Source organism: Natronorubrum sp. A-ect3 (assembly GCF_041821125.1).
In the GTDB taxonomy this organism is placed as follows: domain Archaea; phylum Halobacteriota; class Halobacteria; order Halobacteriales; family Natrialbaceae; genus Natronorubrum; species Natronorubrum bangense.
In genome coordinates this window covers 173,015-229,939 of record NZ_JBGUBB010000003.1, presented here as the reverse complement: position 1 = coordinate 229,939, position 56,925 = coordinate 173,015, and the positions used below count along the sequence as shown (strand labels likewise).

52 protein-coding genes and 2 pseudogenes (1 of these 54 running past the window's edge) are annotated in these 56,925 nt (G+C 57.8%); 29 read left to right on the top strand and 25 right to left on the bottom strand.

Features of this window, described 5'->3' with window-relative positions; translation table 11 throughout:
• Together ACERJA_RS13070 and ACERJA_RS13065 are read right to left on the bottom strand one after the other, a co-directional pair.
• On the bottom strand, positions 1-2,297 hold the 5' portion of the coding sequence (locus tag ACERJA_RS13070) for an amino acid permease (RefSeq protein ID WP_373608701.1). Its footprint begins 4 nt before the window's first position; 2,297 of the gene's 2,301 nt are visible here — the first part of the coding sequence; the start codon lies at positions 2,295-2,297; the stop codon falls past the left edge of the window.
• 168 nt (positions 2,298-2,465) lie between these two features.
• Positions 2,466-3,209, bottom strand: coding sequence for a winged helix-turn-helix transcriptional regulator (locus tag ACERJA_RS13065; RefSeq protein ID WP_373608700.1), 744 nt, complete (start codon positions 3,207-3,209; stop codon positions 2,466-2,468).
• Positions 3,210-3,441: 232 nt separating this feature from the next.
• Between ACERJA_RS13065 and ACERJA_RS13060 the strand changes: the two genes are divergently transcribed.
• The 4 genes and pseudogenes from ACERJA_RS13060 to ACERJA_RS13045 all read left to right on the top strand — a co-directional run.
• A complete protein-coding gene (locus ACERJA_RS13060; protein WP_373608699.1) occupies positions 3,442-3,579 on the top strand; it encodes a hypothetical protein in 138 nt (45 codons plus the stop codon).
• A 7-nt stretch (positions 3,580-3,586) separates the two neighbouring features.
• Positions 3,587-3,892 (top strand): hypothetical protein, encoded by a 306-nt coding sequence (locus ACERJA_RS13055; RefSeq protein ID WP_373608698.1) that lies wholly within the window; start codon positions 3,587-3,589, stop codon positions 3,890-3,892.
• A 6-nt stretch (positions 3,893-3,898) separates the two neighbouring features.
• Positions 3,899-4,570, top strand: a complete 672-nt coding sequence (locus ACERJA_RS13050) for a TrkA family potassium uptake protein (RefSeq protein ID WP_373608697.1) — start codon at positions 3,899-3,901, stop codon at positions 4,568-4,570.
• Between the two features lie 110 nt (positions 4,571-4,680).
• Positions 4,681-5,154, top strand: a pseudogene (locus tag ACERJA_RS13045) (potassium transporter TrkG); the annotation flags it as partial.
• Here ACERJA_RS13045 and trkA read toward each other — a convergent pair.
• From trkA to ACERJA_RS13030, 3 genes are all read right to left on the bottom strand, one after another.
• Positions 5,155-6,489, bottom strand: coding sequence for a Trk system potassium transporter TrkA (gene trkA, locus ACERJA_RS13040; protein ID WP_373608695.1), 1,335 nt, complete (start codon positions 6,487-6,489; stop codon positions 5,155-5,157). It abuts the pseudogene before it with no gap.
• 139 nt (positions 6,490-6,628) lie between these two features.
• Positions 6,629-7,081 carry a universal stress protein gene (locus tag ACERJA_RS13035; RefSeq protein WP_373608693.1) on the bottom strand — a complete coding sequence of 151 codons (453 nt, stop codon included), beginning with the start codon at positions 7,079-7,081 and terminating at the stop codon, positions 6,629-6,631.
• A 156-nt stretch (positions 7,082-7,237) separates the two neighbouring features.
• A complete protein-coding gene (locus tag ACERJA_RS13030; protein WP_373608691.1) occupies positions 7,238-8,506 on the bottom strand; it encodes a trans-acting enoyl reductase family protein in 1,269 nt (422 codons plus the stop codon).
• A 132-nt stretch (positions 8,507-8,638) separates the two neighbouring features.
• Between ACERJA_RS13030 and ACERJA_RS13025 the strand changes: the two genes are divergently transcribed.
• The 3 genes from ACERJA_RS13025 (at position 8,639) to ACERJA_RS13015 (ending at position 10,860) form a co-directional block, all read left to right on the top strand.
• A complete protein-coding gene (locus tag ACERJA_RS13025) occupies positions 8,639-8,983 on the top strand; it encodes a 2Fe-2S iron-sulfur cluster-binding protein (protein WP_373608690.1) in 345 nt (114 codons plus the stop codon).
• Positions 8,980-9,318 carry a 2Fe-2S iron-sulfur cluster-binding protein gene (locus ACERJA_RS13020; protein WP_373608689.1) on the top strand — a complete coding sequence of 113 codons (339 nt, stop codon included), beginning with the start codon at positions 8,980-8,982 and terminating at the stop codon, positions 9,316-9,318. Before ACERJA_RS13025 ends, ACERJA_RS13020 begins: the two co-directional genes overlap by 4 nt.
• Positions 9,319-9,411: 93 nt before the next feature.
• Positions 9,412-10,860 carry an RtcB family protein gene (locus ACERJA_RS13015; RefSeq protein ID WP_373608688.1) on the top strand — a complete coding sequence of 483 codons (1,449 nt, stop codon included), beginning with the start codon at positions 9,412-9,414 and terminating at the stop codon, positions 10,858-10,860.
• Positions 10,861-10,910: 50 nt separating this feature from the next.
• Here the strand turns inward: ACERJA_RS13015 and ACERJA_RS13010 are convergent, their stop codons facing one another.
• The 3 genes from ACERJA_RS13010 to ppsA are packed head-to-tail and all read right to left on the bottom strand — an operon-like array spanning position 10,911 to position 14,328.
• Complete coding sequence (locus tag ACERJA_RS13010) at positions 10,911-11,885, bottom strand: NDP-sugar synthase (RefSeq protein ID WP_373608686.1); 975 nt, start codon at positions 11,883-11,885, stop codon at positions 10,911-10,913.
• Positions 11,882-12,052 carry a hypothetical protein gene (locus ACERJA_RS13005; protein ID WP_373608685.1) on the bottom strand — a complete coding sequence of 57 codons (171 nt, stop codon included), beginning with the start codon at positions 12,050-12,052 and terminating at the stop codon, positions 11,882-11,884. The genes ACERJA_RS13010 and ACERJA_RS13005 overlap by 4 nt, the downstream gene beginning before the upstream one ends.
• Positions 12,049-14,328, bottom strand: a complete 2,280-nt coding sequence (ppsA, locus tag ACERJA_RS13000) for a pyruvate, water dikinase (RefSeq protein ID WP_373608684.1) — start codon at positions 14,326-14,328, stop codon at positions 12,049-12,051. The genes ACERJA_RS13005 and ppsA overlap by 4 nt, the downstream gene beginning before the upstream one ends.
• 103 nt (positions 14,329-14,431) lie before the next feature.
• Between ppsA and ACERJA_RS12995 the strand changes: the two genes are divergently transcribed.
• Positions 14,432-15,805, top strand: a complete 1,374-nt coding sequence (locus tag ACERJA_RS12995) for an ADP-dependent glucokinase/phosphofructokinase (protein ID WP_373608682.1) — start codon at positions 14,432-14,434, stop codon at positions 15,803-15,805.
• A gap of 28 nt (positions 15,806-15,833) precedes the next feature.
• Here the strand turns inward: ACERJA_RS12995 and ACERJA_RS12990 are convergent, their stop codons facing one another.
• A complete protein-coding gene (locus ACERJA_RS12990) occupies positions 15,834-16,727 on the bottom strand; it encodes a universal stress protein (RefSeq protein WP_373608680.1) in 894 nt (297 codons plus the stop codon).
• A 97-nt stretch (positions 16,728-16,824) separates the two neighbouring features.
• On the bottom strand, positions 16,825-18,066 hold the full coding sequence (locus tag ACERJA_RS12985; RefSeq protein ID WP_373608678.1) for a glycosyltransferase: 1,242 nt from the start codon (positions 18,064-18,066) through the stop codon (positions 16,825-16,827).
• Positions 18,067-18,206: 140 nt separating this feature from the next.
• Between ACERJA_RS12985 and gap the strand changes: the two genes are divergently transcribed.
• From gap to ACERJA_RS12970, 3 genes are all read left to right on the top strand, one after another.
• Complete coding sequence (gene gap / locus ACERJA_RS12980; RefSeq protein WP_373608677.1) at positions 18,207-19,286, top strand: type I glyceraldehyde-3-phosphate dehydrogenase; 1,080 nt, start codon at positions 18,207-18,209, stop codon at positions 19,284-19,286.
• 140 nt (positions 19,287-19,426) lie between these two features.
• Positions 19,427-20,638: a phosphoglycerate kinase gene (pgk, locus tag ACERJA_RS12975; RefSeq protein WP_373608676.1), complete on the top strand. Its 1,212-nt coding sequence runs from the start codon at positions 19,427-19,429 to the stop codon at positions 20,636-20,638.
• 204 nt (positions 20,639-20,842) lie between these two features.
• Complete coding sequence (locus tag ACERJA_RS12970; RefSeq protein ID WP_373608675.1) at positions 20,843-21,133, top strand: helix-turn-helix transcriptional regulator; 291 nt, start codon at positions 20,843-20,845, stop codon at positions 21,131-21,133.
• Positions 21,134-21,327: 194 nt separating this feature from the next.
• On the opposite strand, the gene ACERJA_RS12965 is transcribed toward ACERJA_RS12970, so the two are convergent.
• Positions 21,328-23,079: a PAS domain-containing protein gene (locus ACERJA_RS12965; RefSeq protein ID WP_373608674.1), complete on the bottom strand. Its 1,752-nt coding sequence runs from the start codon at positions 23,077-23,079 to the stop codon at positions 21,328-21,330.
• A 254-nt stretch (positions 23,080-23,333) separates the two neighbouring features.
• Here ACERJA_RS12965 and ACERJA_RS12960 point away from each other — a divergent pair, with 254 nt between their 5' ends.
• A complete protein-coding gene (locus ACERJA_RS12960; RefSeq protein ID WP_373608673.1) occupies positions 23,334-25,370 on the top strand; it encodes a PAS domain S-box protein in 2,037 nt (678 codons plus the stop codon).
• Positions 25,371-25,491: 121 nt separating this feature from the next.
• Here ACERJA_RS12960 and ACERJA_RS12955 read toward each other — a convergent pair whose 3' ends face one another.
• Entirely contained in the window at positions 25,492-27,000 is a 1,509-nt protein-coding gene (locus ACERJA_RS12955; RefSeq protein ID WP_373608672.1) for an amidase, read from the bottom strand.
• Between the two features lie 318 nt (positions 27,001-27,318).
• Between ACERJA_RS12955 and nthB the strand changes: the two genes are divergently transcribed.
• From nthB to ACERJA_RS12935, 4 genes are all read left to right on the top strand, one after another.
• Positions 27,319-28,002, top strand: coding sequence for a nitrile hydratase subunit beta (nthB, locus tag ACERJA_RS12950; RefSeq protein WP_373608671.1), 684 nt, complete (start codon positions 27,319-27,321; stop codon positions 28,000-28,002).
• A gap of 7 nt (positions 28,003-28,009) precedes the next feature.
• Positions 28,010-28,348: an SH3-like domain-containing protein gene (locus ACERJA_RS12945; RefSeq protein ID WP_373608670.1), complete on the top strand. Its 339-nt coding sequence runs from the start codon at positions 28,010-28,012 to the stop codon at positions 28,346-28,348.
• Positions 28,349-28,410: 62 nt separating this feature from the next.
• Positions 28,411-29,028: a nitrile hydratase subunit alpha gene (gene nthA / locus ACERJA_RS12940; RefSeq protein ID WP_373608669.1), complete on the top strand. Its 618-nt coding sequence runs from the start codon at positions 28,411-28,413 to the stop codon at positions 29,026-29,028.
• The gene (locus ACERJA_RS12935; protein ID WP_373608668.1) at positions 29,025-29,402 is read left to right on the top strand and encodes a nitrile hydratase accessory protein; all 378 of its coding nucleotides are present in this window, start codon (positions 29,025-29,027) and stop codon (positions 29,400-29,402) included. The genes nthA and ACERJA_RS12935 overlap by 4 nt, the downstream gene beginning before the upstream one ends.
• A 151-nt stretch (positions 29,403-29,553) precedes the next feature.
• On the opposite strand, the gene ACERJA_RS12930 is transcribed toward ACERJA_RS12935, so the two are convergent.
• On the bottom strand, positions 29,554-29,958 hold the full coding sequence (locus tag ACERJA_RS12930; protein WP_373608667.1) for a hypothetical protein: 405 nt from the start codon (positions 29,956-29,958) through the stop codon (positions 29,554-29,556).
• A gap of 177 nt (positions 29,959-30,135) precedes the next feature.
• On the opposite strand from ACERJA_RS12930, the gene ACERJA_RS12925 reads away from it, so the two are divergent.
• Both ACERJA_RS12925 and ACERJA_RS12920 read left to right on the top strand, forming a co-directional pair.
• On the top strand, positions 30,136-31,215 hold the full coding sequence (locus ACERJA_RS12925) for a hypothetical protein (protein WP_373608666.1): 1,080 nt from the start codon (positions 30,136-30,138) through the stop codon (positions 31,213-31,215).
• Between the two features lie 769 nt (positions 31,216-31,984).
• A complete protein-coding gene (locus ACERJA_RS12920) occupies positions 31,985-33,361 on the top strand; it encodes an NAD(P)/FAD-dependent oxidoreductase (RefSeq protein ID WP_373608665.1) in 1,377 nt (458 codons plus the stop codon).
• Between the two features lie 401 nt (positions 33,362-33,762).
• Here the strand turns inward: ACERJA_RS12920 and ACERJA_RS12915 are convergent, their stop codons facing one another.
• The gene (locus ACERJA_RS12915) at positions 33,763-34,029 is read right to left on the bottom strand and encodes a hypothetical protein (RefSeq protein WP_373608664.1); all 267 of its coding nucleotides are present in this window, start codon (positions 34,027-34,029) and stop codon (positions 33,763-33,765) included.
• A gap of 343 nt (positions 34,030-34,372) precedes the next feature.
• On the opposite strand from ACERJA_RS12915, the gene ACERJA_RS12910 reads away from it, so the two are divergent.
• Together ACERJA_RS12910 and ACERJA_RS12905 are read left to right on the top strand one after the other, a co-directional pair.
• On the top strand, positions 34,373-35,011 hold the full coding sequence (locus tag ACERJA_RS12910) for a hypothetical protein (protein ID WP_373608663.1): 639 nt from the start codon (positions 34,373-34,375) through the stop codon (positions 35,009-35,011).
• Positions 35,012-35,270: 259 nt separating this feature from the next.
• Entirely contained in the window at positions 35,271-36,665 is a 1,395-nt protein-coding gene (locus ACERJA_RS12905) for a YdiU family protein (protein WP_373608661.1), read from the top strand.
• A gap of 57 nt (positions 36,666-36,722) precedes the next feature.
• Here ACERJA_RS12905 and ACERJA_RS12900 read toward each other — a convergent pair whose 3' ends face one another.
• On the bottom strand, positions 36,723-37,940 hold the full coding sequence (locus ACERJA_RS12900; protein ID WP_373608660.1) for an RNA-guided endonuclease InsQ/TnpB family protein: 1,218 nt from the start codon (positions 37,938-37,940) through the stop codon (positions 36,723-36,725).
• A gap of 176 nt (positions 37,941-38,116) precedes the next feature.
• Entirely contained in the window at positions 38,117-38,650 is a 534-nt protein-coding gene (locus ACERJA_RS12895; RefSeq protein WP_373608659.1) for a helix-turn-helix domain-containing protein, read from the bottom strand.
• Positions 38,651-38,760: 110 nt separating this feature from the next.
• On the opposite strand from ACERJA_RS12895, the pseudogene ACERJA_RS12890 reads away from it, so the two are divergent.
• Positions 38,761-39,309: pseudogene (locus ACERJA_RS12890) on the top strand (ATP-binding protein); the annotation flags it as partial.
• 64 nt (positions 39,310-39,373) lie between these two features.
• Here ACERJA_RS12890 and ACERJA_RS12885 read toward each other — a convergent pair.
• Both ACERJA_RS12885 and ACERJA_RS12880 read right to left on the bottom strand, forming a co-directional pair.
• Entirely contained in the window at positions 39,374-39,715 is a 342-nt protein-coding gene (locus ACERJA_RS12885; RefSeq protein WP_373608658.1) for a cupin domain-containing protein, read from the bottom strand.
• Positions 39,716-39,942: 227 nt separating this feature from the next.
• Entirely contained in the window at positions 39,943-41,460 is a 1,518-nt protein-coding gene (locus ACERJA_RS12880) for a M20 family metallopeptidase (RefSeq protein ID WP_373608657.1), read from the bottom strand.
• A 130-nt stretch (positions 41,461-41,590) separates the two neighbouring features.
• On the opposite strand from ACERJA_RS12880, the gene ACERJA_RS12875 reads away from it, so the two are divergent.
• Complete coding sequence (locus tag ACERJA_RS12875; protein ID WP_373608656.1) at positions 41,591-42,913, top strand: hypothetical protein; 1,323 nt, start codon at positions 41,591-41,593, stop codon at positions 42,911-42,913.
• A gap of 330 nt (positions 42,914-43,243) precedes the next feature.
• Here the strand turns inward: ACERJA_RS12875 and ACERJA_RS12870 are convergent, their stop codons facing one another.
• Positions 43,244-43,720, bottom strand: a complete 477-nt coding sequence (locus tag ACERJA_RS12870; RefSeq protein ID WP_373608655.1) for a zinc ribbon domain-containing protein — start codon at positions 43,718-43,720, stop codon at positions 43,244-43,246.
• 554 nt (positions 43,721-44,274) lie between these two features.
• Here ACERJA_RS12870 and ACERJA_RS12865 point away from each other — a divergent pair.
• The gene (locus ACERJA_RS12865) at positions 44,275-44,403 is read left to right on the top strand and encodes a hypothetical protein (protein ID WP_373608654.1); all 129 of its coding nucleotides are present in this window, start codon (positions 44,275-44,277) and stop codon (positions 44,401-44,403) included.
• Between the two features lie 9 nt (positions 44,404-44,412).
• Here the strand turns inward: ACERJA_RS12865 and ACERJA_RS12860 are convergent, their stop codons facing one another.
• Positions 44,413-45,219: a hypothetical protein gene (locus ACERJA_RS12860; protein ID WP_373608653.1), complete on the bottom strand. Its 807-nt coding sequence runs from the start codon at positions 45,217-45,219 to the stop codon at positions 44,413-44,415.
• A gap of 922 nt (positions 45,220-46,141) precedes the next feature.
• Here ACERJA_RS12860 and ACERJA_RS12855 point away from each other — a divergent pair.
• Positions 46,142-46,897 (top strand): hypothetical protein, encoded by a 756-nt coding sequence (locus ACERJA_RS12855; protein WP_373608652.1) that lies wholly within the window; start codon positions 46,142-46,144, stop codon positions 46,895-46,897.
• A 167-nt stretch (positions 46,898-47,064) separates the two neighbouring features.
• On the opposite strand, the gene ACERJA_RS12850 is transcribed toward ACERJA_RS12855, so the two are convergent.
• The 3 genes from ACERJA_RS12850 to ACERJA_RS12840 form a co-directional block, all read right to left on the bottom strand.
• On the bottom strand, positions 47,065-47,412 hold the full coding sequence (locus ACERJA_RS12850; protein WP_373608651.1) for a hypothetical protein: 348 nt from the start codon (positions 47,410-47,412) through the stop codon (positions 47,065-47,067).
• A gap of 796 nt (positions 47,413-48,208) precedes the next feature.
• Complete coding sequence (locus tag ACERJA_RS12845) at positions 48,209-48,508, bottom strand: DUF4242 domain-containing protein (protein ID WP_373608650.1); 300 nt, start codon at positions 48,506-48,508, stop codon at positions 48,209-48,211.
• A gap of 67 nt (positions 48,509-48,575) precedes the next feature.
• Positions 48,576-49,151 (bottom strand): hypothetical protein, encoded by a 576-nt coding sequence (locus tag ACERJA_RS12840; RefSeq protein WP_373608649.1) that lies wholly within the window; start codon positions 49,149-49,151, stop codon positions 48,576-48,578.
• A 210-nt stretch (positions 49,152-49,361) separates the two neighbouring features.
• On the opposite strand from ACERJA_RS12840, the gene fdhF reads away from it, so the two are divergent.
• From fdhF to fer, 3 genes are all read left to right on the top strand, one after another.
• On the top strand, positions 49,362-51,473 hold the full coding sequence (gene fdhF / locus ACERJA_RS12835) for a formate dehydrogenase subunit alpha (RefSeq protein WP_373608648.1): 2,112 nt from the start codon (positions 49,362-49,364) through the stop codon (positions 51,471-51,473).
• A gap of 191 nt (positions 51,474-51,664) precedes the next feature.
• A complete protein-coding gene (locus ACERJA_RS12830) occupies positions 51,665-53,956 on the top strand; it encodes a CDC48 family AAA ATPase (protein ID WP_373608647.1) in 2,292 nt (763 codons plus the stop codon).
• A 67-nt stretch (positions 53,957-54,023) separates the two neighbouring features.
• Entirely contained in the window at positions 54,024-54,506 is a 483-nt protein-coding gene (gene fer, locus ACERJA_RS12825; protein ID WP_373608646.1) for a ferredoxin Fer, read from the top strand.
• Positions 54,507-54,622: 116 nt separating this feature from the next.
• Here fer and ACERJA_RS12820 read toward each other — a convergent pair whose 3' ends face one another.
• Positions 54,623-55,168, bottom strand: coding sequence for a hypothetical protein (locus tag ACERJA_RS12820; protein ID WP_373608645.1), 546 nt, complete (start codon positions 55,166-55,168; stop codon positions 54,623-54,625).
• Between the two features lie 120 nt (positions 55,169-55,288).
• On the bottom strand, positions 55,289-55,573 hold the full coding sequence (locus tag ACERJA_RS12815; protein WP_373608644.1) for an ArsR/SmtB family transcription factor: 285 nt from the start codon (positions 55,571-55,573) through the stop codon (positions 55,289-55,291).
• A gap of 107 nt (positions 55,574-55,680) precedes the next feature.
• On the opposite strand from ACERJA_RS12815, the gene ACERJA_RS12810 reads away from it, so the two are divergent.
• Both ACERJA_RS12810 and ACERJA_RS12805 read left to right on the top strand, forming a co-directional pair.
• On the top strand, positions 55,681-55,983 hold the full coding sequence (locus tag ACERJA_RS12810) for an amphi-Trp domain-containing protein (RefSeq protein WP_373608643.1): 303 nt from the start codon (positions 55,681-55,683) through the stop codon (positions 55,981-55,983).
• Complete coding sequence (locus ACERJA_RS12805; RefSeq protein WP_373608642.1) at positions 55,980-56,807, top strand: class I SAM-dependent methyltransferase; 828 nt, start codon at positions 55,980-55,982, stop codon at positions 56,805-56,807. The genes ACERJA_RS12810 and ACERJA_RS12805 overlap by 4 nt, the downstream gene beginning before the upstream one ends.
• Positions 56,808-56,925: the final 118 nt, after the last annotated feature.

Sequence of the window (56,925 nt, the reverse complement as noted above, 5' to 3'; positions counted from 1 at the left end):
CCCTCGAGTCGCTGTATCAGCGCCTGACGGAACGTTCGCGGTGCTCGCTGTTCGCCGCGAGCCATGACGACGGTCCCATCGCTCTCCCGGACGATTTGCTGCGGAATCGATCCGTACAGTGCCTGTGCGACAGTGCTGGTCCCCGTCGCACCGACGACGATGGTGTCGTACTCGGTGACAGAGTCGACCAGCGTCTCGCGGACGTCGTCGTCGACGATGACTCGAGATTCGTACTCGCCGTCCGCGAGTTGGGCTTCCTCGGCGACGTCAGTGATCATCTCGCGACCGACCGCGTTCGGATCGATCGGCACATCGTCCTCGTCGCTGGCCGCCTCCGGTTCAGGCTGTACGTTCAACAGCGTCAGCGTGCTCTCGGAGAAGGCACGTTTGAGTTCGCCCGCTCGTCGCGCTGACGTCGACGCGTGCGGACCGCCGCCGGCGAGCGTCACGATACTGCCCGGCGACTCGCTCGGGTCCTTGACCAGTGTCACGTCACACGGCGCACGCTCGAGTACCGGATCGATCGTCGACCCGAAGAGGACGTCCCGACGACGACGTTCGCCGGCCCATCCGAGCAGCATGTGGTCGGCGCTCTCTTCGTCGATGACCGAGAGAAGCGTTTCCCCGGCGTTTCGCCCGACGATTGCGCGCGTCCGAACCGCGACGTCGAGCCCCTCCGCCGCGTCGCGGACGCTCTCGAGCAGTTCCCGCTGGCGCTCGACGCGCTCCTCTTCGAACTCGATCTGTGCGGGCGAGGTCTGCGGTGGCACTTCGATCACGTTGATCGCGACGAGTTCGGCCTCCCCGTCCCGACTCGCCGCGCTCGCGGCGGCGTATTTCAAGAGCGTCCCCTGTGTCGCGGGGTTTGAGACGGGAACGACGACCCGGTAGGCCTCGTCCTCGAGGCCCTCCTGTTCGGCTGGTGCGACGGCTTCGCCGATCAGGGTCGTTGAGATCGCCTTGTCCTTCGCGTAGAACTGGTACCAGACGATACCGACGACGATGATCCCGAGACCGATCAACTGGACCGGCAGCGCCATCTGAAGCATGACTGCGACGCAGGTGAGAAATCCGAGCGCCGGAACGACCGGGTACAGTACCGATGGAATCCGGAAATCCGGGTTGTACTCGTCCGGTTCAGCGCGCCGCAGAACGACGACGGCGGCGTGGACGAGCGCGTACGTGATCAGGAACATGAAACTAGCTACGTCCGCGAGCGTGTCGATCGGAAGCGGGCTGGCGATGAGAACGAGGATGACGGCACCGGTCGCGAGGATCGCGCGGTACGGCGTTCGATACTCGTTGTGGATCTTGTTGAGCCAGTTCGTGAGGATCTTATCTCGTCCCATCGCGAAGTTGACCCGCGCGGCCGAGAGGATCGACGCGTTCGCCGAGGAGATCGTCGCCAGAATTGCCCCGGTGATCATCACGAGCGAGCCGACGGTGGCTAATTCGAGGGAGTAGTCGCCGAAAACGATCGAGCCGAACTGACCGGCCGCCGCGGCGGCGACGTCGGCGACGGGGACGTCCGAGGTGGCCAGTTCCGGGACCGGGAGCGTCCCGGTACTGACGAGCATCACGAGGACGTAGAGGATCGTCGGTGTGACGACGGCCGCGATCATCGACAGCGGCAGGTTGCGCCCCGGATCTTTGATCTCCTCGGCGCTGGTCGCGATCACTTCGAAGCCGATGAACGTCACGAACACCGTGCCCGCGGTGGCCGCGACGACCGGCCAGCCCTCACCTTCGCGGACGAACGGAGAGAGTAGATCGGTATCGATGCCCGTGAGTCCGACGGCGATGAAGACCGTAATGAGGCCGACGAGCAGAATGACGATAACGTTCTGCAGCGATCCGGTCTCCTTGACGCCCCGGTAGTTGACCCCGACGAGCAGTGCAGCCATCGCCACGCCCGCGAGGATGACGGTGAACGCGTCCGACGGCTGATTCAGCAGGTACTGTCCGAAGCCGAGCATGTAGAACGCCGTCGCGAACATCAACCCGGCCCACATCCCCCAGCCGACGATCGTCCCAAAGAAACTGCCGAGGGCGTGATTCACGTAGTAGTAGCTCCCGCCGGCTTTCGGCATCCCGGTCGCCAGCTCCGAGAGTGATAGCGCCGCGAGCAGGGCGACGATGCCGCCGATCACGAATGAGATCATGCTCGCGGGGCCCGCGCTCTCGGCGACAATTCCCGGCAGGACGAAGATCCCTGCGCCGATCATCGTCCCAAGACCGAGGGTGTAGGCCTCGAGAAAGCCCAGATCTCGCGCGAGTTCCTGATCGGATTCAGACACGCCCGATCACACCTCGTCGACGCCAGCACAGACGGCTCGGATCAGCATCGAGCGGTGTCGATTCCGAAATGGTGCTCATATACTCGCTCCTGATTCGCTCCCACGAAATAAGTGTATTGACTCTTCAGCAAAATATGACCAATATATTCAGGCTTCAAAAATCAGATCCTACCTATTTTCGGATTCGAAAACGTCGAACATACTGTCCGAAAACCCGCCTCGAGAGAGGACCGTCAGGATGTCGCCGGACCGAATCTCGCTCTTTCCTTGCGGCGTCAACACGGTATCGTCGCGCTCGATCGAGACGACGAGTAACCCGTCCTCCAGAAGTCCCTCCGTACCGGCGCGCTCGAGCGTCATACCGGCGATCGGTGCGTCATCGTCGACGGTGAGTTCGACGACCTCGTTACCACCGGCGAGGCTAATATAGTCCGAGAACTGCTGGTGTGTCTCGTCGGGACCGAAGGGGTGGTAGGACTGAAACTGTTCCGTCCGGGCGACCTTTTCGTCCTCGATGGTGGCTCCGAGCGACGTCAGCTCGCGCGCGACGTCGTTTATCGCTTCGACGTCGCTCCCGACGGCGAGCACGTGGAGGTTTTCCTGGCCGGCCACGAACTCTCGCACGTTGGTGACGCCCGTAATCGTACGGGCCTGTTGGGCCAGCCGTGCGCGTTCCTCGATGGGGGCCGTCGCCACGTAGAGCGTCGTGACCATCTCGTCGGCGACGTCGAAATCGACGTTCGCGTGGTAGCCTCTGATGACGCCGGCGTCCTCTAACTGGTTGATCCGGTTCCGAATCGTCGTGGGTGAGACTCCCACCTCTTCAGCGATCATCGGTGCAGACGTGTTCCGCGCGTCACCCATTAGCGCGTGAATGATGCGCTTGTTCACGTCGTCGAGACGAATGCTCATACGCGTGGGTACGGCCACCAGTACTGAAAGAATCGTCCTTTTCGATCGTCTACTGGTGTCTATCGGAGATTCACTCCGTCTACTCGACGAATAGAACTCTATTTAAGTATGCTATTGTTGAATCCGAAGATTAGGTAGGTCTATGTTTTCGGATCCTGAACGGCATCTGTGGAACACGAATATTGGAAAACCAACGCTACGAACAGTCGGTTCCGCTCGTGAGGGATACTCGATGAGCGAATCCATGATGACCCATCCCCTCGTTCCGGTTGCGAACGAGGACGACGCACGGTCCACGTGTGACGCACTCGAGTCGGTTCTCGACGAATCGATCGAGGTCGTCACCGTCGTCCACGTTCGAGAAGACTGAGGGGTACATGGACAAAGCGCCGCTCGAGGCGCCTCAGGAGCAAGCGGAACGGATCTTTACGATCGTCGAGGATCGGTTCGCCGACGGACCGCCGATTCGGCGCGAACTCCGATACGGTACCGACGTCGTCGACCAGATCCTCGCTGCGGCGGGGGACGTCGAGGCAACGGCGATCGGATTCGCTACTCGACCGAGCGGCCGACTCCACCGGCTCCTCTCGGGCAACGATTCGTACAGATTGATCACCGAAAGCGAACAGCCGGTCGTCGTCTTCTCGCGACTCGAGTCGGACGACGACTCGAGCGATCACTAATTTACAATGTATATCGTAATCATCGGCGCAGGCAGCATCGGCTCGAACCTGATCGACCTCGCAGTGAACGACGGCAACGACGTCGTCGTCATCGAGAGCGACGAGAAACGGGCGAACGAGATTGCCTCGCAGTACGACTGTCTCGTGCTCAACGCCGACGCGAACAAAAACGGCACACTCAGAGACGCCGACATCGACCGGGCGGACGCCGTCATCACGACGACGAACATCGACGCGGTCAACATCATGGCGATGTTGCTCGCCCAGGAACACGACGTTCCTAATCTCGTGAGCGTCGTTCACGATCCCGAGAACCTGCCCGTCTTCGAGAAAATCGGCGTCACGCTCATCGAGAACCCGCAGCGACTGATCGCGGACTACCTCTATCACTCGGTTCGGTACCCCGGTGTCAGCGACTTCATTGACCTCGACGACGACACCGAACTCGTCGAGTTGACGGTCGACGAGGACGCTCCGATGAGCGGCCAGCTCCTCCAGGCGGCGAACGAGGCCGGGATCCTTCCGGAGGGCTGTCTCGTCGTTGCACTCAAACGCGGCGCGGAGATTCGCGCACCTAAAGGAAACACGACGATCCAGGCGGGCGATCAGGTGACAGTCTTTACCGACGACGTCGCGCTCGCCGATGCAGTTGCGGCGTTTACGGGCGCCCAGTCATGAACGTCCGGTATCCCGCGGTCGGACGAGATCTCGGCCGAATTCTGCAGGTCGTCTCTCTGATGTTGCTCGTCTCGATACTGGTCGCCGTCATCAACGGCGAGTTCTTTGCGGTGATCTGTCTCGGGATGCTCACCGGGGCGGCGGCCGGGTCGACGGTCGGCGGGCTCAAACTCATCCGCGTCATCACGCTCATCAAGGGGTCGGTCTGGCAGGTGCGAAGCGTTTTCGCGCCGGACGCGGCGGTCCGACGACTTCGACTCGGGAAGCGAACACTCGGTCGCGATCAGATTCAGCGCGAGTACACCGAAGCAGCGGTCGTGTTCATCCTCTGGATCGTCTTCCTCATCGTCGGCGTCGCCGTCCTGCTCTGGACGCTGTCGCCTGACCATCCCCTCGAGTACGTCATCTTCGACGTGATGAGCGCACAGAGTAATGTCGGTCTCGACGCCGGAATCACCGGTCCGGAGATGCCCGACACTGCCAAGATCATGCTCATCTTCAACATGTGGATTGGCCGACTCGAGATCGTTCCGGTCGCCGTGTTGCTCGGTGCACTCCTCCGAAACCTCGATCTCTACCGATGATCATAACACCGCAGAAACGTCGTCGAGTACTGTCGCGTCGACGAACAGCACGACGTGATCGCCCGGTTCCGGGACCGTCGTCCCGCGGGGGGTGACCAGTTCGCCGTCGCGAGAGATCGCCCCGATAACGACGCCGTTCGGTAGGTCGGCCATCGAATCCGCGATCTGCTGGCCTGTCAGCGAGCTGTCGTGGCCCAGTTTGACTTCGATGACTTCTGCGCGGTCGTGCTCTAACATCGCGATCTTCTCGGTCTGATCCGTGCGAGTAAAGCGGACGATCTCCTCGGCCGTTTCCTCGCGGGGGTTGATCGCGACGTTGATGCCGACGGTCTCGAAGAGATCGGTATACTCGGTGTTCTCGATGATCGCGACCGTCCGATCGACGCCGACCCGACGAGCCAGCAGCGAGACGAGCAGATTCTTTTCGTCGCTGTCGAGTGCAGCTATCACGATGTCGGCCTCATCAATGTGCTCGCGGGCGAGAAATTCGGTGTCGGTCGCGTCGCTTTCCATGACGAACGTCTTCGGAAGCGCTTCGGCGACCTCGCGAGCACGTTCGGGATCGCGTTCGATCAGTCTCGGTTCGAAGCCATGGGCCTCGAACTCGCGGGCGGTCTGAAAACCGATCTCGCTGCCGCCGACGATGACCACGTCCTCTGCGCTCGAGGTCGTGTCTGGGACGTTCACCATCGCGAACTCCTTGACGGAACTGGGGCTGCCGATGACGACGATTCGGTCGCCGGTCTGGAAGACGGTGTCACCCTGCGCGACGATCATCTCGTCGTCCCGAAAGACGCCGGCGAACGTCATCGATCCGTACTGGTCCAACTCAGACACGCTCTGCCCGGCAAGTGGGCTCTCCGTTCCGATCTCGAACTCGGCCATCCTGACGAGTCCGCCGGCGAATGTTTCTACGTCCTGAGCCCTCGGGAAGCCGGAGATCCGGAAGATCGTCTGAGCGACCAGCAGGTCGGTACAGACCATGAAGTCGACGCCGAACGCACCGCGTGTTCCCTCCCATGTGTTCAACAGCGTTCGACGACGAACGCGCGCGATCGTAAACACGTCATTCACGCTCTTTACGGTGCCAGAAATCACGATGTTCGTCTCGTCGCTGTCCGTACACGCGACGACTAGATCCGCTTGCTCGAGACCTGCGTCCCGAAGAACTTCCGGTTCCGTTCCGTCGCCTTGCACTGAGAGGACGTCGAACGAATAGGCAATGTCCTCGGCGACCTCCGGGTCACGTTCGACCACGGCAACCTCGTGCGAGCTCGCGAGATTCGACGCGATCATCTGTCCGACCTGACCCGCACCGATAATAAGTACGTACATTCGTATTTCCTCCTTGGAAGTGGTTCTGTTGGTGATCAGCAGCGTTTGGTTCGGTTCTCGACGCGATTAGTTTGCGCACGTGTTGGTCCGGACGATGTCGGGGAAAGGACCGTACAATCGGGAATCGTTGGAATCGAGTTCATATTCGTCCCGCGTTTGCTTCGCCGTCGTTCGCTTCGAGATGGGGAAGGGAAATAACTGGAACCTCAGGGTCAGTAACGAGATTCGTTGTTATGTCGCCGGTCAGCATCCTCATGATTTGACTACCGCCTCGAGCGCGGAACGCTATCGCGTCTGCGCCGGCGTCAGCAGTCGCAGTAAACAACGCGGGGACGATATCGGTCGCGAAAATTGTTCGCGTATCAACGGTGACGGACTCGCTGAGCGTCGAATCCACGATCGCGAGAAAGTCGGATGCATCCTCCCGACGTTTTTCTAACGGAGCTTTGTCGGGTGCCCCACCTGCCTTCTCGATAACGTGAACGGCCGTCACCCGTTCGATATCCTCGAGATACGGTTGCAGCGCGGCACAGGTCGCTCGTGCGTCCTCTTCCTCTGCGACTGGGATGAGGATATGCTGAAATATGGCCATATCACCTATTCGCAAGCGCAATATAAAAGGCCACTCTTGAATCCGCACGTGAACCGCAGGTGGAGCACTCGTCGGTACGCTTGTCGAATTTGTCCCCACAGTCTCGACACTCGTACAGCTCCGTACTATCGGTATCGGAGCCAGAATCCGCAATCGCTATCTCTGATCGGGGTCCCACTCGCCCACTTCTACGACCAATCCCGCCCGACGAAGCCCGTCAGCGAGCGGATCGCCGATAGCTGCCGCCGGGGTGAGGATGCCACCCTCGAGCGGCGAGTCGATCCGATCGCAGACGAGACACATCGCGGCCTCGCCGAGCATCCTCGCAGTCGCGCCGTAACCCGGATCCCAGTCGGCGCTGATTTGACTCTCAACTACGAATGGCCCGTCGGTAGCGGTTCCGCGACCGAGCACGCGAATCGTAAAGTACCCGTTCTCGATCTCTGCTCTCGTCGGTCCCTCGCCTGGATCGGGGAACGCGAAGCGACGGAGGGCTTCCCGTGTCGGGCCAAAGGCCAGTGCTCCAGTCGCCAACCCGAGGCCGGCCGAGACGGCGCTTGCACCCATCATACCGACGGGACCTGATCCGACGGGGACGACCTCCGTACACTCGAACTCGCGACCCCACGGATAATCGAGCAGGGCATTACTCCGTCGAATCACCCGCTCGTTCATGACCGCCATCGGTGACGGGCCTGTCCACTCCCCTCGAAGCGAATCTTTTCTCGGGAGGGATTGTGCGCCCGGATCGACGCCGTCGCGCTCACCCGGCGGCGCCAGCGAATACGGGTTCCGAAGCGTCTGCCGGGCGACCGGGTCGGTGGACGCGGCCCGAAACACTTCGGCGACACTCGACATCGTTCCACCGCTTACCCCGCCGCGACCGTCCTCGAGGTAGATTCGAACCAGATCACAGGCAGTCCCGAACTCGTCGATAGCGAACGACTGCACGAGCTTCGTGCCGAGGTCGGCCGGGATCGAATCGAACCCGCAACTGTGGACGATACGAGCGCCCGCATCGACTGCATCGTCGTGGTACCGGTCGATCATCTCTCGGACCCAGTTCACTTCCCCGGTGAGATCGCAGTAGTCCGTTCCGGCCGATATACACGCCTCGACGAGCGGTGTGCCGTACTTGCTGTACGGGCCGACAGTCGTACAGACGACGCGGGTATCCTCGGCGATAGCGCGCAGGCTCTCCGGCTCCGTTGCATCGCCGATGACGATCGGGAGCTCCTCCCATCCGGAGCGCTGCTCCACGAGTGCAGCTTCCAGTTCGCGAAGCCGCGTCTCGTCGCGACCGCCGAGGGCGAGCGAGAGGTCGTCCGACGTGTACTGTTCGGTGAGGTACTCGGCGACGAGACGGCCGGCGACGCCGGTTGCACCCCAAACGACGAGATCGTATGTCCGGTCGGTGTTCGACACGAGTATCAGTCGTTTAGTGGCCCATCAGCCTCAACCGTTCGGTGGTCTTCACACTGAGCCCACGCCACTACACAAAATAGCCGTTAGCTGGTATGGCAGTGCGGTTTTGTATTCGGCGTGCGAAAATCGATCATGCCAACAGTTACCGTTCGTGGTCGAGAACTCGAGTGTGAACGAGGCGCAGTGCTCCGAGACGTTCTCCTCCGAGCGGACGAGTCACCGCACAACGGCCGGGCGGACGCACTCAACTGTCGCGGGCTGGGTACGTGCGGAACCTGTGCCGTTGCGGTGTCCGGCGAGGTGAGCAACCCCGGACCTCGAGAACGACTTCGACTGGCGACTCCGCCACACGTTGCCGATTCCGGGCTCCGGCTCGCCTGCCAGCTCCGAGTCGAAGACGACCTGGTCGTCGAGAAGCATCCCGGATTCTGGGGCCAGCACACCGGTCGAAAGAGCGAAGACACGGAGAAACCGTGAGCGACGAGATCGAACTTACCGTGATTGACGACGGTGAACGGTCGACGATCACGGTCGAACGCGGAACGACGCTTCGGGACGCCCTCCGTGATCGAGGGTTTTCGGTCTACGGGACGGTCTCGTCGCAGCTCAATTGCGGGGGACGGGGACTGTGTGCGACCTGTACCGTCGAGGTCGACCCAGCACCCGAGCCGGTCCACTGGCACGACACTGCTGCCGTCCGATTTGGCTACCCGCGGCTGTCCTGCTGTATCGAGGTCGACCGACCGATGACGGTCAGACTGCTACAAAAGCACGTCTGGGGGCAGGTCCTCCCTCAGCGATCACATCGGTGAATCGCCTCGAGGCATTCTTCCATACTGCTTGTACACGTGTCTCAGCGGATCGACGTACCATACGCTGAATAGGGACTGAAACGACTTTCAAGTGTGACACTCACACTCGAGGGCGAGTACACAACCGCCCAGATCATGGTCGACGACGAATCGCTCGTCGAAGCGAACTGCCTCGAGCAGATTCGCGAACTCATCGACCATCCGGCGTTCACCGAGCCGGTCAGGGTGATGCCGGATGCCCACTGGGGTGCAGGCGCGCCCGTCGGATTCACGATGGAACTCCCCGACAAAATCGTGCCGAACATCGTCGGTGTCGACGTCGGCTGTGGGATGGCCGCCACCGATATCGGGACCGAACTTCCACTCGAGGGACCGGAACGCGAACGACGCATCCGCGAGCGCGTGCCGATGGGTCGAGGAGTCCACGACTACGACGACGCCTCACATCTCGTCGACGAGTTCCCCTTCGAGCGGGCGAACGACGTCTTCGACCGGTTCGCCGCCGCCTACGAGGAGCGTTTCGGTCGGACGATCGATCCGCTCGAGTTCGACTTCGACGGCTACGACGGCGACTACTTCACACAGCTGTGTCGGCGCGTCCTCGCTCGCCAGCGCCAGGGGATCGGACACGTTATTCGGAGCGCGGGCACCCTCGGCGGTGGCAACCACTTCATCGAGTTTGCGAAGGCACGTGAGACGGGCCACTACTGGCTGGTCGTCCACAGCGGCTCACGCTACCTGGGGAAATCCATCGCCGAGTTCTGGCAACACAGAGCAAGTCAGTATCGTCACGCCGACGCGATCCGCGACGACATCCCCGAACAGTACGATGAGTATCTCGAGTTCGACCTTGAGACGGTGAGCGATCACGACCTCTACGAGTGGGTCACTGGCGGGAAAGGCGAATCCCACCTCGACAAGGAGCGTCTCCGGGCGGATTTCGAGGATGATGACCTCGAGGAAGCGTTCGGCGTGCTTTCGCGACCACAGGACGCGGTCGAAGAGCGCAACGAGGAGCTCGACTGGCTCGAGGGCAGGGAGGCCCACGGCTACTACGTCGATATGCTCTTCGCTCAGCAGTACGCCCGGTGGAACCGCGAGCTGATGAGCGAGGCTATCTGTGACGAACTGGACGTCGACCCAGTCGATCGGATCGAGTCGATCCACAACTACATCGATTTTCGGGACCTGACGATTCGAAAGGGCGCGACACCGGCACGCGAAGGCCAACGGCTGATCATCCCGTTCAACATGGCCGAGGGATCAATCCTGGCCCGCGGAAAGGGCAATCAGGAGTGGAACCGGACGGCACCCCACGGAGCCGGACGCATTATGGGACGAGGAGAGGCCCACGAGAAACTGAGCGTCGAGGCGTTCGAAGCGGCGATGGCAGACGTCTACTCGGAATCGGTCGTCGAGGCCGTCGTCGACGAAGCACCGATGGCGTACAAGCCGACCGAGGCGATCGCAGACGCCATCGAACCGACCGCGGAGATCGTCGACTGGCTCGAGGTCGTGCACAATCTCAAGGCCAAAGAGTGATCGCCGGCCGGCAGTACTGGCCCACTCACAACCCGACGTCCCACCGCGTTTTAATCCGCTGAACCGTCCGGAAGCTGCGTGTACGCGCCGATCATCGCGCCATCGAGGGCAACTCCCTCGAGCGCTGTGCCCTTGTCGACGATCGAACTGCGAACGGTCGCTCTCTCGAGGGTCGCTTCCGGGAAGATCACCGCCTGTTCGACGTCCACGTCGACGAGGCTCGCCCCCGCCATGATGTGCACGTTCGACCCGACCGTCGTCGCCTCGAGGCTCGCGGTCTCGTCGACCAGCGACTCGCCGTCGAGGTGCCAGGCGACGGCGTCGAGGTAACTCTCCAGCGTCCCGACGTCGAACCACTCTTCCTCGAACGCGAATGCGTACGTTGGAACCCTGGAGTGAAGCCACGAGACGAACCAGCCCGGCTCGTCTGGATTGTTCCCCGCTTCTAGGTACTCGGTGAACAGCGACAAGGTTTCCCTGGGAAACACGTAGCAGCCGGTCGAGACGAGTGTCCCCTCGGGGTCGTCGGGCTTCTCTCGGAAGCCGACGACACGATCGTCGTCGAGTTTGACGACCCCGTAGGATACAGCCCGTTCCCGACTGCCGACGTCGTGGACGGCAATCGTCGGCGCGTGCCGCTTATCAAACCGATCGAGAAACGCGCCGAGTTCGAAGTCGATGACGTTGTCGCCGGCGAGCACGAGGAGATCGTCGTCGATTGACTCACGTTCGATCAGCTCTGCGAGCGCGCCGACGACGCCGAACTTCTCGCCCTCCTCGCGCGTCCGCTCGACCGATAGCTGCGGTTTATTCCACGGGCCATCCGCCAGGTGCTCCTCGAACGTGGGGGCGAACCGTTCGTTCGTACTAACGTACGCCGCCCCGATCCGGTCGTCCCGTTCGATGTCGTCGTAGAGCCGGTCAACAATGGCTGTCTCTCCGAGCGGGAGGAACATCTTCGGACGGTGCCTCGTGATCGGCCAGAGGCGGGTCGCGTATCCGCCGGCCAGGACGACCGCCTTCATCGGCTCGCCCCCGCGCCGACGCCGGGTCGCGCCCCAACAACGACGCCACATCGATCGCGTTCGTCCAGACGGCGACTGCCGAGATCCAGGTCCAATTCGAAGCGGATCGCCAGGCCTCGAACCGCGCCGCCGACAGCGGGACGTCGACCGCCCCGGTACCCCGTCATGTCTGGTCCTCCAGCTCCGCGACGGTCAGTATCGTCTCGATCGCGACGTCCGGCGACACCGAGATCGAGTCAATGTCGGCGTCGAGCAGGAAGTCCGCGTAGTCGGGGATCGTCGACGGTGCGTCGCCGCAGATGCCGACCGGCCGATCGTGGCGGTGGGCCGCATCGATCAGCTCGCTGATCAAGCGAGTGACTGCCTCGTTCGTCTCGTCGAAGAGCGGTGCGAGCTTCTCGGAGTTCCGATCGACACCGAGGACGAGCTGCGTAAGATCGTTCGAGCCGATAGAAAACCCGTCGAACATCTCCGAGAACCGATCTGCGAGGACGATGTTTGCCGGGAGTTCGGCCATCACCCAGACGTCCGTCTCCTCGCGTGAGAGTCCGTACTCGGCCATCATTTCGAGCACTCGCGTGCCTTCTTCTGGGGTGCGACAGAACGGGACCATCACGGTTACGTTGTCTAGCCCGACGTCTTCGTGCACCTGCCGGAGGGCCTCACACTCCAGCCGAAACGCCTCGCGGAACTCCTCGTCGTAGTAACGGGAGGCCCCGCGCCAGCCGAGCATTGGGTTGGCCTCCTCGGGTTCGTGCTTCCACCCGCCCTCGAGATTGCGATACTCGTCCGTCTTGAAATCGCTGAGTCGGAAGATGACGTCGTCCGGGTAGAACGCAGCGCCGATCTTTGCGATCCCGGTCCGCAGCGCGTCGACGAAGCGTTCCTCTTCGTTCCGCTCGAGTAACTCCTTCGGGTGATAGCCCACGTGAGCGGTTACGATGAACTCCTCTCGCGCCAGGCCGACGCCGTCGACCGGGAGGCTGGCGAGTGAGAACGCGCGATCGGGGTCGCCAAGGATCAGCTTGATCTCGGTGTCGGTCTCCGGCAGTTCGTCGATCACCTCCTCGGTGACCTCGTACTCAAGCTCGCCCTCGTAGACCCGCCCGGTGTCCGTCGAACAGTCGATGGTCACCGGGTCGCCGTTGGACAGGGTCTCCGTTGCCGTCCCGGTGCGGACGATCGCGGGTATCCCAAGCTCCCGAGAGACGATCGCCGCGTGCGAGGTCTTGCCGCCTCGATCGGTGACGATTGCGCTCGCCCGCTTCATTACGGGCACCCAATCCGGATCAGTCATCTCGGTGACAACTACGTCACCGTCCTCGACGCGGTGCATCTCCCGGTGGTCTGCGAGGACGCGGACTGACCCTGTTGCCACGGCGTTGCCGATCGCGATTCCCTCGAGCAGCTGGTCACCCGATTCGGTGAGTTCGTGTGTGCGGAGCACGTTCTCCTCTACCGCTCCGTGGACTGTCTCCGGCCTCGCCTGGACGATGAACAGTTCGTCGAGTTCGCCGTCGACGAGCCACTCGATGTCCTGAGGGGTCCCGAAGTGGTCCTCGATTCGGCTTGCATACGTGGCGAGCTCCCGGATCCGGTCGTCAGAGAGCACAACCGCCTCGCGCTCTGCGTCCGGGACCGACTCCAGCTTGGTGCCTCCGTTCCGTCGGACCATCCGCTGGGACTTCCCGCCGAGTTCCTTCTCGACGATCCCGTTCGTCGGTTCGAACACGATGTACCTGTCCGGGTCGACAGCGCCCTGAACGATCGGCTCGCCGAAGCCGTAGGCTGCTTCGATCACCACGACGTCGTCGAAGCCGGTGTCCGGATCGAGGGTAAAGAGCACGCCTGAGGACGCCAGATCCGCCCGCCCCATTTTTTGGACGGTGCAGGCGAGTTTCACGTCGAAGTGATCGAAGTCTTTGTTCTCGCGGTAGGCGATCGCGCGGTCGGTAAACAGCGAGGCGAAGCAGTGTTTGATCGACTCGAGCAGTTCAGTCTCGCCGGCGACGTTCAGGAACGTCTCCTGCTGGCCGGCAAAGGAGGCCTCGGGGAGGTCCTCGGCTGTCGCAGAACTCCTAACAGCGACCTCCGGATCGTCGACGCCGAGTTCATCGCCCAGTTCGGCGTACCGCTCACAGACTGCTGACTCGAGTTGTGGCGGCATCGACGCCTCCGAAATCGTCCGTCTGATCCGTTCCCCGCGTCGCTGAAGGTTCACGACATCGTCGGCGTCCAGTCCGTCTAGTTCCGACTCAATTGCTTCGTGTATGCCCGTCTCCCCGACGTAGTAATCGTACGCCGACGCAGTCGTCGTAAACCCGGGCAGGACGGGCACGTCGAGGTCCGCGAGTTCACCGAGGTTCGCGCTCTTTCCGCCGACAGCGTCCGTGTCGTCGCCGCTCAACTCATCCAGCCATCGGACGAACGAATCTCGTGGCATCGGTCCGTCACTCGGACCACGCGGACGACAATAAGTCCGAAGGGGTGTCGGAGGCGACGGCCACCCCAGGATTATCCCGCTGCGTCTGGGAGAGGGTCGTACCATGCAGGACGCCCATGCTCAACTGGAGGCGGATGTCGCCGCACTCGAGGAACGTCCCGTGTTCGTCGCGTACAACGCAAACGTCGATGCGATCGTCCGAGTCGACGAAGAACTGGAATCGTTCCTCGAGCGCCCGTCTGATCCCGGCTCCGAACCGCTTTCGAGCCCGCTGACTTCGAAACGGGAACTCGCGGCGGCGATTGCACACACGATGGCCGCCGGCCGGGGCGACGAGATCGCGATGGTCGACGAGTTCGCGACGACGCTCGAGTCGGAACTGGATCCCGACAGTCAGCAGATGGGCGGCCAGGCGGGAATCATGACGAACCTGCTCACCGCGCTGGGAACCGCACCGATCACGTACACGTATCTGGTCTCCGAGCGACAGCTCTCGATGTTCGAACACCCCGAGAAGGTTCGGTATCCGACCGTCGAAGACGGTCAAGTGAGCTACGCGTCCCTCACCGAGGCCGTCAACACGGATCGCACGAAGATCAACTGGGTGTTCGAGTTCAGGGAGGGAGACGAGTTCTTCGGCGTGACTGCGCCGGAGGACACCCGGTTCATCGCCGCCTCGAGACCGCCGGAGTTCGACCTCTCTGCGGGGGAACTCGACGAGGCGATCGACCAGGTCGGCGAGGTCGTCGACGGCGCACTCCTCGCAGGGTATCACAATCTCACGCCCGATCACGTCGAAGCGGGGTACGAGGAGACACACCGCCACGCACGCGACGTCATCCACCGCCTTCGGTCAGGGGGTGACGTCGACGTCCACGTCGAGTACGCCGTCACCCACGACGACGAGCTCAGGGACAGTATGTACGAGTGGATCCTGCCGGAAGCGAACGTCGTCGGTGCCGATACCCACGAGCTGACGATGCTGCACGACGACGCGGGGATCGACGCCGTCGAGGAGCCGCCGTCGGAGGCGACCCCGTTCGAACCCGAGGAGATTCTCGACCACTACCGGATGCTCGAGGCGGTCCGCGAGGAACTCGGCGTCGACTGTCTGCAGTTACACGCGATGGAGTACCATCTCGCCGTGATGGAGTCGTACCACTCGCCGGAGGCGCTTCGACGGGGACTCGAGTTTTCCGCCGTCAACGCCGCCACCAAGGCCGCGCTGGGACACATCTCCGACCCCGAGGACCTCGAGACGGGCCTCGAGTACGAGCCGTCGTCGAAGGGGCAGGAAGCGATCGAACTGCTGGCGGAGCACCTCGGTGAGACCGCCGAAGACGGCGTCCTCGAGACCCCCACGGTCGCCGCCTGTCCGAACCGGGTCGTCGACGACCCTGCGGGGACGGTTGGCATCGGCGATATCGTCTCCTCCTCGAGTTTCGTCCTGGAACTCGCCGTGGCCAATGATCAATAAGGGAGAAAGACGGTTTCGGTGAGTTCCATCACGGATGCTCGGCGCTGACCGGCACGCAAAACACCGGCACATCGGCTTGGCGGACGACGTTTTCGGTGACGCTTCCGAGGAACCACTGACCGATCCCCGTCCGGCCGTGGGTCCCCATGACGATCAGGTCGACGTCGTTCTCGGTCGCATAGGAGGGTATCTCCCTCACCGGAGCGCCGGTCACGATCGACCCTGTGACGCTCACTCCGGCATCCTCGCCGTGTTCTCGGACCCCATCGATCGCTTTCTCACCTCTCTGTTCCATGAACTCGAGGAGGGCGTCGCTCGCTCGCTCGTCGTCGATCGGACTCGTATCAATCGAGTAGAGCGCGTGTATCGACGACTCGAGACGACTCGCAAGTTCGATCCCCCACTCGGTCGCGATCGCCGCACCGTCACTCCCGTCCGTGGGCAAGAGGAACTGATCGAACGCCACGTCGGCGACCGAGGAGTCGTCGGCGTTCGGCGGGACCGCAAGTACTGGGATCCGTGCCGTCCGGAGGACGTTCTCGGTCACGCTGCCGAGGAGAACCCTGTCGAGCCCCGTTCGGCCTTTCGTCCCCATGACGATGACGTCGATCTCGCGTCGACTGGCGTACTCTCTAATCGACTGGAACGGAGTCCCCGTCTTGACCGTGGTCGTGACGTCGAGCTCCTCGTCGTGGTCCGTGGCCAGTCGTGTGATTTCTTCGACTGCTTTCTCGGCGTTCTCTTCGAACGATGGGAGGTCCAGTTCGTCGAGATCTGACGCCTGGAGTCGGGATTCGACGATCGACAGTACGTGGACGTCCGCGTCGATTCGCGACGCGAGCGCGATCCCACGTCTGGCACCTGCGAGTGCCCCGTCGCTGCCGTCGGTCGGTATCAGTATCGATTCGATGAACCGGCTCATGGGCTAGTCTTCGATTGCTTCACCTCCTCGATGGATAACTGTGTGGGGGTCGTCGGATCGGTGCCGTCGCGAATTCCCGTACCGATTCCTGACCGTTTCAGGAATCGAGTTCTAGGGAGTCGACGAAGATCTCGAAAAGGTCCACGAGCTGTCGAGGAAGCAAGAACTGCTCCCGGACGTGTTCCCGGGCGTTGTCGCCAAACGCTCGTCGACGCTCGTCGTCCTCGAGCAGGTCGGCGATCCGATCGCCGGCGCCAACGGCGTCGTCGGGCTCGACGAGGTAGCCGTTCTGGCCGTCTTCGATCTGCAGCGGGATCCCGCCGGCGGTCGAACCCACGACCGGTGTGCGCTTCCAGAGCGCCTCTGCGACCACGAGCCCGAACCCCTCGCGCAGGGACTTCTGGACGACGACGTCCGACAGCCGTTGGAGGGCGTTTATTGTCGCGTCCGGGAGGTCTGTCAGAGTATGGACGTCCGGATCGTCGACCGCTTCTGCGGCGACCTGCTCGTACAGCTCTAGCCCCTCCGGATCGTCGCCGGCCATCCCGCCAGCCAGCGCCAGCTGGAGCTCCGGGACCTCTTCTGTGGCGGTTCGATACGCCTCGAGAGTCCCGAACTGATCCTTCCACGGATCGAAACGGGATACCTGTGTCACCACCGGCGCGTCGAACGAGAGCGGATCCAGTCGATCGCGTTCGGCCGCCAGTTCGTCGTCCTCGAGCGATCGGTTCTTCTCCGTCACTGGATCTATCGAGGGATAGACGATGCTCGTTGTCGGGGCGTCGATCACCGCGTACGCCGAGCGGCTGAAGATCGCATGATCGATCGGATCGGTGTACGCCGAGACGAACGCGAGATACTCCTCGATCGGGTCGGTGAGATCGACGTGACACCGCCAGAGGATGGGTGCGTTTGGCATTCGTTCGTCGAGTCGCTCGAGCATGCCAAGCGTCTGGGGATCGTGAGCCAGCACGAGATCGTACTCGTCTTCGATCTCGGCCGCGTTGGCCGCGGTTACCTCGCGATAGGTGGCTTTCATCTCATCGGTCAACGGCTCGCCACTTCCCTGGAGGCCGTTGTGGACCGCCTTCGTGACCTCGAAAAAGTCGTCGTCGGCGTCCATGACGAGCCAGTCGGTGTCGATACCGAGGTCGTTACAGAGCGGAACGATCGATCGGAGTAGTTCCGCGACGCCACCCCCCGTCGCGGTCGAGTTGACGTGAAGGATCCGGACGCCGGAAAGCGTCTCGGCCAGCGTGCGGAGTCGCTCGAGGCGGTCGCGCTCTGTCACGGTGGCGTACGCCTCGATTGATCGATCCGGGAGTGAGGGAGGATGCATTGTCGATACTCCTCACGACGACGACGACGCTAGTATCAGTTGGGGGCGGTCACCTGAAGAAACTGGTTAGAAGGCGCTTATGTACCGATATCTAACGATTCGGGCCAAGGAATTTACCGTCCGAAGGTGGATCTCCAGCTATGGAAACAGAGCCAACAGCGACGGACGACAGCGGTGGAACCGGTGCGAACCTTCGAATCGGAATCAACGGCTTCGGACGGGTCGGCCGATGTCTCCTCCGTGCGTCGCTGACCCACGACGACATCGATATCGTTGCGATCAACGACGTGATGGACGACGACGACATGGAGTATCTGCTTCAGTACGACTCGGTTCACGGCCGTCTCGACAGCGTCTCCCGTCGCGACGACACCCTCTTCGTTGACGATCAGGAGTTCCAGTTGCTGTCCGAATCCGAGCCGTCGGAACTCCCGTGGGACGATCTCGAGGTCGACGTCGCTTTCGAGGCGACGGGGCTGTTCAGGACTCACGACGAGACCGCTCAGCATCTCGAGGCCGGCGCGGACAAGGTGATCATCTCGGCGCCGCCGAAGGGCGAAAAATCGGTGCCGATGTTTGTCTACGGCGTCAACCACGGGGAGTACGACGGCGAAGACGTCGTCTCGAACGCCTCCTGTACGACGAACTCCGTCGCGCCGGTTCTGCAGGTGCTCAACAAAGAGTTCGACGTGGTCTCCGGGTTCCTGACGACAGTCCACGCCTACACCGGTAGCCAGGGGCTCGTGGACGGCCCCATGGACAAGCGACGGCGCGGCCGCGCCGCTGCCGAGAACATCGTCCCGACGACGACCGGTGCGGCCGGCGCGACCAGCAAAGTGCTCCCCGAGTTCGAGGGGAAACTCGAGGGGATGGCGATGCGGGTCCCGGTCCCAAACGGGTCGGTCACCGACATCACTGTCAATATCAAGGAGGACATCGAGCGGGACGAAGTGATGGACGCGATCCGGACTGCAGCCGACGATGAAATGTCCGGCATCCTCGGCTACACCGACGACAAGATCGTTTCGCGGGACATCGTCGGACTGCCCTTTGCTTCGTACGTCGACCTCGAGTCCCTGATGGTTGCGGCCAACGACACGGTGAAAGTGTTGGCCTGGTACGACAACGAGTACGGCTTCTCGAATCAGATGATCAAACTCGCGAAATACGTCGCGAGCCAGTCGGAGAGCATCAACGCCGAACGAACCGCCGTCCCCTGATACGGAATGTTGTACCGATTTGCCGGCATGGCCTCCTTCCGTTGGCTGATGTGCCGAAAACGACGTCCAGCGGTCCGTCTGATCACAAAACGACCCCCAGCGGTCGGTAAGCGGAGATGCACACGTACGAGCGCCCACCAATGACTACATTTCGAACCATCGACGACATAGCGCCCGATCAACGACTGCTCGTCCGGATCGACGTCAACGCTGCCGTCGAGGACGGCACCGTCCAGGACAGTCGCCGGTTCGCCCGTCACGCCGAGACGATCCAGGAACTGCTCGCGGACGACCACGCCATCGCCTTACTGGCCCACCAGGGCCGGCCGGGCCGGGACACGTTCGTCTCGCTCGAGCAACACGCCGAGATTCTCACCGGCCACCTCGACCACCCCGTCGAGTTCGTTCCCGACACCGACGGCGATGACGCACTCGTGGCCATCGGCGGCCTCGACTCGGGAGATGTGCTCTTGCTCGAGAACACCCGGATGTGCGATGGAGAGTTACCCGAGGAAGACCCCGATACGAAGGCCGAAACGGATCTGGTCCAGACGCTCGCTCCCGAGTTCGACGCCTACGTCGGAGATGCGTACTCGGCCGCCCACCGATCGCACGCCTCGATCGTTGGCTTTCCGCGCGTCATGGACGCATACGCGGGCCGCGTGATGGAGACAGAGTACGAGGCGAACACGGCGCTTCGGGACCGCGAGTTCGACGGCACGGTCACGATGATACTCGGCGGGACGAAGGCCGAGGACGCGATCCCCATCGTCGAGCAGCTCGACGACGCCGTCGACCGGTTCTGTCTCGGTGGCGTCGTCGGCGAACTCTTCTTGCGCGCGGACGACCGCGATGTCGGCTACGACGTGGACGAGTCGGCGCTCTTCGACCACCAGTGGGACGAGCACCAGGAGACGCTCGAGCGCGTGCTCGAGGCCTACCGCGACCGACTCCATCTCCCGACCGACCTCGCCTTCGAGGACGACCGCGGCGAGCGGGGAGAGACGACCCTCGAAGGCGTGTCGAAAGAGCGCCCCTTCCTAGACGTCGGGTCGAAGACGGCTGCGCGGTATGCCGACCTCGTCGCCGGATCCGAAGCCGTCTTCGTCAAGGGCGCGCTCGGCGTCTTCGAGGACGAGCGGTTCGCGCGCGGTACCGTTGAGGTCCTCTCGGCTATCGCGGAGGCCGACTGCTTCTCGGTCATCGGCGGGGGAGACACCGCTCGCGCGTTCATGCTCTACGACCTCGACGAGGAGGACTTCACGCGCGTCTCCATCGCCGGCGGAGCGTACGTCCGCGCGCTCACCGGCGAGCCGCTGGTCGGGGTAGAGGTGCTCGAGGACGACGGCTGAGGATCCACCAGCAGTTCGGCGGGGCCCGACACCACCTCGTTGGCGTCGCCGGTCGCCCGAGGACGTCACTCGCTCACACCACCCCCACAGTTTGGACTGTTCACGGCCAGTAGTCGTTTGCTGCCAGACCCTCGCCAACAATATTACCAGTCAAGAAAGTCTATGTTCCATATAATTAACCCCGTTGCTGCCATAGGCCAGTGTATGCACGATTTGACTGGCTTTCAACGCGACTTGCTCTATGCAATCGCCGGCCACGACGAGCCACACGGACTCGCGATCAAAGACGAACTCGAGAACTACTACGAGAAAGAGATTCTCGCCGGACGACTCTATCCAAACCTCGACACACTCGTCGACAAAGGACTCGTCGAAAAAGGAACGATTGATCGGCGAACGAACTACTACTCACTAACACGTCGTGGTCAACGTGAGACCGAAGCGCGACGCGAATGGGAACAGCAGTATGTTGGTGAGCTGCTCGTAGACTCGTAGCTCAAATACCGTCAAGCAAATTTTCGAAGCGGGCACTCGAACTCGAGAGTCGTCTCTGTACTCTCTTTCCAGATATTTTCACGACTAGTGAGTGTCTTAAGACCGAGTTGTCACTGTACAGCTTGCTGCAATTGTGTAAGTGATTACCACGGGTCGGGTGACCCGTGGCTTCCTGTTTAAATCTCTCCAGGCCTCTATTCGCCATTCAAGCCGCCGGTCGGCAGTTGAAACAGTATCACGGTCCCTCGAGGCTCGTTGTCAGTAATTTTCAACTCCCCACCAAGCGTTGTTGTGAGCCACTCCATTATCCACAGGTCAATGCTGAGACCGTGATTCAGCGGCGTTTCTTTACCCGACTCAATCGCCTGCCGTTCAAGTTCTGGAATCCCCGGACCATTATCAGCGATGGATATCTGCAACTGGTCAGAATCCGGCTTTCGCTGCACCGTGATCGTCACTTCTGGCGGGGTCTGATCGTTATGGCTGATTGCGTTCTCGACGGCCTCGTCCATAGCTTTCGTAAACAGCTTTCGGTTCCGAACGTGAATGTCCACCATCCCGTCTTCGATGGTGCTGGTAATGTCTGCGTCTGGATACTGTCGCTGATACGTTTCGACGAGAGACGCGATATTAAGACGGTCCCACGACTGGTTATCTTCGGTCGGATCCCAGATTGCACGAATCTCTGCGGTCTTTTCGGCGATCTTTTGCATCGATGCAGTCTGTTCTCGAATCGCCGCAACCGACGCTTGGCGAGCCTCGGGATTCAACTCTCCGGCTTCTAACAGCTCTGCGTGCCCATCAATTACGTTAAGCGAGTTTCGCAAGTTATGTCGCAACACTCGATTCATCACATCGAGCGTCTGGGTTGTGAGTACCTTTTCGGTAATATCTTGCTCGATGGCTACGAAATGTGTCATGTCGCCGTCCGAATCCGTTATGGGAATGATCTTTTGTTTGACTTCGAAGAGTTCTCCGTGTTTGGTCCGATTCGTCAGTTCTGCTTCCCAGACCTCTTCAGCCGTGATTGTTTTCCACAACTCCCGATAGAACTGTTCGTCTTGCTGACCGGATTTGAGAATTCTGGGGTTGCGTCCCCTCGCCTCCGCGGCCGTATACCCGGTCAACTGCTCGAAGGCAGGATTAACGTATTCGATCGTTCCCTCGGGATCGGTGATCAGAATGGCTCTCTCTGCTTCTTCGGCCTGTTCTCTGAACAGCGAGAGATCCTTTTCATATCGCTTCTCAGCGGTGATGTCCTGCTGATAGCCGAGGTAGTGCGTTACCGTTCCGGATTCAGACTGGATTGGGATGAGCGTAACACGATTCCAGAACATCGAGCCGTCTTTCCGATAGTTCCGCAACTCGACAGTGACAGGCTTTTCTGCCTCAATCGCAGCCCGCATCTTCACTACTGGCTCCTCGCGTGTGTTCTCTCCTTGAAGAAATCGACAGTTCCGTCCGAGAATCTCGTCTCGAGGATAGCCGGTGAGTTCACAAAAGCCATCATTGACATAAATAAGTGGATCGTCGAGTTTGGCCGGGTCTGCGATCGTGATACCGATCGGTGCTTCATCCATCGCTTGATAGTCAAGCTGCCGACGGCCCTCGGAGTCCGAATCAGCAATCGGAAACACCGACGTTTGTACCTGCTCAGTGCCGTCCCATTCGATCAACACACTCACAACGATAGCATGCTGTGGCTGATCAGTATTCGTTTGCAGCTCAACGGCCAGTCCGAGGACAGGTACATCTTCATTTTCGATGCGGGCCACTTGCTCCCGAAGTGGTGAGTGATAGTCCGGTTCGACGAGTCCTGTAAGTGATGTACCGACGAGCTGCTCTTGAGAGTCTGCCCCTACGAGTGTACAAAATGTAGAATTCGCGTAGACTATCTCTATGCCTGAATGGATGAGAAATGAATCCGGCATCGTCTCTGAGGACATAATCAAATAGACCTATTCAAAATATGTGGTATTTTCGGAGTTCCTCTATCGAATTATAACACGAGAGGGCTCTCTCGATAATGAGTTTAAAGAGTACATATCGTTTAGTGTCCACACGATCAACTAAATTCAATTTGCTGGATGAAACGCATGTTGAATACGGATGACAAAATCTTTCTCATTCTGAGCTGAATGCGGCGAAAAAACGATGCCGGTACAAGGGTTTAATTGCTTTCGGGGGTACTGACTTGCATATGACAACAGGGGACATGAACGGAGCTGCATTTTGGGGGAATGTGGATGCCGATCAAGCCCTCCAAAATTATCAAACCCTTGTTGAGGCGGCTGATGCAGGGGTCTATCAACTCGACTCAGATGGACGATTTGTCGGGGTCAACGATGCAATTACTGAGATAACCGGCTACAGCCGTGAGGAACTTGTCGACTCGCACGTTTCGCTTCTCCTCGAGGAGGCCGCGATCGAACGCGTTGAAGAGAATCTTCGGAACCGGCTCAAAAGCGGTGAAACCCCGGACAACCAGCGAACGTTCGATCTATTGATTGAAACTGCCGATGGCGAATCGAAATCCTGTGAGATCCGACCGAGCCTTCTCACCGACGGTGGTGAGTTCTACGGTACGTTCGGTATCGTTCACGAAACCTCCGAGCAGAACAAGACGGAGCGGACACTTACCTTTCGTGAGCAACCAGAACAACGACTCGAAGAACAAGAGGCAACGTTACGCGAAATCCACGAAGTCATCTCTGACGGAGAGCGATCGTTTGAGGAGAAAGTCAATAGTTTGTTAGGTATCGCGCAGGATGTGATCGGAACGGACTTCGCTTCTCTGTCGCACGTCAACGGAGATGAGTATCGCTTCCAGGTCGTACGAGCTCCAGACGATACGATACAGGCGGGAGATGTCGTTCCGCGCTCGGCGACGGTGTGCGAACGAGTAATCCGCACAGGAGAGTCGCTCGTCCTCGAAGACGTCGCCGCCGAAGCACCGGCACTCGCTGACCGAGCAGAGAACGCTGCGTGGGGAATCGCGTGCTACCTCGCCGCGCCTGTTTTTAAAGACGGAGACCTGTACGGTACGTTCTGCTTTTACGACGAAGACGTCCGCGAAGAACCGTTTTCTGACTGGGAGATCACGCTGGTAGACCTGCTAAGTCGGCTGATCGCCTCCGAACTCGAACGGAAAGAACGGGAGGAGGAACTCCGCAAGAGCGAGGAGAAATTCCGTCAGCTCGCCGACCATCTCAAAGAAGTCGTCTACATCGAATCAGCCGAGAGAGACCAGGTGCATTACGTTAACCCATCCTACGAAACCATCTGGGGCCAAAACCGTGAGCACCTTTACGAGAATCCAACAGCGTTCGTCGATGCCATCCATTCGGATGACCGAGAACGTGTCCGGAAACTGGTCAACGAACAGATCGAGTACGAAACGGAATACCGAATCGTCCGTCCCGACGGCAGTGAACGGTGGATCCACGATCGGACAAACGCTGTTCACGACGAAGACGGAACGGTAGCTCGAATCGTTGGGATCGCTTCCGACATCACGGAGCGCAAGAAGTATCAGCGCGAACTCAAGAAGTCCAACGAACGTCTCGAACAGTTCGCGTACGCCGCCTCACACGACCTTCAGGAGCCGTTACGGATGGTCTCGAGCTACCTCCAGCTGATCGACAATCGGTACGGTGACGAACTCAACGAAGATGGACAGGAATTCCTCGAATTCGCCGTCGACGGTGCCGAACGAATGCGTGAGATGACCGACGGTCTGCTCGAATACTCCCGCGTCGAAACGAGAGTCGAACCGTTCAGATCAGTTTCTCTCGAAGAGGTGCTTAAAGACGTTCGAATAGATCTTCAACTCCAAATCGAGCAATTAGACGCGGAGATCACGGCGGAGTCGCTTCCGCGCGTTCACGGAGATGGCAGTCAACTTCGGCAGGTGTTTCAGAATCTGTTGAGCAATGCCATTGAGTACAGTGGCGAGGAGCCGCCCCGTGTTCACATTTCGGCAGCATTCGAAGGGTCGAAGTGCCGTATCTCGGTTCGCGATGAAGGAATCGGCATCGATCCCACTGATACCGACCGGGTGTTCGAGGTGTTCCAACGCCTCCATAGCCACGAGGAACACGATGGAACGGGGATTGGTCTCGCACTCTGTAAGCGCATCGTTGAGCGACACGGCGGTGAGATTTGGGTCGAGTCCGAACCGGGCGAGTGGACGACGGTTTCGTTTACGTTACCAACTGCAGACGAGCCACGTGAATGACAACCTCTCCCGATCACCCACACCCCCATTGTGGCGGTACCTTCACTGCGTTTTAGCGATTCGAACCCGTCATAAAAATAGCATCCTGGAGTATCTGAACCGTATTTGAGCGTGACCGCTGTCACAGCGGCGGTGTTGTCTCAGGTGGTTCTCGAGTGTCTACTGCTTGCTCGTAGGCGTAGGCCATCTCAATGAGTCGGTGCTCGTTGTACGGGATCCCAAGTATCTCGACGCCGACCGGGAGTCCATTTTCGGTTAACCCGCCAGGGACGGATATTGCCGGACACTGTGACTGTGCACCGATCGGTGTGTTGGTTGGATAGTTTGCGGTTGTATATCGGTCTCCAAGCTCGGAGATTTTCGGCGGCACGACCTGAACATCTGGGAAGACAATCCCATTGAGTTCGTTCGCGGTGAAGGTTTCCAAGATGTCACGCCGAAACGATTCCTGGCCGACCGTTTTCCGCCAGAAATCCAGTTCTTCCTCCGGAACGACGTCCATGTGTGCGATGCTTTCGATCAGGTCGAGGTCCTCATGGTACTCACCGGCTTCGTATATTTCTCTGACACTGTCGTATGGGAGTTCTCGTTCCGCAAGGAAGTCATTGAGAGCCAGCTTAGCATAGTATTCATAGACAACAGTGTCCCCGATTTGCTCTTCCATATCAGGAATAGAGACTGGATCCACAAGTTCAGCACCCGCATCCACCATTTTCTCGAGAGCGGATTCGACAATGTCGTTCACCGACGCCGCACGTGGGTTGTCATCGTCACCGAAAGCCTCACGCAAAACGCCGATTCGAGTACCCTCGAGACCATCCTCGTTCAGGTAGTCCGTGTATGACTCGACATCGATCTGTGCTATGGCACCCGTCCACTCGTCTTTCGGGTCATAGCCAACAAGGACGTCAAGGAGTTTCGTCATATCAGTCATCGTCCGGGCCATCGGTCCGGGGGTATCTTGACGCGGGACGATTGGTGAATGTCCGTCGCAACTGATTAGCCCAGTTGTAACGCGAATGCCGTATAGGTTACAATTTGCCGAGGGAACCCGAACAGATCCACCGGTATCCTCACCGATTCCGACTGTGCCGAGATTAGCAGCGACGGCTGATCCAGTTCCGGAACTCGACCCGCCTGGGTCTCGGCTGGTGTCGTATGGATTTTTAGTTTGCCCAGCGGCCGAAGAGTGACCGAAGAAAGCTGAGGCGAAATCTGGGAGATTAGTCTTGGCTAAGACGATCCCGCCAGCTTCCTTAACATTTGAAACAAGCGTTGCATCCTCGTCAGGCACGTAGTCAAGGCAGGTTTCGGATCCGAAGGTAGTCCGTATATCGGCTGTTTCCGCTTGGTCCTTGACGAGAACTGGAATACCGTGAAGTGGGCCGACAAATCCGTTCTCGTTGAGTTCTTTGTCAAGTTCAGCGGCGCGGTCAACCGCCTCTTCGTTGATTGTTATGATGGAATTCAGTTCGGGTCCATCTTGATCATAGGCTTTGATCCGGTCCAAATATCGGTTAGTGAGCGCTTCGCTGGAAAGTTCTCCAGCTTTCATTGCATCGTGTATTTCGTCGATTGTTGCTTCCACTATCTCAAAATCATTTGACATTGGTACGAGTCGTATTACCATACCAATGCTACAAGTATGTTACCACAGATCAGAATAGGTAAAATTCTCGTACCAATGTACCAAGTTGCAATAATTAAAAGAGCACCAGAGTTCAGAGGGTGTATCAATCGAAGGGCGGCCGAGAATAGCCTCACTCCGTTAGATTTCTCAACAGCAATCATATCGAAGGGAACTCGTTTTATTCCTGATAATCGTTCTACAATAACCGATACGAAGCCGTTCTCACTATGTTAGATTCCTCACGCTGAATAGAGTTCAGAATGATTTATAAGATAGGTATTTGTGTAGTGGTAGCAAATAACACAATGTGTAGTTACAATGGACGGCATTCACGATCTCGGTGGGACCGATGGCATAGGGCAAATAGAGAGAGACCCTGCCGAACCCTACTTCCACGAAGAGTGGGAGGAAGCGGTATTCGGGCTGCTCCCGATAACGATGGGGCAGGGGTTTTTCAATATTGATGAGTTCAGGCATGCAATCGAGCGGATGGATCCAGCCCACTACTTGGACTCGCCGTACTATGAACACTGGCTGAGCGCGTATGAAACGCTCCTGATTGAGAAGGGAGTCCTCTCGGAAGAGGAACTACAGAGCCGACTCAAACAGGTTCGTTCAGCAGACAATCCTGAAGAGCTTGTCCCGCAACGAGAAGATCCCGAGTTCACTGAAGGGATGCTGGAACTCGTCGAGTCGGGAGCCTCAACAATGCGCGAAGAGGTCGAACCAGCGTTCGGGGAAGGCGACCAGGTACGGGTGAAGAACATGCACCCCGAAGGACATACTCGATGTCCGGAGTACGTCCGTCAAGCCCATGGCGAGATTTCGGAGCACTTGGGGACATTTGTCCTTCCTGATGCACATGCCCACGAGCAGGGTGAGAGTCCGGAGCCGTTGTACACCGTCCGCTTCGACAGCACCGAGTTGTGGGGCGAAGAGTACGCTGAGCCGAACGAATCCGTCTACATCGACCTCTGGGAGGGATACCTGAACCCAGTTTGACCGAGCCATGACATCCGAACACACCCACTCGCATGCTCACCCACATAGGGACGAGGTCGAAGTCGAACTCTCCGATGAACCCCAGTTCGAGTCTGGCACGCGAGTACAACTTGTCCAAGCAGCTTTGGAGAAGTATAAACGGCGGCCAGAGTACGCAGAAGGGGCAGAAGGTGTAATTGAACGGGTTCATGGCGCCTATCTTCCACCAACAGCAGTCGGCGAACCCAAGGGCGAATACCTCTACTCCGTACGCTTCCGGCCACAGGAGATTTGGGGGCCTGACCATCCTGAACGGAACGGGAGCGTTTACATCGATATCTGGGAAGACGCCATCGAGACCATATGACCAATCCATGCAACTACCGTACAGTGAGCTCGACCGCCACCAAACGAGAGTGACCACAACCTATGAGTGAACCACATCCCGTAGAAACAACCGACCCAGAAGACCGCGCACGAGCAATCCAGTCGCTACTTATTGAGAAGGGGTTGGCGTCCACCGACGCAATCGACGAAATTGTCAGCAAGTACGAAGAGGACATCGGCTCGATGAACGGAGCCAGAGCCGTCGCAAAGGCCTGGACTGATCCCGAGTACAAGGAGTGGTTGTTATCCGATGCCTCCACAGCCCTCGATGAGCTCGGCTACACTGGGCTGGAGGGCGTGGACCTCGGTGTCTACGAGAATACGCCTGAAGTCCACAATGTGATTGTCTGCACACTCTGTTCATGTTTCCCGTGGCCGACGCTTGGCCTGCCACCAACATGGTACAAGGCGCCGCCCTACCGGGCAAAGATGGTCAAATATCCACGACGGACACTCCGGGAGGAGTTTGACCTTGATCTCGACGACGACATCGAGATCAAAGTCCGTGACACGAGCGCCGAAGTGCGGTATATGGTACTGCCGCAACGTCCAGCGGGGACAGAGGGGATGAGCGAGGAGGAACTTGCCGAGCTCATTACCCGGGACTCGATGATTGGCGTCGAACGGTTGGGTGAGAAACACGCAGACGAATTGCGATGAGCGACGATATTAACCGTACGATCACCGAGATCAAAGACGCAGCCGATCCACCCCAAAAGAGCGGCGAACTCGTATTTAATGCCCCGTGGCAAGCACGCGCCTTCAGCTTGGTCGTCACGCTCCACCGACAGGGGCTGTTCGAGTGGAACGAGTTCCAGAGCCGCCTCATCGAACAGGTGAACGCTGGTGCGTTCGAGGAAGAGGAGGATGACCCCGAGGCCGTCTACTACCGTCAGTGGATCGCGGCGTTCGAACGCCTTCTGGCGGACAAAGAGCTGTTCGACAATGATATCATCGAAGAACGAGCCCAAGAGTTCGCACAAGGCGAACGAGATGCCTCAGAGTTTGTCATCGGCGAAACTGGTGGTCACTGATCGCATCCCACCTCTCCGCCGATCCGTTCTGCCTGCAGAGAACTTGATTCAGCGGACTCGTTGAGCAGCGAACTCTCGCTGGCACTTGTCGGAGAGGACGAACGCAAACAGCACTGGATTGAATCGCTCTTCAAGCCTGACTTACTGTGTGTTAATTGATCGGAGGAAGTACACTCGGTATACGTTTCTTGGCCGGCCATACCCATATAAGGAAATAAGTAATAGTTACTGGAATTACAAACATAGTGTTTGTGAATAGACTCATAACTAATCCAAGTGGATAAAGAAAAATTCCAGGTGGAAGAGTCCCACCAAACTTATTGAGTATATCGAAAATGATGGCGGGAATTGAAAGAAGAGTGGTAGGAAGAACCGCCAAAACGGCGAATGCCTGAATTGCTTCATCCGCCTGTGGTGTAGTAAGAAGTGTTACAAGAGTTAAGAATAGAGAACTGGCGCCGGCTAGTACTGGGAGATACCACCATTTATTGGTGCGAGAGGCAATAGGTGCAAGAGATTGAACGATCGGTCCCGGAGAGTAGTTTTCAGAGCCCATGATCCATGTCATCAGTTAATTTTCAAATACTTTTCTGTTGACTTGATCCGGAGGTAGGGTGATCTCATCCACTATTCTCGCACATTATTTTTTGCCAAAATTCAGATAGACTTGTACTTTCGCCGGTACGTACCCTGTACTGACCGATCACTCCCCTCACACATCATCTTCCAATTTGTGCCATATTCGCTCTCTGAATTCAGCACCTACAGTGGTGAATCGGTCGACAAGGGCGATCCACTCGAGGCGGTGGCCGACTCACCACACCCGTCGCTTACTCGCGAAACTGGGGATGCGATTTTCGCACTCGAGTACACACCCCACGGTGGGCTCGACATCTACAGCAATGGGCTGTATGTGACGACAAAACGCGAGTATGGCATTGGTGGGGTGATCGTCTCGAAGGGAAATCTGACGCTGAATTTTGCGCGTAACGACAACCAGTCCAGCTGTGAGCGCTGGCAGCGGATCGACAGCGCACTCGAGCAGGCGCGAGACGATCTGTATGCAGACGTCTCAGACGACCGGCTAACTGCTGAGAGTCGGGAAGCGATGGCATCCGACGGCGATGACGAATCGGGCGAGCAGTGGGCCGATCGCAAGCTGTTCCAGTTGGCAACCGAGTCTCGCATCAGTCTCGAGGAGATCCAGGCAGTCCCAAGGATTGGATGGGTTGACGGTCCCCAGAAAGGTGCGGACAAACTCGTCGAGCGTGGCTACGTCGTCCTCGATACGAGCGATGCGGCTACCCAACGGCTTCGCGACCCCGCCGGCGACGAGAATATATCGATAGCGGTGCCAGAAGCATTCGGTGTTGGCGAGCAAGCAGAGTCAGAAGGTGTCTGGACGGGCTATCATCGGATTGAGGACGAATCGCAGTTGAACGCTGACCAGCAGCGGTATCTTCGCTTCGCTCGAGTATTGGCAGCAGAGCTTGGAATTGACCGAGATGTATACTACGGCGAGGCGAGCGCCGATGCCTGGACTGATGGTAGGACATACATCGTGATCACCGACTCGGCTGTGACGAGTCGGCAACGTGCCGTCTGGATGTACGATCTATATTTGATGATGTTGCATGAGGCGGCGCACGACACCTCGAGTCGCGATCGGCCCTCTCATGGACATCACTTCGAGAGCACGTTTCGGTCGCTTGTGGAGGGTCCAGGGAATCAACGTTCGTTCGCGGAGCTTGTCCAGCAGGTCGTCGATGAAGGATTCGAGTCCGTGTTCGAAGAGTACGGGGTGGGGTGCTAGCAGAACGTAGTCATCGCTTCTGGCCAAGTTCGGTAACGGTGCGGCGAGATGGAGGACCGACTCGAGCAACTCGGGACATCGATCTATCGGTGTATAGCAGTGAACTGCTTCGAGTCAAGTGGTTCGAGGCACTCTGTCTTGAACGCCTGTAGACAGTCGTGTGATTTCTTTATATCCTAAAATAAACAATAACTACACATGCTTATTGGCCGCTGAACATTCTACCAGTTACAATAGATCTTCTCGCTGCCATGCAACATACATAGCGCGTATCGCTCACCGGCTACACTTTTTTCAGCCCGTGCAGATTCGGCAGTAGATGATGTTATGTGAGGAACTCACATAGTTGGATACGGGTGAACTGACCTGTATCGATCCAATACAGCCGGACAAAGGGACGGACATGGAAATCGTCACGTCCACGGATGGAGCTGAGATAGCGTTTGCACGGACGGGAAGCGGATCACCGCTCATGCTCGTTCACGAGAGTGAAACCGATCTGACCTATTGGATCTGTCTGGAGTCAGTTCTGCCCTGGTGGACTGCCGCATGGTCTACGCGCTCGGCTGGCCCGGTCGCGGTGCAAACGGAGACGCCGACGGGTACGGTCTGAAGACCATCTTCCAGTTCAATCAAATCAAAACGTGGAACCAATCAAGTGAATCAGAATTCAATTTATGACATTAGCAACTGTACCGCAGTACGACAGTGAACGATCTCCGACAGAGAGGGGCATGCGGTAGTAGTCGGTGCGGGCATAGCCGGTCTGGTGGCGGCCCGTGTTCTCGCAGATGCATTTGATGAGGTCACGGTACTTGATCGTGATACGCTTCCGGATGAACCAGTTGCACGCCGCGGCGTCCCCCAGGCTCGCCAAATCCATATTCTGTGGGAGGCCGGACGGGCGACGCTAGAAGAATTGTTCCCGGGCTACATCGAAGAGTTGCGTACCGCTGGTGGGGTGGTAATCAATGGCCGGCGCGACTTCTACATGTACAGCCAAGGCGATTTCCTCGCCGCCGGGTCGGAGCCGTTTCAACTCTACGCAGCGACGCGGCCGCTGTACGAGCAGTTGCTTCGACGACGTGTCTCCGGACTCGACGGAGTCGTTCTACGGGGCAACTGTCCGTTTCTTGAATATCTCGCTGACGATGGAGTGACCAGCGTGAAGGGTGTGGTGATCCGGGATGGTGGCTCTGAGAAGGAACTCGCCGCAGATCTGGTCGTCGATGCCACCGGCCGAACGAGCCAGACACCGAACTGGCTAGAGAAGTACGGTTACACGCCGCCTGCCACCGAGGAGGTACACGTCGATCTAGCCTACAGCGCCAATCTTATTGAGCGACCAGCCGACGACCGCCGAATGATCGGTGTGCTGGCCGAGGCACCGCGTACCCGTGGTGGGGCAGTGTTACCCGTTGAAGACAATCGCTGGCTGGTGAACCTGCACGGGATCCACGGTGATCATCCTCCAACGGATGTGAACGAATCCAAAGACTTCGCAGCGAGTCTGCCAACCCCAATCGTAAAAGACCTCCTGGACGATCGCCTCCGGGTATCCGATGAGATCGCCTTCTATCCGTTCCCGTCGAACCGGCGATACCGGTACGAAGAACTCGACCGCTTCCCGGACGGTCTAGTCGTCATGGGTGATGCGATCGCGAGTTTCAATCCGATTTACGGACAAGGCATGTCAGTGGCCGCGCTTGAAGCGCTGATGCTTCACCACACGCTTGCGACGGACGATAGGGAGCAGTTCGGGCTTCGCTTTTTTGCTCGTGCCGCAGAGGTCGTCGAGCCCGCGTGGATGTTAGCCACAGGAGCGGACTTCGGTTTCTCACAGACAGAAGGCGACAGACCTCGTGGAACTGCCTTCTTCAACTGGTATCTGGCCCGACTGTTCCGAAAGGCCCATACTGACAGGGAATTGACTAATTCATTCACTCGCGTCCTCTCGATGCAGCAACCTCCCACCTCGCTGTTACGCCCCGGTGTAATGTGGCGCGTGCTAAGGCCGGGCCAGAGAGACAAGCAGGCGTCGCTACGAGAGTCTCCTCACAATCACGTGGCAAGTCACATCGAAGACGATGAGACGGATCCATCCCCGCGAGAAGGAAACAGCATTGACGCGACTGATGGAGCTTGAATTCAGTCGAGATACTGGGTCGTGTTTCGATCCCTAGTTCTTTTTCGAGAAGTAAATCTTACTCGACAAATGGAGCACACATTTGCCAGTAATTGGCCATGTAGAGGCGATAACTTTCCCCAAGAAATCAATACAACAGGAGTCGTTCTCGGTGCAACCGGGAGCAAACGGGTGGCATGCCTACTCAACGGTTTTTCAGTCGATTTGACCTGAATCAAACGTAGCCACTATGCTGGATGCAGCCTCTTTGTTCAGCAGGTCGTTTCTGACGCCTATCCGAGAGGTGGATAGCTGCTCCGGCAACGCCTTCGCCTGTACCGGCCACAAGTTTCACGGCTCGCCCTGGATCGAGAAGCTATATTGCCAACTACTGATAGAGCAGTTTTTCGCAAAGTCTAACATTACTCTTCCGGGGATGTGACCCGAAGTTCGTCTTCGACTTCGTAGAAGTAGCCTCGCTCGAGGAGTCGCGTCAGTGCGTACTCGACGTCCCGTTGCTCGAGTGCTAACTCTGAATCAGAGAGCAGCACGTCGGTAGCATTGTCGTGCTCGATCACTTGAACAACAGCTTTTCCATTGTCCAGCTGGTCTGCATGAGAGCACAGTAGGTCGTAGCACTCGAGAATCCACTCCGGAAGTGGTGGTCGTGGATCTGTGATGCCAGCCATTGTAGTTCTGTATAGTCATTTCGGCAGTCACCCGCTTAACAGTGTCCATGGTTCCAGTCCAAGTCCTGCATTTTTGACCTGCCAAAAATCCGGTTCGGCAACTACTGTTCAGTAGTGTGGAAGATGTCAAGCCTGTCCATCAGTACAACGTCCTCTCGTGTCTCGAGGCTATCGCGGGTAAGGCCTGTGTAGTCTCGAGGGAACACAACAGTCTTCCTCGCGAACAACGATCTGCACACGCCCAATTCAGAACTCTCTCCGCCGTATTCTTTTTCGTAGAACGAGTCTAAACCCAACCTGGCTAACCCGAACAGTTACCTAATTTCGGCCGGAAAAGACGCATATGAGCAATGGGGCGGACGCCCACGGCGGCCCGCCCGAAAGGCCAACCGATCCTTTCGGTGGGGAAGACGTTCTGCCGTTCGAGAAACAGCGACGTGCACACCGGTTTATCACGCAGGAAACTCGCTACTACACTATCCAGGCAATCCTCGGGCATCCTGACCATCTCGTCACACTGGACGAATTGGAATACTTAGTGCCCAAGAATCGATCGACTATCCTTGAGCATCTCGACCGCCTCGCAGAGAAAGAACTCGTGACAAAACAGGTCTATGACGGCGATGACGCTGAACAGAATGACCCACGCGAGTTCTGGAGGTTCACCAGCTACGGCCTCACCCTACTCGATGAATACGACTATCTTCGGTATGTGCCTGTGCTGCGCGCCCTTCAGGACAACCTCTATCTGACTGAGAAAATCGAGCGACACCGAAACGCACCTCGTCCCGCCCTGCCTGATAACGTTGCCAACGCTTTCACCGCGCCCACTCTCGACGATGAAATGCAAGCTGAACTTGACGACGTGTTGGCTGCCCGGGAGCGTGGTGGCGGCCGACTCTTCGACGCTCCCCCGGTGAAACCTGACCCGGACGCCACCACCGAGGACGACGCAGATCTCCCGCTCGACGAACTGTTCTGATACTAAGATAACAGTAGTTGGTAGTACGGATTCGTTATTCAGAGTTCTCTGTGAAACTTGCGTTCAGTATAGTCGAAGGCGTTACCGGAGCAGCCACTCACCTCTCGGATAGGCATTAGAAACGATCTGCTGAATATAGAGGGTAAATCTCGCAACCGCGAGCCACTCATTTCAGCGAGCGCGTCAGCGCGAGCAGGGTAGAGTAGTCCACAAGGAACAGCTTATTAAAAAGGAAACAATAGAGACTATATGATAACACATGCCCCTTTCCTTTGACACAACCTACAAAGATTTGGACTCTAAACTCTATTCGGGAGTGAAACCTAAAGACATCGATAATCCGGAGATTTTAGTTCTTAATGAAGATCTGTGTGATGATCTTGGATTAGATAAAGAGGAGTTAAACAGTCAGATTCTTTCAGGACAGGAACTTCTAGAAGAACCGATTGCTCAAGCATATGCAGGACATCAATTTGGAAATTATACTATGCTTGGCGACGGGAGAGCGATGCTACTAGGCGAACATGTATACGATGGCAGTAGATACGATATTCAGTTGAAAGGTTCTGGTAGAACCCCTTACTCAAGAAGAGGCGATGGGAACGCAACTGTTAGCTCCATGCTCAGAGAGTACATTTATTCATATGCGATGCAAAATCTTAATATAAAAACTTCTAGGAGTCTAGCAGCAATCGAAACCGAAGAATCAGTTCAGAGACGTAGAACAGAACCTGGAGCCATCCTTGTAAGGGTGATGAATAGCCATATTAGATACGGTACTTTCCAATATGTTGCAAGCCAAGCACCCGAAGAACTAGAGGAATTCACTGATTATGTGATCGACAGGCATTACCCTCATCTGAATAATAAGAATGGAAAATACTTGGACTTTTTTGAGGAGGTTATGCGATCCTCTATAGATATGATTGTTGATTGGATGCGTGTGGGATTCGTGCATGGCGTCATGAATACAGACAACATGAGTATAGATGGAGAAACATTTGATTACGGACCATGTGCATTCATGAATTATTACGACGAAGATACTGTCTTCAGCTCTGTAGATAAAAGAGGCCGATATTCTTTCGGAAATCAAAAAAGTATGCTGCAATGGAATCTCACACGTTTCGCAGAATCCTTACAACCGCTTTTTGAAGAATCGTCTTACGCTTTTGATGAACTAAAAGCCAAGCTAGACGACTTTGATGAAATGTTTGATGCTAAATACTACAATATGATGAGCAAGAAACTAGGGATCAAATCAGACGGTGAAAAAGAAATAATAAATGAATTCTTAGACTGGCTTCGTGAATCTAGAGCAGACTATACGAATACTTTCCTAGAATTAGAAAACCCTGGCTCTTTTGATGACCCAGTCTATTCATCTGGAGATTTTAAAGACATACAGGATAAATTGTCCCATATAGGATTGGATAAGGAAGTGATGAAACAAACTAATCCCTGTTATATCCCCCGCAACTACTTGATAGAAGAGGCACTAAATGATTATCTGGAAAAGGAAAGTCTATCAAAATTCAAACATTTGTTGAATGTGTTGGAACACCCTTATGAATCGAAAGATGCGAATTCACAATTTCAACAACCGCCTCCAAAAGAATTCGATTCAGGGTATACAACGTACTGTAATACTTAGTCAACAACCCCGGCCACAAGGGCCGGGGCTTGTCAGTGAACTCCCACTCTGCCGCCGTTAAGCGGAGGCGTTGAAATCGCCGTTCGCGTTCACCGTTCCTGACTTGAGGGCCAGTTGACTGGTGGCCCGTCCAGCACCAGACTTGAGCCAGTTCTGGACGAGACGCCACGCCACATTTCGCGCAGCGTTGTAATCCGCATGCAACTCCTTACCGCACTTCAAGCACTCGAACTCATCACCGTCTCGGTTTTCCTCGTGCGTAAATCCACACTCACCGTGACTACATCGTTGCGACGTGTACTGTGGGGCCACGGTATCCACTTCGATGCCGTGTTCTTCGGCCTTGTACTCGACCTGTCGTTGAATCTCGCGGAACGCCCACTGCTGGAACTTCGAAGCGTTCGAGATACGCGTCCAAATGTACTTCAACCGCTCGAACGCGATATGCGTACAGTCGTTTTCAACGGCCTCTCGGACGATGCCGTTCGACACGGCGTGTAGGCGATGACGACTCCACTCGGCAAACCTACCTCCGATTGATTGGATGGTGGGGTGCGCCGAGCGCGTGCCCGTCTGTTGCAGGTTTCCACGACGACGCTCGTACTCGTCGCGCTTGTGATTCAACTCATCCGCGTTCCCGAGGAACGCTCCCGTACTGGTGACGGCGAGGTATCCGTCCACGTTGAGGTCGACGCCGAGAACCACTCCGTTCTCGGTCTGCTCATCAGTAATAGATTCGGCTGCTTTCTCAACAGCAACGTGGAGGTAGTACTCGCCATCTCGCTTGTGGAGTGTGGCCTCTTTTTTCTTCCACTCCTCGTTGTTCCAGTATTCCTCGAATGGTGTGCCCTCGTCGTCGTGTGGGAGGACGTATTCGGCTGTCACGCGGTCGCCTGTGGTGGCGAGTGTCACATGGTCGTCGTTGTACGTGATGGTGCGTCCGTTGTACACGATGACCGTGCCTCGGAACTCGGGCTTGCTCGTGTTCTTCTCGTCGTTGAGCAAGTCTTTGCAGTTCCCGAGGGCGGTCGCAGCGAGGTTTCTGGCGGATTGGACGAGGCTGGATTGGAGATTGGTTTTCTCGCGGACTTCGGTGTATGTGGCTTTGTGGAGTTTGTTTTTGGCTTTAACGAGGTGGTCTGGGTCGTCGTCCCAGCCGTAGTCTGCGACGTGTTGGGCAGCTTGACGGAACTGCTTGAACGTCTGGTCAACATCCGAGTGTCGTGACTCGGGGATGTTGAGTTTGACTTGGATGTTCCTGACCACCTCTGCCATACTTCATCAGATAGTGTAGTATTATTTAATGGTTAGCGTTTAGCAGCGTGGGGGAGTTGGCACTGTGGTAGCACGTGGACAGCTTCACAAGTGTCGGCTTCCTCCCCGAGGTCAAGCCTCGGGGTATCCGCCTCGACCGCTGATGAACACACCTGTATCCGCGATATACGCCGTCTTCATTCGTCGCTTCGGTGCTGGAGAACCACTGGTTCAAGCGCCTGGAGAATGATTTCTGCTTCCATCGGAGAGAGGTCAAGTTCACGGGCCATGATTCGGTGGTTAACTGTCCCGTCGACGTACTCATGAGCATACTCAAGGGCGGTTGCCAAGCCATCCATCCCATGGCGGTCAAGATAGACATCAATATCAGGATCTCGCTCACAACGACCGACTGCGTCGACGAGTTCGGCAGTAATCGTGCGGGCTTCACCATCCGTTGTCAGTGTGATCGAAAGTGGCTCAGCTGCAAACTCGTATGGCCGTTCTTCACGTGTCTTCGTCACTAAACCTGCGTTCTCGAGTTTTCTCACGTAATCGTAGGTAGTCCCCTGTGGAATCTCAAGATCAGTAATCATGTCCTCGACAGTCGCCCTGTCAGTCTGAAGGACATACGTGTAGATTTGAGCGAGCGTCGGATTTTCCAGCAAATCAACGACCGTTCGAAGTTGCTCAATCGGCGGCGTCTCAGACGGAGTTGTAGATTGGGACATCTAATTATGAATAATGCATAGTTCATAATAACGCTTCCGCTGGTCACCTTGAGTCAGGTCTCGAACGTTGACCGCCATTTGGTTTTTGTGGTGCCACAGGGGTGGACACCATGATAGAACATTCGACGTTAGCAGAGTTCGCGACGAACGAGACAACTGACTCGAAACTGGCCAATCAACCATCGACTGACGAAACCGTGACGACGACCGCTGACGAGCGAGTCGCAACGTATCTTATCGAAGACCAGATGTCGGATCTCGCCTGAGCGGTCGATTATCCTCGATGATGGCGCTGGCGTCGACCTCGAGTCCACCGAGGGACGACGTAACCTCTCAGTGCTTGGTGCGAGAAGCAAGCAACGAGCAGACGACGAGACGATTGGAGAGTGGGGAATCGGCAAGGGAGCGATCATCGTGAAAGGCGCAGTTCGCATCTGGAGTCATGACACCGCACTGTGCTTTGGCTATCGAGGTCGACGTGACTCAGGACCATGGGCAGACATCAGCGGTCGCGATGGCCAACTCGTGGGTGCTGGACATCATCTCGAGGGATACTCGTCGAGATCGATCACTACGAAGACGAAGTGCCGGATCCGGACAGCTACCGCTGGCGGCGCTACGTTCGCGATCTTTGCAAGCACTTCGCGTACGTGCAATCATCCAAGGAGCTGCTGGGTCATTCCACCCATCTCATGTCACTCGCTGAATTCGAGTTCACTCGTCTCACTCACGAATACCGTACGAGGTGGGGTTAGCCGACGGCCCGAGGACAATCAGGATCGTAATCTCCTCGGTGATATGGAAAAAGTCGTGCTCGAGGTCGGGTTCGACGTAGACGAGATCACCCGCCGCAATCTCGTGAGTGTCATCGCCAACGCGGAGCTTGCCTGACCCCGACAGGATGTAGTACAGTTCCTCTTCGTTGTGGGAGTTCTTCGGGACGGCACTGTCAGCGGGATACTTGCCGACTTCGATGGTGAGTGGCCCCGCAGTGAGCACTTCCTTGTGCTTGAGTTCAGCCGGATCAAGGTCGTCGACCGTGTCGGTGATCGAAACGAGAGTCATTTGTTACCGCTTATCGCACATCAACTTAACATTTTTGCCTCTGATTGTTCCCAATTGAGTATCTAACGCTCTGTAACGGCCAGAAACAGTGGATAGGCCAAATTTGCTCGCCATGGTGATCGCCCTACAAACGCTCCGTTCTCTGGTCGAGGGTGAAACCGGATGTGGTTACCCGAACTCGAGTTCGGTCGGAAGAACAATCTCGAGAAAATACACCGTGACGGCTCTCAAACCACGCCAAGCTGTCGAATCGTCAACTCGAGCATCGCTTTGGCGCCGTCGATGACGGACTCGCGTTCGACAAACTCGAGTGGCTCGTGAGAGAGTGCACCAGCAGGACCGTACTCGACGATCGTCGGCAGGCGCGTGGCCGAGTAGATCGACGCCGCGTCGGTCACACCGGGGGCGACGGTCACGCCCGGGTCGTAGCCGACCGTCGACCGTGCCGCCTCGATCGCTTGCGAGACGAGCGGATGGTTCCGTGCCGCCTCGCGGGAGTCTGCCAACGCAACCGGCGGGAAGTACTCGGCGGGGTCGACCGTCGCGGTCACGTCGACATCGCCGGCTTCGGCCTCGACGTGGGAGGCGATGGTTTCCTCGAGGTGGGCCCGGATCGCATCGGGGTCGTTCGGATACGCCTCCCACCGGGGAAAGCGTACGTCAAAGGTCGTCTCACACCAGTCGGGAACGGCGTTCACGCCGGCCCGCTCGAGTCTGCCCTCACGGTCGCGCCGGACGTCGCCGCCGATGATCGTCGTGCCGGCCGCCACCGTGAGTTCGCCAAGCAGCGAGTCGTCAATGAACGGCGACGCGATTGACTCGCGAAAGGACGGCTCCTCGACGGTCGCTAACCCCTTTGCCGTCTCGAGGACCGCGTTCGAACCCAGATGCGGCGTCGAGGCGTGGGTCGACTCGCCCTCGACACTGAGAGTGACCCATGCGAGCCCGCGGTGGCCGACCGCGGGCACGAATCCGTAGGAGCCGTCCATGACGACCACCGCGCCCTTGGGGTCGGGGAATTGCTCGGCGAACCAGCCGGTTCGATCGCCCCGGCCGACCATCGCTTTCGCGCCGACCTGAGCGATTTCCTCGCCGACGAGGTGGCCGTGGACGAGCGTGCCACCGAGCTGTCGATCTCCAAGGGCACTCTCGAGGGCGCGCAAGGCCCCGACGAGACCGACGACCGACGCCTTGTTGTCGTAGGTGCCACGCCCGACCAACACATCGCGTTCGGTGTCGTCACGACGGTCCCAGACCCGATCGTAGGCGTCGCGGATGGTGCGTCTCTCGCGTTGTCCGTCGACGGTGAGCTCGATAGCTCCCGGCTCGGGCCGGCGGACTGTTCCCACGGAGACGTCGTAGGGGTCGGTGCCCGGCCAGTCAGCGTCGTCACCCGGTGCGACCGTATCCGTGTGGCTCGTACAGACGAACAGCTCGTCGGTGGCTCCCTCGAGGACCGCATAGCAGTTCTCCCGGGGGCCACGGTCGTCGTCGGGTACGCGCTGGACGTCGAGTGTCGCTCGATCTGTCTCCGCCTCGAGTGTGGCATATAGCGAACCGACGACCGACTCGGGATCGTCGTGTGTTCCCTCCCTGCCGGTCACGCTCGGCTGTGAGACGAGCTCGGAGAGGAACTCGAGCAACTCGGCTTCGCGTTCGTCGATCCACGCCCGGCCCTGGTCGATGACGTCTCGTGCGGGCGCCTCGAGACCGGCGCTGTGTGTTTTGCCCTCGGATGGATCCATACGCTGTCGTGTGGACTGCCCCACAATGGAAGCTTCGGGCTCCTGTGGCTCCGTGATCGATCAGTGACGGTGTTCGATTCCGGCTGGCCGACTGGGAAATTATTTTGTGGCAAAAAAGTAAGTAAACAATATGGTCCCCGATCCGCAGTCACTCAGCCGACGACAGCTGCTCGCTGGAGCCGCCGGCAGCGTCGGACTCGGCGGCGGTGCGTTCATCGCCACGGCTCTGACTCGACCGACAGCCCTCCCGAACGTGCTCGTCGACTGGGTGATCAACTACTACCCGACGCCGCCCTCGCCGAGTTCGCTTTGGCAGCCGACGGTGACCGAAGCCCATGCTCGCGAGGCCGTCGAGTTGCTCGCCGAGACCGAACAAGAGGCATTCGACCGCTGGGACGACCTAGACAGCGACGACTATCCCATCATCGGCTCCGGCGGGTGGCTCTCGACCGCTGAGGAATCGCTCGAGGACGGCGACTACGAGGACGCCCTCTCCGAGGCCAGATATGGGATGCAGTTCGCCGGCGAGGACCTAGGTGCCGCTCGTGCGGAACGCGGGGAGGAAGACCTTGAGGCGCTTGCGGACCGCGCCGAAACCCTGCTCGAGCGAGTCGACATCGTCATCGACGATCTCGAGGACCGTCCAGTGGCCGAGCCGGAACGCGATCTGGCGTGGTACGTCCACGTCGAGACCGAACTTCAGCGCGGGCGACACCTCGCCCAGTTCCGCGAGCTGGACGAGATCCGTGACGACGAGACCGATCTCCCGCAGTACGACTCGCTGATTGTCGGCAAAATCACGTCGAAGCTCCTGCGAGCCGAGATCGCCGTCGAGACCGCCGCACAATACCGCGATCGGCTGTGGGAGACGTTCGACGGGACCGAAGACTCATACGACGACCACCTGCAGGACCTTCTCGAGGAGCTCAGCGGCGAACTCGAGCCGATGCCGACCCGGGACGAGGTCGAAGACGAGTACATCGGTGACCCTGCAGAGTATGGCCCCTACGAGTTCGCCCACTCCCGGCTCGCACGGTGGTGTTTCCCGGCGACGTTGTCACCACCCTGGGGGCGAAATATCGACGAGGAGTTTCTCACACTCAAGGTGCTTGCCCTGGCGCAAGGACTCGTCGACTGGCACGCTCACGAGTACGTGGTGGAACACTTAGAGGTCGAACCGGACGACGAGGAGTTCGATCCAGCTTATATCCTCACCGAAAAGCGCCGGGGACGGTCGGTCTACGAGGACGTGATCGGGTCGAATCCCGCCCCGTTCATGGTCGTCCTCTCCGAACAAGGAATCGGTAACCTTCGGGCAGCGACCGTCAACCGTGACTGGGACGACAGGTGGAAGCCCTGGAACGAGCGCGTCCAGACCTACCTCAACGCGTTACTGGGACGGGCCAGATTGCAGGAGTCTCCGACGGTGTACGAACGGCTCGTTGACGGCTAATGAGCGTGCTATACAACTTGATCGCGGATCGCCGCGTCGAAAACCCGCCGTTTGCCGAGCCCAGAAGTGGCCGATCGCGTACGTGCCGCGCCGCCACTCATTAGTGGGAGACTCTGTCAGGCCTGTTGATCCGAGCGAGTCTTCGAATCCAATCGAGACACTGGTTCTGCGTTGAGAGTGGACACGAGACCGTTACGAAGTCGCCTCGCTATCCGGATTCTCTTTGATGTACGAGACACCGCAAGTCCTCGAGATGGAATCCGGAGTCACAGTGACTCGTCGGGTCGTAAGCATTCAGCGGGGCCCAGTACTCTTGCCCGGTTTCTGGATCTACTGAGCGCCTTTGTAGGCGTCGTAGGTGGCGTAAGCCTGGACCGCCGGGTAAGTCAGTAGAGGGATGATCGTCCACCAAAGGAAGACAACGACCATGATATGGATGGCCTGGATGAGGCAAAACGCGACCCCCTTGCCAACATTTTCATTATAGATCTGGCCTGCGCCAGCGGCGATAGGGACAACGAACCCTGCACCACTCAGAATTGCGGCTAACCCGGGATTGTTATTTGCATTCCCTCCCTGACTAACACCACAGTTCGGGCAAATGGATGCCTCTCGCTTGATTATTTCGCCACAACTCGAGCAAAACTGTTCGTCTGCCGCTTTTTGTTTGGATTCTGGCCCGGAGTAGGTCGACTCCTCCGATGGAACAGAGCCGTCTTCTTCACCCTCAATTGTCTCTTCCTCAGTATCATTCTCTCCCGACAAATATTTCTCAGACGAATTTGGTTCTTGAGCTGGTGAACCCATTGCCCACATAACTTTTTCACAGATTCTTATAACTTCCTTTTGGGCATCACCACTGGTAACGCAGATCTCAAATCGGATACTGACCTGGACTTGCTAATCTCGGCCTGGAGCCTTCCGAATACACAGTGTGCCATAGAACGTTTCTCGGACTTGTCGAAGTGACAGATACCGCTACCAAACTGCCACCCATATCCACTCCCGTTTCCAGCAGTTCGACGGGAATCGCAGGTTCTCAATTATCCGGCGACCTTAGCGGAGAGTTCCGTGAGATTGTCTGCACCGATACCGAGGACAAATTTCTTTTCCGATGACTGAGGGGACGTGGGATATTACTTCTGAACAGGGGCGGGCAAGAACACTCATACGAATGAATAGACCCCGCTCCACCTGTGCATTACTACTTTCGGAACACGTCAGACAGGGAACTGAACAGTTCGATCGAATAGCAAATATCAAGAAAATATCGGTCTCGAGCGTCATCAGGATGGGTTAGGCTTTCCAGTAGCATCCGTGCGCTCCCAAAGCCTATCACCGAACAGAACATTTTGATTTGCATGAGTACACAGCAGCAAGAAGGAGGGGACGAAAAACCATCTGACAGGGAGATCTACCAGCGAAACGTCCAGCGGGCTCGAGCAGTGACGTTCAAGATTGGCACAGATATTAGCGTCAATACGGATTAGACGGTGTTGTCATCTGCTCTGTACGTCTGTTAGCCAGTCGGGCGGCTCTAAGTCCACATCGTCTGTCTCAAACTCATACGTGACTTCTATCGTAGTTGACTCGTCGCCGGCTACTGTGGTCAACAGATAGTTGAGGAAAGTCAGGCGGGGCAATCTCGTTTGCTCCCACGACACATCCGCGGATTTGACCGCTCGGGTCTCTGTATCGACTTTAACATCCCCTGCTGTATCTGTGATACGACGATCAGTCTGTTCTATCCACGCGTCTTGAGGCTCGTACGTGGCGTTGACATCTGTTTGATGAGTCTGTTCATATGTGATGGCAGATAGGCTCCCGATCACCACTTCCGCTTCGTTTGCGAGGGTGTTTTCTGTTCTATCGGTGCTCTTCTCGATGAAAATGACCGCTGTCTCGTCCCCCTCTCGCTCTATTTGCAGTACTTCTCGATCGTCATTTTCTTCCTCGGCTTCTATCCATCTGTCAGCGTATGCTTCGTCCTCGAATGTCATCCGGCCGTACGTGTCTTCGTCGGGGCCTGATTGATATTCTTCTACTAGACTCCGCTCATGATCGATCACTGCGTAACGTTCGCCGTCTGAAGTCATGACGCCGTCAACACCAAATTGCGTCTGGTCGTCAACCATGACGCTGCCAGAAATCCGGTATTCGTCGGTTTCTTCGAATGAGAACTGTTGCTCGGGAGGACTCTCAGAATGGGGTTCGGACGTCGAGAACGGATAGACGACAGACAAAGCCAGCGTAGCACAGAGTACTACCAAAATTCCGATAACGATGCCAGCGGAGCGCCAATTCATACTTTCTGTATACTATTAATCGATGAAAAGTCTGCTGCAGTTGGAGGGAGATATTAGAATGCGCCGCCGGTTGGGATATTTGACCGCTTAGTCCCGCAGTGATTGCCACCGGAGCAGTCGCTTTCAGATCACCTCCGCCATCTCGCCGGTGATCGAGCTATACTAGTCCGCCGAAAATGTCGAAAGCCATTATAGAATCCTCTGGATCGTTTGTAGACGGCGACGTAGAACGCGGCCCTGTTTCAGAAAGACGGTGAACCAGCCGACGTGCTACATACTCTCGAGGGTGACCTGTATTGCTGGGACGAGCGCGCCAAGCACGTTCAACAGGATTGCCGCGACCGTACTGGCAGCTTCCAAATTGGGGCCGAAATCGAGATGTTGAGAATGTGGTTGCAATCAATGCTACTAGTGCTACCTCGAACGCGACGGTTTGCTCAGGTTCGTTACCGAATACCGCCGGAATATCAGTCGGTCTGAGACGGACAATTTCCTCGTGCAGCGTGAACAGATCCGGAAGATTCTCAGCCACTTGCTCTGGTACCCTCTCAGCAGAGGGCACGTCGGGGTGCTGAGATTCCAACTCTATGTTCTGTTCTCATTTGAATTGATACAACAGGAACATGATAGGTCTTGGGTGTCTTTCGGAGATTTCTCCCCATCTCTTCCGGACACGAGTATCCCTCCCTGTTACTGATCTGATTTGCGCTACAGACGATCGATGGGGTGCTCTTACTGGTATAGATGCCCCAGTTCGTATCTATGGCGAAGATGCCACCCCCCATACCTCCACCCTGCTACAGAAACACCTTTCTAACGTCCCAAACTGCAGATTACCCCCTCACTGAGAGGAATTACTGGTTTTTTCATACAGAACTTTTGTGAGAAAGTATCAAGAACCTCCTCAATGTCGGGGTGTGTCATGGACCGGCGCACATACCTGGTCTTGGCAGGGGGAATCGCAACGCTTGGAAGCACCGCAGTCGGAGCCGGACAGGACGGCGATCCCAATGAGAACGGAAACGCAGATGAGGAAGACGTGCTGATGATCGGGACGCTCGACGATCTGGACGAGCTTCCGTTTGATGCTGATGTCGTCGCTGAACTCGAGGGCGATGGAAGCACGGTGACAGACGAGTTCGAACTTGACGAAGGGCTCGCATTGTTCGTCTATGAGAGCGAGAATGTGGATGACGAGGGTATTGAGGCCGATCTGGAACAACTCGATGGCGACTTCGACGAGACGTGGACGATCAACGAGGTCGTGTTCATGGACACGGATATCGACGAGGTGACCGGAGCAACCCTCTCACAGCCGGATGAAGGCGAGTACATCTTAGACCTCGGTACAGATGGTGAGTGGGACGTGCATGTCGTACAGCTCGAGGCACCGCAGGACGAAGTCGTCTCGCCACCTGTCTCCGCCTCAGGCGAACACTCGGCCGTTTTCGGACCCATCGAGGCTGATGGTGGGCTAACGATCAGTGGTGAGCATGACGAAGGCGACTACGACCGGATGTTTGATGTGCTTGCCTATCCAGAGGATCCGGAGGAACGATTTGATTTTGCGTTCACCGAGGACCCCGGCTTTGAAGGTGAAACCCGTGTTGATGTCGACGGTGTCACCTGGATCGAAGTTAATACACTCGGGGAGTGGGCAATCGAGGTTGACAACTGATCAGTACCTCTCCTTGCACCCTGCGCTGACTTTTTATGGAAAGTTGGACATCTACGCAAACAGCCTCTTTCTCATCGGCGCCCTCGAGTGTCACACCCGGCGGAAATCAGCTAGACGGATTTCACGTCCCCCAGGACGTGGAAGAGGTCGACAAAACAGCATCAGCACTAGTTCTGGATCTTGTCCATCTGGCATTGGACACAAAGGTCGTCAGCGAAGCAGGCGACGCTGTCATAGGGACACTCGTATTCGTCGACTGTCACAGAGAGGCGACGTTTTGCATGCTCCCATTCGACTGCCCAGTCGCCGATATCCATCTCTGCGGATGTGAACACGACATCGCCGTCTCGATCGATGATCTTGGCGACAGTAACGGCGTACTGGTGTTCTTTCACGAGGTCGATCGCTTCGTAGTACGATGTGCACTGGATCTGCCTCGTGCCATCGGTGTCGTCAAGGAGTCGAACCGTGATCGACCCGTCGTACTCCTCGGTCGGATCTAGCCCTCCAGTCATTGCGAAGTCATCGGAATGTAGACGGAAGAGGTTGTGGTTTAGTCACGTCTCGAGTCTGAAGGGGTCGGTTGCAAGATGTTCAAGTTCCTCTCGTTCAGCCGTAGCCACCAGCCACTGCTCTGGTAGCACACTGCGACCTAACCGCGCACCAGTGATAGCTACAACAAGCTCGCCGATTGTATCCGGTCACCACCATCATAACGACGTCAACGATCGCTTCTTGGGCAGTGTCGGCAGTGAGCCCGTGTAGTAGTCGCTCTCGAGCGAGAAAAAGACTGTATCCTCTGAGAAGAATTTGTTGTTCGAACACTGGCCGATGGTGACATCCCCTCATGGTAAACGGCGGAGCTTCCCACAAGCGGAGGCTTGCTGGTTTGGGAGATTTACGTTTAACATCCTCAAGGGTCGTCCGAAGCTGTATTACAGACGTCTATAACAGATGTTTGTTACAGATCCACTCAATCCCACAAGAGCTCATCTGTAAGGCCTGGTCACGCTCGATCTCGAGCCCGTGCTCGTCGATTCACGCCCGGCCCTGGTCGACGACGTCTCGTGCCGGCGCCCGATTCCGGCTGGCCAAATGGAAAATTGTTTTGTGTAAAATAAATAAGTAAATAATGTGGTCCCCGCTCCGCAGTCACTCAGCAGACGGCAGCTGCTCGCTGGAGCTGCCGGCAGCGTCGGACTCGGCGGGTAGCTGGAGCTGTCCTGATCGGTGCGTGTCTGCTCTGGAGTAGCTGATCACTCTCCTTGTCTGTCAACCGCCTGAAGATGTCCGGAACTGACTGGATCCGAATTACTCTCCTTCGAGCGGCTGGCCACGTCGGTCGATTCGAGTGGCCGGAAGCCCTGCTCGTTCAGCGTGTTCTTCAACGGCAGTCTCGGATTCGGCTTGATAGTGACAAAAGGTCCCTGTGATCTGTTCGTCGTCGTTCAGTAAGACCTCGGATTCTACCCATCGAATGCCAACGTCTTCGTCGCGAAGTTCCTGTAGCACCTCGCCCGACTGCTCAGCAGCAGCCGTGAGTTCGTCTTCGGTGATCGGGTCCTCGAGTGCACGGAGGATGAAGAAATCCTCCAGCGTATCGTCAGCCATGTTCTCTGTCATCATACAACATGGTATTTCATAAACGTTCGCCACTTTCTCAGTTCAACGCGCTGTGTCAGTTTGGTTGCTCATCGAGTTCGGACCCCAGTCGCCAGAGTGCGCGATAGAGCGTCCACATATCGCACTCGAGGCGGTCGGCCAGCGATCGACAGCGTTCGAGGTACGTTTCGTACGCCTCGAGTGAGAACGTGTCCGGATAGTCGTCAGGTAACTGTCCAGCCGCATCCAGAACTGCCAGTTCTCGTTCGCCACCGACGATAAACGACGTTGGATCGATAAACAGCAGATAGGCGGAGGCGACCGGAACGTCTACGCCCTCCAACGTTGTCAGTCGGGAAACTCGCTCGGACACGTCGGATGCCGTGGTCGCGTCACCGAGAACACGTTTGACCATCTCAAAGTCGTTCTGTCCGAACCGGTCTTCGGCCGCTCGACGCTCTGCGTTCGGAACGTCGCCCAGAGAGCGCCGATAGTACCATCTGACGACCCACTCTGCATCACGCCACCCGAACTCGCCGCTTTCGAACGCTCCCGGTAGTCCCTCGATCTGTTCTTGCTCGACGGGGTACAGTGGCTCGTGTGTCCGGTATTCCTCGGCTTTCGTCTCGATGATTGTCCGTGTGAGGTCCACGATAAGCGATCGTTCACGGGCGTTCAAATGAATGTTTGGCACTATAGCTGTCGCGCTGTCGGCACCGACGGCTTTTCGAACGGGCGCGTTCGCTGGCTGGTTCATGAGCCGTGGTGGCTGAACTGAGGTAGTTCGTGCTAGAAAGAATCATGCATATGGAGATGGTTAGTCGTGACACCGCGGCTCGCGAACGTGGCCAGAACGTGACCTATGTCCAGCAATAACTCAGATCCCGTGAAAACTATTTGTCCGTACTGCGGTGTCGGGTGCGGAATTACGGTACAGCCCGGTGAAGAGCCCAGCGACATGCGGTTTATGCCGTGGGGTGATGCACCAGTAAACGAGGGGCGTGTCTGTATCAAAGGGGGGGCAGCGACGGAAGTCGTCGATCACGAGGACCGGTTGACCAACCCACTGATCAAAGAGGACGGTGAGTTCCGCGATGCATCGTGGGAGGAAGCCTACGAGTACGTTGTCGACGAACTTGCCCGCATTCGAGACGAACACGGGCCCGACGCGATGGGCTTTTACGGCTCATCGAAGGTGATGAACGAGGAGAACTACCTTCTCCAGAAGCTGACCCGCCGCTACGGAACGAACAACGTCGACAACTGCACGCGAATGTGTCACGCGTCGACCGTCTGGGCGCTGCGAACGAGCCTGGGCGCGGGTGCGATGACCAACAGCATGGAGGACCTTCGAGACGAGGCGGACGTCTTCTGGATCCAAGGCGCGAATCCTGGCGAGCAACATCCCATCGCCAACAGCCAGTACTTCCGGCAGGCAGTGCTCGACGGTGCGACCGTTATTCAGGTCGACCCACACGCGAACAAGACGACGCGGTCGTTCAAGATCGACGACACTGACCGCCATCAACACCTCCAGTTGAACCCGGGAACTGACATCCCGCTGTTGAACGTCGTCATCAAGACGGCACTCGAGAACGACTGGATCGACGAAGCGTTCATCGAGGAGCGAACCGAAGGCTTCGAGCATCTCGAGCGGTCGCTCAGAGACTTCGATAAAGCGGCCGCCGCCGAGGAGTGTGGCGTTCCACTCGAGGAGATCGAACTGGCCGCAGAGAAGTACGCCACGGCCGACAACGCGGCCATCTTCACCGGAATGGGGATGAGCCAACATCGGTGTGGTGTCGACAACGTCCAGAACGAGATCAACCTCGCGCTGATCACGGGGAACGTCGGCCGACCCGGGACGGGTGTGAATCCACTTCGAGGCCAGAACAACGTCCAGGGGACCTGTGACGTCGGTGCAATGCCGAACGTGCTCCCGGGCTATCAGCTGGTCGACGACGATGCCGCTCGTGAGCGCGTCGAACAGGTTTGGGGGTTCGAGGTGCCCGACGAACCGGGGCTGACGAACGTCGAACTCTCCCACGAGTTCGGCGAGTCGGTCAAGGGGCTGTACGTGATGGGGGAGAACCCGGTCATGTCCGAGCCCGACGCCAACCGAGTCGCCGAACGGATCCAGCAACTCGAGTTCATCGTCGCACAGGACATCTTCATGACCGAGACGGCGGAGTACGCCGACGTCGTCCTTCCGGCGACGAGTTGGGCCGAACGCGGTGGCACTGTCACGAACACCGACCGGCGCGTCCAGCGCATGCGTGGCGTCGGGAAGGTCCACGAAAACACGAAACACGACCTCGAGATCGTCTCAGAGATCGGGCAACGGCTGTTCGACGATGGGGAAGCGCTGTTCGACTTCGAGGACCCCGAGGCGGTGTTCGAAGAGCTCCGACAGGTCTGTCCCATCTATCATGGGATGACGTACGACCTCCTCGGCGAGGAGGGGCTCCACTGGCCGTGTTATGAACCCGGCGACGAAGGAGACCTGTTCCTGTACGAAGACGAGTTCGACACTGAGAGCGGTCTCGGACACATCGAGGGGGTTCGCCACCAGCCACCAGCCGAGACGCCGGATGAGGAGTATCCACTGATCTTGACGACGGCCCGACTCGAGGAACACTACAACACCGGCACGATGAGCACCCGATCGCCGACGCTCAACCGGCAGACGCCCGAAAATTTCGTCGACGTCAACCCTGCAGATGCCGAACGCTACGGGATCGGAGACGGCGACGAAGTCACACTCAAATCACGGCGCGGCGAGATCACAGTCGAAGCACAAGTCACGGAAGACATCAAAGAAGGTGTGGTCTGGACGACGCCGCATTTCGCGGCCGCCTCCGCGAACAAACTCACCAACGACGTTCTCGACGAACGAGCGAAGATCCCCGAGTACAAGGCCGCAGCTGCCGAGATAGAGGTCTCGATCGACGCCAACACAGCCGCTGACGACTGATCGTCCGAGTCAGTGGCTCGACAACCTCGACGGCTCGAGACGTCCCAGCTGTAAACTACGTGTTGGATCGGCTAGCGTTCACCCGTCCCGTTCCCGAGCTCTGTCCCCGTTTCTCGGTGCTGACAGCGCTGTGAAATCGACCCAAACGTTCTTGCTGTTAAGCGTTACACGTTATCAAACGACACTCGAGAATGAAATTCACAGTCAAGCCACTCGCATCGAACCGAGCCGGTGAGCCCGGCGCTGTCATCGAACGGGACGCGATGGCTGATCTTGGCCTCGAATCCGGCGACTACGCCGTTCTCGAAGGGCCAACCGGTGAGTCCGCCGTCGTCGAGGTAATGTCCCGACCATCCGAAGAAGCCGACGGTCGTCTGATTCGGCTTGCTCCGGACCTCACCGAGACGCTTGACGTCGATGTCGGGGATACCGTTGTGGCTGAGCCGGCCAACGTCCGGTCGGCTGAACGAGTTGAGATTGCGTTACCTGACGACGTCGATTCCGACGAAGCGCTCGCACTCTCTCGCCGGGACGCACTGGTCGGGTATGTGGTGTCGGCTGGAGAGACAGAGACGGTACCGGTCACCGTCGAATCGGGTACCCACGTGCGAGCGTCGACTCGACACGTCCCGGTCGAAATCGTCGACGTCGAGCCGACTGCTCCCGTTCGCGTTGCGGAGTGGACGTCGATCGTCGTCTCACCGGAGCGGGCGTCGACGACAGCAGCAGGGACTTCGACGACTGAAACTGATACCACATCCGAGCAGCGTACAGACGTCACGTACGACGACATCGGCGGCCTTGAGGACGAACTCGAGCAGGTTCGGGAAATCATTGAGCTTCCAATGCGCCATTCGGACCTCTTCGACCGACTCGGCGTTGAGCCGCCAACAGGTGTTCTCCTGTATGGTCCGCCGGGTACTGGGAAGACGCTCATCGCCCAAGCGATGGCAAACGAGGTTGGCGCACACTTTCAGACGCTTTCGGGGCCGGAGATCGTCTCGAAGTATTACGGCGAGAGTGAGGAGCGGCTTCGGGACGTGTTCCATGAGGCTGCGGAGAACGCCCCGGCAATCGTGTTCATCGATGAACTCGATGCAATCGCGCCGAAGCGCGAGGACGTTGGCGACCTTGAGCGGCGGATCGTCGCTCAGTTGCTGTCGTTGCTCGATGGCATGGATGACAGCGAACAGGTCGTTGTTATGGGGACTACGAACCGCGTTGATGCGGTTGATCCTGCACTCCGGCGTCCCGGGCGATTTGACCGCGAGATCGAAATCGGTGTTCCGGACGCAGACGCTCGGACGGAGATCCTCCGAATTCACGCGCGCGACGTCGCTCTCAGTGAAAATGTCGATCTCGAACAGTACGCCGAGTCCACGCATGGGTTCGTCGGCGCCGACCTCGAAAACCTGATCAGAGAAAGCGCGATGTGTGCAGTGCGACGGGTACGCGATGAATCACACGCCGACGACGTTCGGATCCCGGATGAGCAACTGGACTCCATCGAGATTAGCGATACAGATGTCGAGACGGCACGACACGGAATCGAGCCCTCGGCGATGCGAGAAGTGTTCGCTGAGGTCCCTGATGTCGGCTGGGGGGAAATCGGCGGCCTCTCAGGAGCAAAGCGAACGCTCCGCGAAGCCGTCCAGTGGCCCCTCGAGTACCCAGACGCCTTTGATCGCGTGTCGCTGCGACCGGCGACGGGTGTGTTGCTCTACGGCCCGCCGGGGACTGGAAAGACACTGCTGGCTCGAGCGGTCGCAAACGAGGCCCAGTCAAACTTCATTTCGATCAAGGGACCGGAACTCATCGACAAATACGTCGGTGAATCGGAACGAGGCATCCGAGACATCTTCAATACCGCCCGGCAGAACGCACCCGCCGTCCTCGTGTTCGACGAGATCGACGCCATCGCCGGAACGCGTGGAGGATCGTCGGAGTCGAACGTCGGCGAACGCGTCGTTTCACAGCTGCTCACCGAACTCGACGGCCTCGAAGAACTCGAGGACGTCGTGGTGCTTGCGACGACCAATCGTCCGGGACTCATCGACGACGCGTTGCTCCGCGCTGGCCGATTCGAGCGACACGTCTTCGTTGACCCGCCCGACGAGATAGCACGTCGAGAAATCTTCGAGATTCATCTCCGCGACCGACCGCTAGCGGCGGATGTCGACATCGAAACGCTTGCCGCACGGACTGACGACGCTGTTGGCTCTGACATCGAGGGGATCTGTCGTGCCGCAGCAATGAACGCCGTGCGCGAGCACGTCGAAGCGACCGGTGACAGTGATGTGACTGCCGATACAACCACAGTCAACGGGTCTACCGAGCGAGAACAGGGGACCGCCACCGAGAATCTTGTATTGACAGACGCACATTTCGAGCGTGCACTCGAGTCGACCGCTCGCGATTCGGTGGACAGGATCGATCCCCAAAACGAGATGATCGATGCATTCGGCGAACTCGATCGCGAGTGACCGGAGGCTGTGGCGAATACCGAAACACACCCGTATTTCTAAGAGGGATCGTGTCTATTGTTGTCCTATGGCACACAATCTCCCCAATGTACGACTCGGCGATCATGCGGCGAAGGGAGACGAAGACAGCGCCGACAGCGGTCCCGTACGAACGGTCGAGTATCTCAACTACCAGGTACTGGACGACTATGGGTGGAATATCGATGACGAGAATCTCTTCGAAAAAGCGGCCAAAGCGGACCTCGACGAGATCGATCACGGAACGCTCGACGTTCGAGGACGACGGTACGTTCTCGATGCCGCTGAGGATCAGGATCACGACTGGCCATTCGAGTGTCGCGCTGCGTCGTGTGCGAACTGCGCAGGCATCGTCTATGACGGCGAGGTTTCGATGGACATGGATCTCATCCTCACGGAAGATGAGGTCGAAGAGCGCAAGATCGTCCTCACCTGTCAGGCGGTTCCCCTGAGCGACGAGGTGAAACTCATCTACAATGCAATGCACCTGAACTATCTTCAGGATCGAGTTATCGGCGTACGCGAGGTTTGATGTCCACCTGCTCGAGAGCGCGAGGATTCCCTCATGGGATGTTGGGCCGTTCCGTCGGCCCCGAAGGCAACTTCCGCTCCCTGTAGACTCGAGCGGATATCGAGCACCGATCGATCTCAGGACTCGAGTTCGTCGACCACTGTCGCGAGTTTGTCGGACGCGGATTGATCAGTGACGATCTGATCTTGCTGGTAGTCTCTGATAGCCGACGTGTCGATGTCAACGTCGGATTCGGCAAGCGCTTCGAGGACCGTGGCGAGCATGATCGTCTGTTGCTCGAGTCGGGATTCGAGTTCGTTAACCTTCTCGAGTGTCTGCTCGGAAAATTCGGTGAGTGACGTCGAAAACTCGGACAGGTTCGCTTCGGCTTGGGCCAGTCGACGTTCTCCGAGACTGATCGTCGCGAACTGATCGACATCCTCGATGTCACTCGACAGTTGATCGAGTTCAGCTCTAATCTCTGAAAGCTGGTCTTCCATCAACTGCTCGACGTGCTGCTCGAGGGGCGGCTGTGTCGACTCTGGGGCGTCTAACGTGGGTGATGTTTCTTCCATTGACTCGTCCGTCGAAACGGTTCCATTCTCCTCTTCACAGGTGAGGACGTGGCTCGTGTACGACCCTGGTAGCGGGTACTCCTCCTCGCAGTGGACACACACTGGCATGTGTGGGCAATCAACATGGATATCCAAATACCTTTAGTGTATTTTCCGCGGCTAATTCTCTAGAATAGATATCGATCGAAGAAGTGGTGAGCTGACAGACCCGTACGACAGACGAAACTGTCACGTCCTGTCATCGGAGAGGTCGGATGCCTGAAGGATGAACGAGCGCTCGGGTGGCGGTGCTGCATACAGTTCGATGTCTTTGATGAGGCGGTAGTATTTTCGATTACCACGCTGATAGTGTTCGACGAGCCCGGCTTCTTCCAGCGCTGTGAGGTGGTGAACCGCCGACTTTCCGTCCATACCAACAGTTTCGGCCAACTCTGAAACGTACTTCGGTTCCCGAGAGAGTTCTCGAATGATTTTCAGCCGACGAGTGTTCCCTAACACCTCGAGCAGAGACATGTATACAGATACACCAACGTAACAGTTGAGTGTTCCGTCACTTGTGGCTCAATGATGTGCCTGAAATGCCACGCACATTTAAGGGGAATGTCGTGGTGTGACACGGCATGGGGAATAACATCGAGTTTCCTGACGATGAGACGTCTGACCGCAGGGTGATCACGGATGGATTTTTCGAACAAGAAGTCCATCTCTCTCGGACGGAAACTGCCAGCTTTCTTCGCGACATCGCTGACGCACTCGAGGATGATGCTTCGTTGACGGTCTCTGGGAGTACGTGGGAGATTCCATTCGAGTATCGTGAACCGATCGAGGTCGAAATCGAGTTCGGTGGGCGTCGAACAAAAGAACTCGAGATCGAACTCGAGTTCGAACAGGCGCAGGGTGGAAGCGGTCTCAGCATCGAGTGAGCGGACTGGGACACGTGTTCGGCCCGCGATACAATTTCGGTGTCTATCACTGGCGACGGCGACTCCGGTCGATAGCCGTCGCAGTGCTCGTACTTGTGATTGCGGTCACTGTTGAAAGACGGGCACAGCGATGGCATCGACGACTCGTTGCGACGGTCGTCTCACTCGCCGCGGCTGTCTACGGGGGACGGACGATGCACCAACTCGTCTCGCCGCCACCGTGGCGTCTCGAGCGGTACAAATATGACGCGCTCGCGGCTCACCTCCCACTCGAGCGCGCGGAACGTGTGCTTGATGTGGGCTGTGGGACGGGTCGGTCGCTTGTTGGACTTGCGCCACACGTTCCGAGTGGGCCGAATGGTCCGGACGTCCTTGGAGTCGATGTCTTCGATGATCGGGTTATTCTCGGAAACGGTCCACAGCTGGCGCGACAGAACGCCGGCCGTGCCGGACTCAGCGTCGAACCGATCGCCGGCGACGCGGCGACGCTTCCTGTCCGTGATAGGGCGGTCGACGTCGTTACCGCCTGTCGTGTCCTTCACGACCTTCCCGAACCGGCGGCTAACGAAGCACTTCGTGAACTTCAGCGTATCTGTACTGCGACCGGAACGGTCGGCATTCTGGAGTTGCCACTTCTTCCCGACGGTGTCGAAACCGACTGCAATAGCGGGTCGGGCGCGAAACCTGATCCGGAATCATACTGGACTAACCGGGTCACAGACGCGGGGTTCACAATTGAGACTGTTGAACGACTCGAACGACCCGGTAAGAGGGAGCCGTATATCAGTATCGTCGCCAGTCCGGACGCGTCGTCGCTCGACTGATACGGTTTGCTGTACCGATGTACCGGCGCAACCGCCGACGGTTCGCGGACACGCCGAAAATGACTGACGTCAGTGCGTATGAGACGGCATGTCGATTCGTTCCCGACAGCAAAAATTG

What these genes read in the sequence shown, in the direction of transcription:
- ACERJA_RS13065 (WP_373608700.1), bottom strand. Translation starts at nt 3,209, where the DNA reads ATGAGCATTCGTCTCGACGACGTGAACAAGCGCATCATTCACGCGCTA.
- ACERJA_RS13060 (WP_373608699.1), top strand. Translation starts at nt 3,442, where the DNA reads ATGAGCGAATCCATGATGACCCATCCCCTCGTTCCGGTTGCGAACGAG.
- ACERJA_RS13055 (WP_373608698.1), top strand. Translation starts at nt 3,587, where the DNA reads ATGGACAAAGCGCCGCTCGAGGCGCCTCAGGAGCAAGCGGAACGGATC.
- ACERJA_RS13050 (WP_373608697.1), top strand. Translation starts at nt 3,899, where the DNA reads ATGTATATCGTAATCATCGGCGCAGGCAGCATCGGCTCGAACCTGATC.
- trkA (WP_373608695.1), bottom strand. Translation starts at nt 6,489, where the DNA reads ATGTACGTACTTATTATCGGTGCGGGTCAGGTCGGACAGATGATCGCG.
- ACERJA_RS13035 (WP_373608693.1), bottom strand. Translation starts at nt 7,081, where the DNA reads ATGGCCATATTTCAGCATATCCTCATCCCAGTCGCAGAGGAAGAGGAC.
- ACERJA_RS13025 (WP_373608690.1), top strand. Translation starts at nt 8,639, where the DNA reads ATGCCAACAGTTACCGTTCGTGGTCGAGAACTCGAGTGTGAACGAGGC.
- ACERJA_RS13010 (WP_373608686.1), bottom strand. Translation starts at nt 11,885, where the DNA reads ATGAAGGCGGTCGTCCTGGCCGGCGGATACGCGACCCGCCTCTGGCCG.
- ACERJA_RS13005 (WP_373608685.1), bottom strand. Translation starts at nt 12,052, where the DNA reads ATGACGGGGTACCGGGGCGGTCGACGTCCCGCTGTCGGCGGCGCGGTT.
- ppsA (WP_373608684.1), bottom strand. Translation starts at nt 14,328, where the DNA reads ATGCCACGAGATTCGTTCGTCCGATGGCTGGATGAGTTGAGCGGCGAC.
- ACERJA_RS12995 (WP_373608682.1), top strand. Translation starts at nt 14,432, where the DNA reads ATGCAGGACGCCCATGCTCAACTGGAGGCGGATGTCGCCGCACTCGAG.
- ACERJA_RS12990 (WP_373608680.1), bottom strand. Translation starts at nt 16,727, where the DNA reads ATGAGCCGGTTCATCGAATCGATACTGATACCGACCGACGGCAGCGAC.
- ACERJA_RS12985 (WP_373608678.1), bottom strand. Translation starts at nt 18,066, where the DNA reads ATGCATCCTCCCTCACTCCCGGATCGATCAATCGAGGCGTACGCCACC.
- gap (WP_373608677.1), top strand. Translation starts at nt 18,207, where the DNA reads ATGGAAACAGAGCCAACAGCGACGGACGACAGCGGTGGAACCGGTGCG.
- pgk (WP_373608676.1), top strand. Translation starts at nt 19,427, where the DNA reads ATGACTACATTTCGAACCATCGACGACATAGCGCCCGATCAACGACTG.
- ACERJA_RS12970 (WP_373608675.1), top strand. Translation starts at nt 20,843, where the DNA reads ATGCACGATTTGACTGGCTTTCAACGCGACTTGCTCTATGCAATCGCC.
- ACERJA_RS12965 (WP_373608674.1), bottom strand. Translation starts at nt 23,079, where the DNA reads ATGTCCTCAGAGACGATGCCGGATTCATTTCTCATCCATTCAGGCATA.
- ACERJA_RS12960 (WP_373608673.1), top strand. Translation starts at nt 23,334, where the DNA reads ATGACAACAGGGGACATGAACGGAGCTGCATTTTGGGGGAATGTGGAT.
- ACERJA_RS12955 (WP_373608672.1), bottom strand. Translation starts at nt 27,000, where the DNA reads ATGGTAATACGACTCGTACCAATGTCAAATGATTTTGAGATAGTGGAA.
- nthB (WP_373608671.1), top strand. Translation starts at nt 27,319, where the DNA reads ATGGACGGCATTCACGATCTCGGTGGGACCGATGGCATAGGGCAAATA.
- ACERJA_RS12945 (WP_373608670.1), top strand. Translation starts at nt 28,010, where the DNA reads ATGACATCCGAACACACCCACTCGCATGCTCACCCACATAGGGACGAG.
- nthA (WP_373608669.1), top strand. Translation starts at nt 28,411, where the DNA reads ATGAGTGAACCACATCCCGTAGAAACAACCGACCCAGAAGACCGCGCA.
- ACERJA_RS12935 (WP_373608668.1), top strand. Translation starts at nt 29,025, where the DNA reads ATGAGCGACGATATTAACCGTACGATCACCGAGATCAAAGACGCAGCC.
- ACERJA_RS12930 (WP_373608667.1), bottom strand. Translation starts at nt 29,958, where the DNA reads ATGGGCTCTGAAAACTACTCTCCGGGACCGATCGTTCAATCTCTTGCA.
- ACERJA_RS12915 (WP_373608664.1), bottom strand. Translation starts at nt 34,029, where the DNA reads ATGGCTGGCATCACAGATCCACGACCACCACTTCCGGAGTGGATTCTC.
- ACERJA_RS12910 (WP_373608663.1), top strand. Translation starts at nt 34,373, where the DNA reads ATGAGCAATGGGGCGGACGCCCACGGCGGCCCGCCCGAAAGGCCAACC.
- ACERJA_RS12905 (WP_373608661.1), top strand. Translation starts at nt 35,271, where the DNA reads ATGCCCCTTTCCTTTGACACAACCTACAAAGATTTGGACTCTAAACTC.
- ACERJA_RS12900 (WP_373608660.1), bottom strand. Translation starts at nt 37,940, where the DNA reads ATGGCAGAGGTGGTCAGGAACATCCAAGTCAAACTCAACATCCCCGAG.
- ACERJA_RS12895 (WP_373608659.1), bottom strand. Translation starts at nt 38,650, where the DNA reads ATGTCCCAATCTACAACTCCGTCTGAGACGCCGCCGATTGAGCAACTT.
- ACERJA_RS12885 (WP_373608658.1), bottom strand. Translation starts at nt 39,715, where the DNA reads ATGACTCTCGTTTCGATCACCGACACGGTCGACGACCTTGATCCGGCT.
- ACERJA_RS12880 (WP_373608657.1), bottom strand. Translation starts at nt 41,460, where the DNA reads ATGGATCCATCCGAGGGCAAAACACACAGCGCCGGTCTCGAGGCGCCC.
- ACERJA_RS12875 (WP_373608656.1), top strand. Translation starts at nt 41,591, where the DNA reads ATGGTCCCCGATCCGCAGTCACTCAGCCGACGACAGCTGCTCGCTGGA.
- ACERJA_RS12870 (WP_373608655.1), bottom strand. Translation starts at nt 43,720, where the DNA reads ATGGGTTCACCAGCTCAAGAACCAAATTCGTCTGAGAAATATTTGTCG.
- ACERJA_RS12865 (WP_373608654.1), top strand. Translation starts at nt 44,275, where the DNA reads ATGAGTACACAGCAGCAAGAAGGAGGGGACGAAAAACCATCTGACAGG.
- ACERJA_RS12860 (WP_373608653.1), bottom strand. Translation starts at nt 45,219, where the DNA reads ATGAATTGGCGCTCCGCTGGCATCGTTATCGGAATTTTGGTAGTACTC.
- ACERJA_RS12855 (WP_373608652.1), top strand. Translation starts at nt 46,142, where the DNA reads ATGGACCGGCGCACATACCTGGTCTTGGCAGGGGGAATCGCAACGCTT.
- ACERJA_RS12850 (WP_373608651.1), bottom strand. Translation starts at nt 47,412, where the DNA reads ATGACTGGAGGGCTAGATCCGACCGAGGAGTACGACGGGTCGATCACG.
- ACERJA_RS12845 (WP_373608650.1), bottom strand. Translation starts at nt 48,508, where the DNA reads ATGGCTGACGATACGCTGGAGGATTTCTTCATCCTCCGTGCACTCGAG.
- fdhF (WP_373608648.1), top strand. Translation starts at nt 49,362, where the DNA reads ATGTCCAGCAATAACTCAGATCCCGTGAAAACTATTTGTCCGTACTGC.
- ACERJA_RS12830 (WP_373608647.1), top strand. Translation starts at nt 51,665, where the DNA reads ATGAAATTCACAGTCAAGCCACTCGCATCGAACCGAGCCGGTGAGCCC.
- fer (WP_373608646.1), top strand. Translation starts at nt 54,024, where the DNA reads ATGGCACACAATCTCCCCAATGTACGACTCGGCGATCATGCGGCGAAG.
- ACERJA_RS12820 (WP_373608645.1), bottom strand. Translation starts at nt 55,168, where the DNA reads ATGCCAGTGTGTGTCCACTGCGAGGAGGAGTACCCGCTACCAGGGTCG.
- ACERJA_RS12815 (WP_373608644.1), bottom strand. Translation starts at nt 55,573, where the DNA reads ATGTCTCTGCTCGAGGTGTTAGGGAACACTCGTCGGCTGAAAATCATT.
- ACERJA_RS12810 (WP_373608643.1), top strand. Translation starts at nt 55,681, where the DNA reads ATGGGGAATAACATCGAGTTTCCTGACGATGAGACGTCTGACCGCAGG.